Below are 55308 nucleotides of genomic sequence, written 5' to 3'. Positions count from 1 at the left end.
TCAAGAGCTGAGCCTCCTCTCCAGCACTCCGAAAGGTTGACACTGTGTCCGGTTCCTCGATGTCGCGCCGTACGCTGCTGCGCTCCATAGCCGTCGGCGGTGCCGCGGTCGCGGCGCCCTCCCTGCTCACCGCCTGCTCCACGGATTCGAGCGGCGGCGGTTCGGTCAGCAACGCCAACAAGAAGGCCACGCCCTGGCCGACGTACACCCCCGCCAAGGGCCCGACCCCCGACCTCGCGCCGACCACCGAAGGCGTGCAGCCCGGCTTCACCAAGTACCCCGAGAAGCTGATCCGGGCGACAGCCGAGAAGCCTGGCACCGGCAAGCAGAAGATCAAGGTCATGACCATCACCTACGGCACCCCGCCGAAGCCGGTCGGATCGAACAAGTTCTGGCAGGCGATGAACGAGGCCCTCGGTGTCGAGGTCGAGTTCTCGGTCGTGCCGGACGCGGACTTCCGCTCCAAGATGTCCACCCTGATGTCCGGCGACGACCTGCCCGACATGATCAACTTCGGTGGCGGTTACGTCCTGCCGCGCGAGTCGCAGTTCGTGAAGTCGCGGTGCGCGGACCTGTCGGAACACCTCTCCGGAGACGCAGTCAAGGACTACCCGAACCTCGCTAACATCCCTACGTACGCGTGGGAGGGCATGGGCCGCGTCTCCGGCCGCATCTACGGACTGCCGGTCGAGCGCGCCAAGGTGCACGGCGCGATGTTCATCAACCGCGACGCCTTCGACAAGGCGGGCTACAAGCCGGGCATGGCGGCTGCCGACTTCCAGACGATGGCGCGCGAGGCCTCGCAGAACAAGAAGTACGCACTCGGCGGTTCCTCGGTCGGCTTCTTCGGCTACCTCTACCACTCGATGTGGCACGGGGCGCCGAACCAGTGGCAGATCAAGAACGGCAAGGTCACCGACATGTACGGGACCGACGAGTTCAAGGCCGCGCTCGAGTACATGTCGAAGATGCGCAAGGCGGGCTCGTACAACTCCGACGCCACCTCGATCTCCCAGGTCGACCTGAAGACGCAGTTCTACAACGGCACGGTCCGCTCGATGACGGACGGCTGGGGCGCGGTCATCTCCAACGCGCAGGGCATCAAGGACGAGTTCACACTGGACGCGGCCGTTCCGTACGTGGTCGACGGCGCGACACCCGGCTACTACCAGAACCGCGGCTGTTTCGGCTACACCGTCATCAAGAAGGCCTCCAAGGACCGCGTCAAGCTGATGCTGCGGGTGCTTGACTGGCTGGCGTCCCCCTTCGGCTCCAAGGAGTACGAGCTGATGCACTCGGGCGTCGAGGGCACACACTTCGAGTACGACAAGAACGGCGACCCGATCCCCACCTCCCTCGGCCTGGTCGAGAACCGCACGAACCTCCCCTTCGCCTACCTCATGGACGCGCCGCAGCCGCTGTACTTCCCCGGCTTCGCCGATCTCACCAAGCGGTTGCACACGTGGGAGAAGGCGGTGGTGCCTCAGCTGGTCCGCGACGACCACTGGGGCCTGATGTCGGACACGTACAACCGGCAGGGCGCGTCCATGCAGCAGATCATCGAGGACGGCGTCACGGCGATCGTCTCCGGCCGCAAGAATCTGTCGGACTGGGACGCCGTCTACAAGAAGTGGCAGGCGCAGGGCGGCAACAAGTCGCACGAGGAGTTCGCGAAGGAGTACGAGGCCGCGCACTGACGCGGGGCGAGCGCGGGATGATGGTCCGGGGCGGGCTGCCGTGGGGGCAACCCCGCCCCGGATTCTGCTACTTGAGCACTTGAGGACTTGAGGAGACACAGTGGGTGAGCGGGTCACCATTCGCGATGTGGCGGCGCGGGCGGGCGTCTCTGTCGCGACCGTCTCGCGGGTCCTCGCGGGCAACTACCCGACGTCGACGGCGTCGCGCGGGAAGGTGCTGCGGGCCGTCAAGGACCTCGACTACGTCGCCAACGCGCACGCGCGCGCGTTGGCGGGCGCGGGCCGCAAGACGATCGCGGTGCTCATGTACGACGTGGTGAGCTCCTTCTACGCGCACGTCGCGCAGGGCGTGGAGATGGAGGCCGCCCAGCGCGGCAGGCTCACGCTGGTCTCGTCGACGAACAGCGATCCGGCGCGCGAGCTCGCGCTGGTGCAGATGATGCGCGAACAGGCCGCCGAGGCCGTGGTGCTGGTCGGCGGGGTCATCGAGGACGACGAGTACCGCGAGCGGATGGCGCGGTACGCGGAGGTGCTCGCGGCGGCGGGCTCCCGGCTCGTCCTGTGCGGGCGCCCGGCGCCCGCGCCTGATGTGCCCGCGCTGGTCGTCGAGTACGACAACGAGGCGGGCGCGTACGCGATCACGAGCCACCTGCTCGGGGCGGGCCACCGCAAGATAGCCATGATCGGCTACCAGCCCGGTCACACGACGGCCGAGGCCCGCATCGCCGGCTACCTCCGCGCGCTCTCCGACCACGGCATACCGCGCGAGGAAGCCATCCTGCACGGCATCGGCTTCGGGCAGAACCACGGGTATGAGGCGATCATGGACCTTCTTAAGAAGGCGGACGGCCGCCCGGACTTCACGGCGGTCTTCGCGGGCGACGACAGGGTGGCGGCGGCCTCCATGGTCGCCCTGCGTGAGCACGGTCTCCGGGTGCCGGACGACATCTCGGTGGTCGGCTACAACGACGACCCCGTGGCGGCGGACATCACCCCGGGCCTGACGACGGTGCACATCCCGGCAGAGGAAATGGGCCGCACGGCGGTACGCCTGGCCCTGGCGGGGGCGCCTCGATCGGGCCAGGAGAGGCATCTCCTGGGGACGCACATCGTGATCCGGGAGAGTGTTCGGGGGCTCCGGGAGGTCCGGGGCGTACGGGAGAGCCGTCCCGCCGGGTGACCGCCCTCACGGTGGCGTGGCCAGTACCGCCTCCGCCAAGCCTTCCGCGGCGTCCCGCATCAGCAAGTGGCCCGACGGTTCCGCCACGCGGAAGGTCGCGTCGAGCGAGGCCGCCAGGGCCCGCTGCCTGGTGAGCCACCCCCTCGCACCACCCCCCGAGTGCGCGGCAAGCACCGTCACGGGGAGCCCTCCGGGGAGGGGGAACTCCCGGCGGAGTTCGGCAAGTTCGACCGCCATGTCGCCGTACGTCGCATACTCAAGGAGCGAGCCCCGCAGTACACGGCTCGCCCCGTAGACCCGCCGCACCGCATCCGCCGATGGCGCCACACCCCCGCGCACCGCCACTCTCCGGAAGAGGGGCCCCACCGCCCGCGGCACCCCCGCCCCGCTCAGTACCGCTCCGCACACCCGGGCCGCCCTCACCCGCGCCCCGCGCGAAACCCGCGCCCTCGGTCTCTCCTCGACGCTGGAGTCGGCCAGGACCAGGCCCGACGTACGCGCCGGATACAGGCGGGCGAACGCCTCGCAGTGGAAGCCCGCGAGCGAGTGCCCGACCACGGTGGCCGGTCCGGGGAAGCCCAGTGCGTCCAGGATTCGCGCGATCCGCTCGGCCTCACCCGCGAGCGTGGGCGGAGGCATGCGCGCGTGCCCGCTCAGCCCCGCCCCCGGCCGGTCGAAGCACACCACCGTCCGCCGCGGGGCCAGCAGCTCCACCACCGCGTCCCAGTCGAACCACGCGAGCCCGAGCCCCGCGCTCAGGAGACACACCGGCCCGCTCCCCGTCACCTCCACGTGGTGCGGCACTCCCCCGATCCGTACGAAACTCATCCGCGCCGCAGCACCGCACGCGCGAGGAACCCCGTCCACACCGCGATGAGCATCACCTGGAGCCGCTGCCCCGCCCCCAACGCCCACGTGCCGTACCCCGCGTCGAAGGCGGCGATGGCGGCCAAGGTCCATGTGGTGGCGGCCAGTTCGAGGAGCACGAGGAGGAGGCCGGGCGGACTCGCGAGGGAGGGCAGGATCCCGTACCGTCGCGCGGCGAGCGTCAAGACCACCATCCCCACCAGCGCCCCCGTCGCCGCGACACTGCTGCTCACCACGTGCGCCGCGTGCGCCGCGGGCACGAGCCCCGCCCGCTCCCTGGCCGCACAGGCGGCGTCAGCGGTCGGCGCGCAGCTCATCGGCAGCCGGGAGTCGACCACAGTGGCCGCCCCGAACAGCGCGATCCCGGCCCACCCCACGACCGTGCCCCACCGGCGCGGCAGCCACAGCAGCGCGCCCACCGCGCCCGCCAGGATCAGCAGCCCGGCGATCAGGTCGGTCGTGCGGAACAGCATCCCGTACGGCTGGTCCTGGGCGGCGAGTTCACTCACGTACGAACTCAGCGTCGAGAGCCCCGTCCCGAGGACGGCTTCAAGGAGCCACGCGCTGTAGGCGACAGCGCCGAGTGTCAGCAGGAGCGGGACGGCGGCGGATCCGACGTCCGCGATTCCACTCCCGGTTGATCCGGTACATGCCGGTTTGTCCGTGATCGTCATGGGCTCATGATCAGTGGAGTACCCGGGGCCCGCATGTCGCCGAATACCCGGCGGGGGTAAGGTTCCGCTCATGGCGGCCACGAAGAGATCAGCGAACGGCAGGCAGCTCCTGCTGCTCGCCGCGCTGCTCTTCGGCATCGTGACGATGCATACGCTGGGCCATCCGACGGGCCACTCGCCGAGCCACGGAAGCGGGACCGAACAGGCCGGGCAATCCGAACGGGCCGAGCAATCCGAACAGGCCGTCGGCCAGCATGAGATGAGCGCGGGCGAGATGGCGTCGGGCAGGTCAGGGGACGCTTCGGCGCACATGCCCGAAGACGCCCCGCACACCCAGGCCCCGCCCCTCGTAGCCGCGTCCGCGCCCGCCGGGACGGGCGGCATGGATCCGCTGTCCGTGTGCCTCGCGGTCCTTGCCGCGTTCACCCTCGTACTGCTGCTGAGGGCTGGGCTGTTGCGGCCCGGTGGCTTCCTCTCCCCCGCGCGGCCGCTCTCCCGGCTGCTCGACGGGCTGCGGCCCAATCCGCCGCCGCCCCGCATACTCCTCTCCCAGTTGTCAGTGCTGCGCATTTAGGCCGACGCACCGGCTGTTTCGTGCTGCCCGCGTTCCGGTGTGGTCCTTGGTGGGAACCTCCGGGCGTCGAGCGGTGTATCAGAAGCAGCAGATGCGCCCATCTGCACGCACCACTACGACGAGGTGTACTCAGCCATGCGCGATCAACCCCTGCGCGCTCAACCCCTGCACACCCCTTCGCGCCGTGCCCTGCTCGGCGCCGCGACAGCCGTCGCCGGTTCGGGAATCCTGACGGCCTGTTCGAACTCCGGCTCCGGCCACTCCGGGCACGGCGGCGGCTCCGAGCCCGAGGGCTATGTCGACCCGTCCGGCAAGGAAGTCGCCGCCGCGGAGAAGAAGCGAGCCGACGGCGGCGGCACGGTCCGTGAGGTGAAGCTCATGGCCATGACGGCCAAGCTCGACCTCGGCGGCCGCACGGCCAAGACCTGGGCGTACGGCGACCGGCTGCCCGGCAAGGAGGTCCGCGTCACCGCGGGCGACACCCTCGCCCTCACGCTGGCCAACCACCTCCCCGAGGCCACGTCCCTGCACTGGCACGGCCTGTCCCTGCGCAACGACATGGACGGCGTCCCCGGCCTCACCCAGAAGAGCATCAAACCCGGCGCCGACTTCACCTACCGCTTCGCGGTCCCGCACCCGGGGACGTACTGGTTCCATCCCCACTCGGGCACCCAGCAGGACCGCGGTCTGTACGCACCACTGATCGTGGAGGACCCCAAGGAGCCCTTGAAGTACGACAAGGAGTGGGTCGTCGTCCTCGACGACTGGGTCGACGGTGTGGACGGCTCGACACCGGACGCTGTCCTCGCCGAGCTCAGCAAGGGCATGAGCGGCCATGACATGGGCGGCCATGACATGGGCGGCAGCGACATGGGCGGCCACGACATGTCCAACATGTCGATGCGCACGAAGGCCTCCCCCGAGCCGTCGGGCTCCCAGGACACTCAGGGCCCCTCCCGCGTGATGATGGGCGCCAAGAGCGAACTGCTCGGCGGCGACGCGGGCGACGTGGCCTACCCCCACTACCTCATCAACGGCCGTACGCCGGACTCCCCTTCCTCGTTCAAGGCCCGCCCCGGCGACCGCATCCGCCTGCGCATCATCAACGCGGGCGGCGACACGGCCTTCCGGGTGGCGCTCGGCGGCCACGAGATGACGGTGACGCACACGGACGGCTTCCCGGTGGAGCACGCGAAGACGGACGCGCTGCTGCTCGGCATGGGCGAGCGCTATGACGTCCTGGTCACCGCCAAGGACGGCGCGTTCCCGCTGACCGCGGCGGCCGAGGGCAAGAAGGCCGCGGCCCTCGCCGTCCTGCGTACGGGCGGCGGCGCGGCGCCCACCCCCTCGACCCGCCCGAAGGAACTGACGGGCCGCCTCCTGACGGCGGACAGACTACGGGCGGCGAAGTCGGTGGCCCTGCCGTCCCGCAAGCCGGACCGCACGATCAGGATCCAGCTGACGGGCGGAATGGCGAAGTACGACTGGGCCTTCGACAAGAAGCCCTACTCCCCCGGCCGGCGCCACCCGGTCCGCGCGGGCGAACGGGTCCGCCTCGTCTTCGCCAACTCGACGACGATGTGGCACCCGGTCCATCTGCACGGCCACACCTTCGCCCTGGCGAACGTGGCGGGCGGCCCTCGCAAGGACACCGCGATCGTCCTGCCGAACGGCACGCTGACGGTGGACTTCGACGCGGACAATCCGGGGCTGTGGATGATCCACTGCCACAACGTCTATCACTCAGAGGCAGGAATGATGACGGTCCTGGGCTACCGCGCCTGACGGCCCTCGACTACCGCGTCTGACGGCCCTCGGCCACCGCGCCTGACCGGCGGGCTCGTGGGGTGCCCCCAGTGGGGCGCCCCACACCCGCCCGGCAGGGCATCGCGTCGCTCTGACGATTACACTGGGGCGCGTGCCTCAACTACGCCTCGCCCTGAATCAGATCGACTCGACGGTCGGCGATCTCGCCGGGAACGCCGAGGCGATCGTCCATTGGACCCGGCACTCCGCCGAGCAGGGAGCGCACCTGGTCGCGTTCCCCGAGATGGTCCTCACCGGCTATCCCGTCGAAGACCTCGCCCTGCGGTCGTCCTTCGTCCAGGCCTCGCGCGACGCGCTGCACGCGCTCGCCGCCCGGCTGAACGACGAGGGGTTCGGAGAGCTGCCGGTCGTCGTCGGCTATCTCGACCGCACGGAGGAGGCCAAGCCCCGCTTCGGCCAGCCCGCGGGGGCTCCGCGCAACGCCGCCGCCGTGCTGCACCGCGGCGAGGTCGTGCTCACCTTCTCCAAGCACCACCTGCCGAACTACGGCGTCTTCGACGAGTTCCGCTACTTCGTGCCGGGCGAGACCCTGCCGGTCGTGCGGGTGCACGGCGTCGACGTCGCGCTCGCCATCTGCGAGGACCTCTGGCAGGACGGCGGCCGCGTCCCTGCGACGCGTACCGCGGGGGCGGGGCTCCTGCTCTCCATCAACGCATCGCCGTACGAGCGGAACAAGGACGACCAGCGGCTCGATCTTGTGCGCAAGCGTGCGCAGGAAGCCGGTTGCACCACCGCCTACCTCGCCATGATCGGCGGCCAGGACGAGCTCGTCTTCGACGGTGACTCGATCGTCGTCGACCGGGACGGCGAGGTCATCGCGCGGGCGCCGCAGTTCGCCGAGGGATGTGTGGTCCTCGACCTGGAGCTGCCCGCCGCCGCTCCCGAGCCGCCGTCGGGTGTCGTGGACGACGGGCTCCGCATCGAGCACGTCACCGTCTCGGACGAGCCCGTCGCCGCCTACGACCCCGAACTCCCCGGCGGGTACGCCGAGCGGCTCGACGACGACGAAGAGGTGTACTCGGCACTGGTCGTCGGGCTGCGTGCGTACGCCGCGAAGAATGGGTTCAGCAGCGTCCTGATCGGGCTCTCCGGAGGCATCGACTCCGCGCTCGTCGCGGCGATCGCCTGCGACGCGCTCGGCGCGCAGAACGTGTACGGGGTCGCCATGCCGTCCCGCTACTCCTCCGACCACTCCATCGGCGACGCGGAGGAGCTGGCGCGGCGTACGGGTCTCAACCTCCGGACCGTGCCGATCGCGCCGATGTTCGACGCGTACATGGGGTCCCTGGGGCTCACCGGGCTCGCCGAGGAGAACCTCCAGTCGCGCCTGCGCGGCACGATGCTGATGGCCATCTCCAACCAGGAGGGCCACATCGTCCTGGCCCCCGGCAACAAGTCCGAGCTGGCGGTGGGGTATTCGACGCTCTACGGCGACTCGGTCGGGGCGTACGGGCCGATCAAGGACGTCTACAAGTCGCTGATCTTCCGGCTCGCCGAGTGGCGCAATCGCGCGGCGGCCGAGCGTGGGCAGACGCCGCCGATCCCGGAGAACTCCATCACCAAGCCGCCGAGCGCGGAGCTGCGGCCCGGCCAGGTGGACACGGACTCGCTGCCGGACTATCCGGTCCTCGACGGGATCCTGGAGCTGTACGTCGACCGCGACCAGGGCGCGGACGCGATCGTCGCCGCCGGTTACGACCGGGATCTTGTCGTGAAGACACTGCGGATGGTGGACACCGCCGAGTACAAGCGGCGGCAGTATCCGCCGGGCACGAAGATCTCCGCGAAGGGCTTCGGCAAGGACCGGCGGCTGCCGATCACCAATCGGTGGCGGGAGAAGTCCGTCTGACGGTAACGGGTGGGTGGGCGGGAAAGATCTGCCGCGAAGCGACGGTCAGTCGCCCACCCGCGTGTCACCCGAGGAGCAACGGGCGTTACCTGCGGGAGGCCGCCTCCCGCACGGGCTCCCCCGAAGCCACAAGGCGCTCGCTGCCCGCCGCGGGCGCGGGGGACCGCAGGTCCACCAGATACGCCACTCCGGCCACCCCGAGGCCAAGCACGGCAAGGGCCGCGCCCGTCACCGCCGGTGAGGTGACCCCGAAGCCCGCGGCCAGAGCGAGGCCGCCGACCCACGCGCCGCCCGCGTTGGCGAGGTTGAACGCGGCCTGGTTGGCGGAGGAGGCCAGGGACGGGGCCGCCGACGCCTTCTCCATGACCATCAGCTGCAGCGGCGAACCCGTGGTGAACGCGGCCATGCCGAGCAGCGTGACCGCGAGCGCCGCGCTCCACGCCGTACTCATGAGGACAGGGAACAGGGCGAGGACCACGACAAGGGCAGTGAGGCCGCCGAAGAGCGTGCCCCGCAGGGAGTGGTCCGCGAGTCGGCCGCCGAGCAGGTTGCCCGCGGTGGCGCCGACACCGAAGAGGGCGAGCAGCAGCGTCACGCTGGATTCGGAGTAGCCCGCCGCGTCCGTGAGCATCGGTGTCACATAGCTGTACGCGGAGAACAGCGCCCCGAAGCCCGCGACGGTCGTACCGAGCGCGAGCCACACCGGAACGCTGCCGAGCGCCCGGATCTCCCCGCGCAGGCCGACGCTCTCGCCGTGGCCGTGGTCGGCGGGTACGAGGAGGGCGAGCGCCGCTATCGCCGCGAGGCCGATCGCGCTGACCGCGAGGAACGTCGCGCGCCAGCCGAGCTGCTGGCCCATGGCAGTGGCGACCGGTACGCCCACGATGTTGGCGACCGTCAGGCCGAGGAACATCAGCGAGACGGAGCGCGCCTTGCGCTCGGGGGCGACGAGCCCCGTGGCGACGACGGCACCGACGCCGAAGAAGGCGCCGTGCGGGAGGCCGCTCAGGAAGCGGGCGGCCATCAGCCAATGGTAGTCGGGGGCCGCGGCCGACAGCGCGTTACCGGCGACGAAGAGCACCATCAGGCCGATGAGCACCCGGCGCCGCGCCATCCGTGCGGTGACCGCGGCGAGCAGCGGGGCGCCGATGACGACGCCGAGGGCGTAGGCCGAGACCAGGTGCCCTGCGGTGGGGATGGATATGTCCAGGTCGTCCGCGACATTGGGCAGCAGGCCCATCATCACGAACTCGGTCGTACCGATGCCGAAGGCGCCCACGGCTAGGGCGAGCAGGGCCAGGGGCATGAAGAACCTTCCGGGGGAGCGCGTGAGGGAGTGGTGTTCCGTAAGTTTACGTCCGGAACAAAGTCTCTCAGGCCCAGTATTCCGCGAGGTTACGAAGGGATGTGCGGTGAGCCAAGCGCGGGGCTCTGCCCGGGGCTCTGCCCGGGGCTCTGCCCGGGGCTCTGCCCGGGGCTCCGCCTGGGGCTAAAGCTCGACCCTTGCCGCGATCGGCAAGTGATCACTGCCCGTCTCCGGCAGCGTCCACGACGACATCGGCTCGACGCCCTTCACCATGATCTGGTCGATCCGCGCCATCGGGAACGAAGCGGGCCAGCTGAAGCCGAAGCCGTCGCCCGCGGCGCCCTGCGTGGAGCGCATCTGGGAGGTGACCGCGTTCAGGGCACGGTCGTTCATGGTGCCGTTCAGGTCGCCGAGCAGTACGACCTTGGAGAGCTGCTCGTCGGCGATCGACTCGCCGAGTGCGTCGGCGCTCGCGTCACGCTGGTTGGCGGTGAAGCCCGCGTCGAGCTTGACCCGTACCGAGGGCAGGTGTGCGACGTACACGGCGACCTCGCCCTTGGGGCTTTCGACCGTCGTCCGCATCGCGCGGGTCCAGCCCAGCTTGATGTCGACGGGCTTGGTGCCGGTCAGCGGGTACTTGCTCCACAGGCCGACCGTCCCCTGCACCGAGTGGTACTTGTACGTGCCCGCCAGGGCCTTCTCGTACGTCGGGACGGCGTCCGGCGTGAGCTCCTCGAGGGCCACGACGTCGGCACCGGACGCGGCGACGTCACGGGCGGTGCCCGACGGGTCGGCGTTCTCCGCGTTCACGTTGTGCGTGGCGACCGTCAGATCGCCGCCGGCGCCGGACTTGTCGCTGATCAGGCCGCCGAAGGAGTTCACCCAGATGACCGCGGGCAGCAGCACGGCGATCATCGCGGTGGCGGACTTGCGGACGAAACCGATGACGAGAAGCGCCGGGAGGAGGACGCCGAGCCAGGGCAGGAACGTCTCGATGAGGCTGCCGAGGTTGCCGACGCCGTTCGGGATCTGTGCGTGGAAGAGCATCACCAGGGCGATAAGCAGCGCGACCGCCGCCGTGACGAGACCGCGCCGCCAGATGCCCCGGTCGCCCCGCCAGCCCTCGGCCAGGCGCCGGAAGCGGGACCCTTGGCGGTCAGGCCCCGAACCGCCGCTGCCCGTCTCCGTCACATACGCCTGCGCCATACGCTCGTCGCCTCACTACCTGCCGTGCCACACCGTCCTCGCCCCTGAAACCCTAGGCGATGAACGGGTGTACTCCCCGCCGTCCGTGACGGCCGTACGGGACCAAGGACGAGCGGGGCGGCACGGCGGGTTCCGCATCCCCCCGCACAACGGGCCGCTGTGACGAAACGCGCACATTCACCCCGTGGGCCGCAGCCCATCGAGAACGGTGTCCACGATCTGCTCGGCGAGGTCCTTGTCGAGCGGCGCGTCGGAACGCAGGAGCGTGCGTACGAGCATGGGGCCGACGAAGAGGTCGTTGGCAAGCACGATGTCGACGTCCGCGCGCAGTTCGCCGTTCTCGACGCCGCGGCGCAGCACACCGATCACGACGCGGCGCTGCGGCTCGATGACAGTCGCCTGATACGCCTCCCACAGCTTCGGCAGGCTCTTCATCTGCGCGAAGACGTTGTGCAGGAGCGCGGAGGACCGCAGGTTCACGCCACGCCTGCGCAGCTGGTCGAGGCAGGTGATGAGGTCGTCGCGCATCGAGTCCCCCGCCAGGTCGGGGGCGGGTTCGTCCATGCCGCGCAGGATGTCGACGAAGAGCTCCTCCTTGCCGCTCCAGCGGCGGTAGATGGTGGCCTTGCCGACACCTGCCGTGCGGGCGATCCGCTCGATGGAGAGGTCGGCGAGGGGCACACCGTCCTCGATCAGCTTGAGGACGCCCTCGGTGATCGACCGCTCCACGGCCTCGCTGCGGGGACGCCCCCGGACGCCTTTGACGATGTGGCCCACATCAACTCCGTCTCTCGCCATCCCCGGTGACTGCCAGGCCGATTGTCCCTTCCCGGCCCGGTGTCCTGATCAGCGCCCGGTGTCCTGGTCAGTGCCCCGCGCCCACCGGGTCGGCCTCCTTCTGCTCCGCCTGCGACTCCTGCGGCGTACGGCCCGGCAGGAACAGGGCGACGACCACGACGCCGATCAGGGCGACTCCCGCGCCGCAGACCGCCGTGACATGCATGGCGTGCAGGAAGGAGTCGTTGGCCGCGGACACGAGCGGTTCGCCGCGCGGGCCGAGCTTCGCCGCGACGCCGAGGGTGGCCTCGATGGACTCGCCCGCGGTGTGCCGCACATCGGCGGGCAGCAGGGTGAGCTTGTCCTCGATGCCGCTGCGGTAGGCCGCGGAGAGCACGGAGCCGAGCACCGCGATGCCCAGGGCGCCGCCGACCTGGCGGAAGGTGTTGCTCAGCGCGGAGGCGGAGCCCGCCTTCTCGCGGGGCAGTGCCTGCATGATGACGACGCTTGCGGGCGTCATGATGTGCGCCATCCCGGTGCCCATCAGGAAGAAGACGACCTCCAGGATCCAGATCGGCGTATCGGCTTCCAGGATCGTGAAGGCGGCGAGCATCGCGGCGACGAGCGTCAGACCGCCCGTGCAGACGGCGCGGACGCCGAAGCGGTCGACGACGAGGCGGGCGCGCGGCGCGAAGATGAGTTGTGCGGCGGCGAGCGGCAGCATCAACAGGCCGGTCTGCAGCGGCGAGTAGCCGCGCACGCTCTGTGTGTAGAACACGGAGAAGAAGGTCACGCCCATCAGCGCGAAGAAGACGAGCGCGAGGGCACTGATCGCCGCCGAGAAGACACGGTTCTTGAAGTACGAGATGTCGATCGACGGGTGGTCGCTGCGCTTCTCGTGCAGGACGAAACCGACGAGCACGACGAGGCCCGCGGCGATGGTCGCGAGGACCGCCGGGTCGGTGAAGTCGGCGAGCTGGCCGCCCTTGATGATGCCGTAGACGAGCAGGACGAGGCCGACGATGGACAGGCCCACGCCGAACAGGTCGATCCGGCCCGGCTTGGGGTCGCGCGACTCGGGCACGAGCCAGATCATCAGGGCGATCGCGGTGATCACGATCGGCACGTTCACCAGGAAGACCGAGCCCCACCAGAAGTGGTCGAGGAGTACGCCGCCGGTGATGGGCCCGATCGCGATGGCGAGGCCGACGCCGCCCGCCCAGATGCCGATGGCCTTGGGCTGCTCGTCGCGCTCGAAGACGTTCATCAGGACGGCGAGGGTGGCGGGCATCACGAACGCGGCGCCGAGACCCATCACCGAGCGGAACACGATGAGTTGGACCGGCGATCCTGACTCGGCGGCGAGCGCTGAACCGATGCCGAAGACGGCCAGACCCGCGAGCAGCACCTTCTTGCGGCCGAACCGGTCGCCGAGCAGGCCCGCCGTGAACAGCAGCCCGGCGAAGACCAGGGTGTAGGAGTTGATGGCCCACTCCAGGTCGCCCTGGGTGGCACCGAGGCCCGTCGGCTCCGGTGTGGAGATCGTCTTGATCGCGACGTTCAGGATCGAGTTGTCGAGTACGACGATCAGCAGGCTCAGCATCAGGACGCCGAGGATCGCCCAGCGCCGCCGGTGGACGGCTTCCGGTATGCGTGGGGTGGTGACGGCAGGGGTTGTCATGCCTTTCACCCTAGGACCATTCCGATACGAGACCGTCTCGTATTGTAAAGACTTTACTCAAAGCCAAAGGGTCCACTAGCGGCAGGGCGGCACGCGATGCCACCATGGAGGAGATCCGGGGACGCCGTCAGGGCGCCTCGAGATGAGAGAAGGAGCCGTTGCGATGACGCAACTTTCGGCTGCCAAGACCCAGCCCGCAGGGCCTGCCGTGAGCCCGTCCACCGACAGCAGCAAGGCGCTGTACGGAGGCAAGAGCACCCGGCGCATCACCGTGCGGGACATCACCGCCGCCAAGGAGCGGGGCGAGAAGTGGCCCATGCTCACCGCGTACGACGCGATGACCGCGTCCGTCTTCGACGAGGCCGGCATCCCCGTGATGCTGGTCGGCGACTCGGCGGGCAACTGTCATCTCGGCTATGAGACGACGGTGCCCGTCACGCTCGACGAGATGACCATGCTGTCCGCCGCCGTCGTACGGGGCACGTCGCGTGCCCTGATCGTCGGCGATCTGCCCTTCGGCTCGTACCAGGAAGGCCCGGTCCAGGCGCTCCGCTCCGCGACCCGCCTGGTGAAGGAGGCCGGAGTCGGCGCGGTCAAGCTGGAGGGCGGCGAACGCTCCCTCCCCCAGACCGAGCTGCTCGTCTCCTCCGGCATCCCGGTCATGTCCCACCTCGGCCTCACACCACAGTCCGTGAACACCATGGGCTATCGCGTCCAGGGCCGCGGTGACGAGGCGGCGCACCGCCTGCTGAGCGATGCGAAGGCGGCGCAGGACGCGGGTGCGTTCGCGGTCGTCCTCGAACTGGTCCCCGCGGAACTGGCCGCTGAGGTCACCCGCTCCCTCCACATCCCGACGGTCGGCATCGGCGCGGGTGCGGCCTGCGACGCGCAGGTCCTCGTCTGGACGGACATGCTGGGCCTGACCGGCGGCAAGATGCCGCGCTTCGTGAAGCAGTACGCGGATCTGCGGTCCGTCATGAGCGGGGCGGCGAAGGCGTTCGCCCAGGACGTGGTGGGCGGGGCGTTTCCCTCCGGGGAGCATGAGGTCCACTAGTACCGCGGGGCGGCTTCTGGCTGCCGCCGTCTGAGCCATAGCGGCACCACCGGCAGCCCGTCGATTCCCCCGTCGACGGGCTGCCCGCTTTCCCCTGCGGGCCGGCCTCTCCCTGCGAACCGGCCTCTCCCTGCGGGCCGCCCATCCCTGCGGGGCCGCCTCTCTCTGCGGGCCGACCTTCCCTGCGGGCCGACCTCTCTCTGCGGGGCAACGTTCCCTGCGGGGCCGCCTTTCTCTGCAGGCCGACCTTCCCTGCGGGCCGACCTTCCCTGCGGGCCGACCTTCCCTGCGGGCCGCACTTCCCTGCGGGCGGCACTTCCCTGCGGGCCGCCCTTCCCTGCAGGCCGCCCTTCCCTGCGGGCCGCGCGGGTCTGTCCTGTCCGCCGCTTCGCGGCGATGTCTCCCACCCACCCACCCGATTACCCCGGGGTGATCGGGTGGGTGGGTGGGGAAGATCCACCGCGAAGCGGTGGGACAGGGACCGCGAAGCGGTGGGACAGGGACCGCGAAGCGGTGGGACAGGGAACGCGCAGCGGACCGGGAACGCGAAGCGGCGAGGCAAGGAACGCGCAGCGGACAGGAACCGCGAAGCGGTGGGGCAGGGAACGTGGAGGGGCGGGACAAGGCGGGGGCCGCTCAGCCCCACCGGCGAGGTGTCGGCGCTCTGTCGGTGGTTTGTCGGTGGCAGCTGAGAACGTACTCGCATGACACGAATCGACAACACCCCCGGCGGCGCCGGAAGCGCCGTCACCGTGAGGGGACTGGTCAAGCACTACGGCGAGACCAAAGCACTGGACGGCGTGGACCTCGACGTACGCGAAGGCACCGTCCTCGGCGTGCTCGGGCCGAACGGCGCCGGTAAGACCACCCTCGTTCGCTGCCTCTCCACCCTCATCACTCCGGACTCGGGCTCGGCCTTCGTCGCCGGGTACGACGTCGCCAAGCAGCCCCGGCAGCTCCGCCGGGTCATAGGCCTCACCGGCCAGTACGCATCCGTGGACGAGAAGCTCTCCGGGCGCGAGAACCTCTACATGATCGGGCGGCTCCTCGACCTCTCCCGCAAGGAGTCGAAGTCCAGGGCCGACTCCCTGCTGGAGCGGTTCTCCCTCACGGAGGCCGCGGGACGTCAGGCGAAGACGTACTCCGGCGGTATGCGCCGCCGCCTCGACCTCGCGGCGTCGATGATCGGCAGCCCGTCCGTCCTCTACCTGGACGAGCCGACGACCGGCCTCGACCCCCGCACCCGCAACGAGGTGTGGGCCGAGGTCAAGCGCATGGTCGGCGAAGGCGTCACCGTGCTGCTCACCACCCAGTACATGGAGGAGGCCGAGCAGCTGGCGTCCGAGCTGACGGTCATCGACCGCGGCAAGGTCATCGCCAACGGCGGCATCGACGAACTGAAGGCCAAGGTCGGCGGCCGCACCCTGCGGGTCCGCCCCGCCGACCCGCTGGAGCTGCACCCGCTGGCGACCATGCTCGACGACCTGGGCCTCACCGGCCTCGCCACATCGACCGTGGACGCCGAGACCGGCACCGTGCTGGTCCCGATCCTCAGCGACGAGCAGCTCACCGCCGTCGTCGGCGCCGTCACCGCGCGCGGCATCACGATCGGCTCGATCGCCACCGAACTGCCCAGCCTGGACGAGGTGTTCCTCTCCATCACGGGCCAGAAGGCCAGCGCCCCGCAGGACACCCGCCCCGCCGAACTCGAGGAGGTCGCCGTATGAGCGCCACCACCATCGCGGCCCCCCTCGCCAAGGGCGGCCAGGAAGACGGCCGTATCGGCCTGCGCGCTCACGCGCGACACACCGGCGCCCTCGTCCGCCGCAATCTGCAGTGGATCCGCGCGGATCCGGAGTCGATGTTCGACGCGGTGCTCATGCCGATCGTCTTCACGCTCCTGTTCGTCTATGTCTTCGGCGGCTCCATCGGGCAGGCGCTCGGCGGCGGTCAGGACGCGTACGTGCAGTACGTGGTCCCGGGCATGATGGCGATGATGAGCATGAACATCGCCATGGCCGTCGGCACCGGCTTCAACCAGGACTTCCAGACCGGTGTCATGGACCGCTTCCGCACCCTGCCCATCGGCCAGGGCTCAGTTCTCTTCGCCAAGATCGCGGTAGAGCTGATGCGGATGCTCGTCGCGATCACGATCATGATGATCGTCGGCGTCCTGGTGGGCTTCGACATCACCAACTGGGGCGGCCTTCTCGCTTCCGTGGGCCTCACCGCGCTCTTCGGCTCGTCCATCATGTGGATTTTCCTGGTCCTCGGCGTCACGATGAAGAGCGCCCAGTCCGTGCAGGGTGTGGGCTTCCTGGTCCTGATGCCGCTGCAGTTCGGTTCGTCGATCTTCGCGCCGACGCAGTCGATGCCGGGCTGGCTGCAGGGCTTCACCGACTACAACCCGCTGTCCGCGCTCGCGGACTCCGCGCGCGGCCTGATGGTGGGCGGCCCTGTCGCCCACGACATCTGGGTGACGGTGGGCTGGTCGGCGGTGCTCACGCTGGTGATGGCGCCGATCGCGATCCACAAGTTCCGCACGAAGAGCTGAGTACGAAGAGCTGAGTTACGAAGAGCTGAGCACGGACTCGGCGCGGACTCCCTGGCGGATTGCCTAGCCGATGTACGTGTCGCAGAGGGCGGCGGCCTCCTCCACGGAGAGCCCGCCGCCTTCCGCGTAGGCGGCCTCGTACGCGGCGTCACCCAGTGCCTCGCGCGCCGACTCCACGGCCGACCGGTGGTTCTCGCGCTCCATGGCGGCGGCGAAGTGACCGGGCGGCAGCTCACGGTCGGCGACGGCGATGAGCCGGGCGGCGTCAGAGGCATACCGGCCGCCGTCGAGCCCGGCCAGGGCACGCGCCGCGGTGATGAGCTGGATGGCCGTCATCTGCGGCGCGATCATCACGGTCATCGGGTCACGGGACTTGTCGAGCGCACCGCGCGCCGCGACGAGTCCCTCGGCGTGACGGCCGTCCAGTGTGTCGAGCCAGGCCTTGCAGCCGAGGAGGAAGCCATCGAAGACGACGAAGTCGACGGCCTTGAACTCCTCGCACAGCAAATCGAGTTGCTCCCGCGCCTCGGCGGTTCGGTCGGTGCGACCGAGCAGGTCCACGAGGAAGAAGCGCGCGGTGGGCATCGACTCGCTGGACGTGCCGCCCTTGCCGTCACGCTCCATGACCGACCAGAGCAGCTCCTCGCCCCTGGCCTCTTCGCCCCCCTCGGCGAGGACCGCGCCGAGCCTGGCCGTGAGCACGGTCACCTGCGCGGGGGCGCCGAGCCGCTCGGCATGGTCGATGGCGGCGCCGAAGTCCTCGGCGGCGAGGGCGAACCTGCCGCGCCGCTCATGCGCCTCACCGCGCGAGGAGAGCGCCTCGGCCATGCCCCACACATCGCCGAGCCGGGTGAAGATCTCCAGGGACTCGTCGGCGTCACGATGGGCGTCTCCGGCCCAGTCGCTGCGGTTGGCGAGGATGTTGGCGCGCTGCTGCAAGGACGCGGCGAGCTCCCACTCGTATCCCCGCTCGCGGCAGGTGTCGATGGTCGCTTCGATGATGTCGCGCAGGTAGGTGATGTTGCCGTCGAGGAGCACCGCGAAGAACCACAGGCTCCCCGGCGACCAGCAGGTCTGCGGGAGGCCGGGGCGGTACGCCTCCCTGATGCCCGCGAGTTTCTCGTCGCCCTCGGGCGTCTGCCAGGCCTCCAGGTTCATGTCCATGCAGGAGAGCTGGATGAGGTGGACACCTCGCCTGGCCTCTTCGAGCACTTCGGGGCGCATGGGCAGCGGGGCGTCCGTGCAGCGTTCGTAGAGCGGCTCGACCGGGGTGACGGGGCGGGCGAAGGGGTCGGGGCCGAGGGCGACGACGTCACGGGACCAGTTGCGGGTCTCGATGCGCAGGTCGCGGATCGTCCAGTACCAGGAGAGCGAGAGGACGAGGCAGAGGGCCTCCTGCTCGTCCCGCGCGGCGACGGCGTGCCGCAGGGCGGTGCGCAGATTCTCGTACTCGACCTCAAGACGTTCCACGGCCTCCCGCTGCCCGCCGCCCCGCAGCCGCGGCTCGGTGACCCGCGCGAACTCCCGGAAGTACACGAGATGGGCCCGCTCGGCGGCGCTCCGGTCCCCGGCCTCGTCGATCCGCTCGCCCGCGTACTCGCCGACGGTCTCGAGGAGCCGGTACCGCATGACGCCCTGCGGCGAAGGGGCGGCGACGACAAGGGACTTGTCGACGAGGGAGCCAAGGACGTCAGCCACGTCGGTCATGTCGGCGTCGTCGGTCATGTCGGCGTCGTCGGCCACGTCGGCAACGTCGAGGGGCACGGACCCCGCCGCCCCGCACACCGCCTCCGCCGCCGCCAGCTCGCAGCCGCCCGCGAAGACGGAGAGGCGGCGCAGGACGGTGCGTTCGGACGCGTCCAGGAGGTCCCAGGACCAGTCGACCACCGCGCGCAGGGTCTGCTGGCGGGGCAGGACCGTGCGGGCGCCGTTGGTCAGGAGGCGGAAGCGGTCGTCGAGTCGGTCGGCGATCTGACGCGGGGTGAGCATCCGCAGGCGGGCCGCGGCCAGTTCGATGGCCAGGGGCAGGCCGTCGAGGCGCCGGCAGATCTCGGCTGTCGCCGCCCGGTCGTCCTCGATGCGGAAGCCCGGTCTCGCCGCCGCGCCGCGGTCCGCGAGCAGCCGCAGCGCGGTCGGCTCCGGGAGTGGTTCCACCGGGCGCAGCAACTCCCCCGGCACACCGAGGGGTTCACGGCTCGTGGCCAGGACCGTGAGGCCGGGGCAGTGCGCGAGCAGCTGCTCGGCGAGGCGGGCCGCGGCGTCGATGACGTGCTCGCAGTTGTCGAGGATCAGCAGCATGTGGCGCTGTGCGCAGTGCTCGGTGAGGCGTATGACGGGGTCGTCGCCGTGCCACTCCGACACCGCCCGCAGCTCCTCGGCACCCGCGCCGCGCAGCACGGTCTCGCGGGCGCCGAGCGCGGTGAGGACGGCCTCGGGCACCGCGTCCGGATCCTCGACCGGCGCGAGCTCGGCCAGCCATACGCCGTCCGGCACGCCACCCGCGTACGACTCCGCGGCCTCCTGGGAGAGCCGCGTCTTCCCGGCGCCGCCGGGCCCGAGCAGCGTGACGAGGCGGGCCCCCGCCAGGTCGCCCCGGATGGCCTCGATGTCGCTCTCGCGGCCGACGAAGGAGGTGAGCCTGGCGCGGAGGTTGCCCTGCGGTCTCTGCGGCGGGCGGACCGCTGGGCGCGGCGCGGGCGTGGTGCCCTCGTGCAGCAACTCCTCGTGCAGGGCCCGGAGTTCGGGTCCCGGGTCCGCGCCGATGCGGTCCGCGATGAGGCGGCGTACGGCGTCGTACGCGGCGAGCGCCTGCGCCGGGCGGCCCGCGTCGCGCAGCGCCCGCAGCCGAAGGGCCTGGAGGGGCTCGTCGAGGGGGTGGGTGTCGCAGAGGGCGGCCAGCTCGGGCAGCGCCTGCTCGGCCCGGCCGAGTGCGAGCGAGGCGGTCAGCCTGGCGCGGCGGGCGTCGAGGCGGCGCGACTCCCACCGAGACGCCTCCGCCGTGCGGTCAGGAAGGTCGGCGAGAGGGCTGCCCTGCCAGAGGGCGAGCGCGTCGTCGAGGACGGCCGCGGCCTTGGCCGCGTCGCCGTCCGCGAGGGCCCTCGCCCCCTCGCCCGCGAGGCGGTCGAAGCGGTACAGGTCGATGTCGTCCGGTGCGGCGCGAAGTTGGTAGCCACCGTCGGTCGAGCCGATCGCCGCGGCTCCGACGGCCCGGCGCAGCCGTCCCACGAGCGCCTGTAGCGCGCCGGTCGCGTCCACGGGCGGATCGCCGCCCCATACCTCGTCGACCAGTACGGACGCGGGGACGGGGCGGGGCGCGCGCAGAGCGAGGACCGTGAGGAGTGCGCGCAGCCTTGGGCCGCCGACGGCGATGGTCGTGCCGTCGGCGTGAAACGCCTGGGTGGTGCCGAGAATGCGGTAGCGCACGGGGTCCATTGTCTCCGGTGAGGGTAAAAGGCGGCGCCGCGTGCTCCGCGGGGCGGCCGCTCCGGTGGTCAGAGGCCTCTGACCACCGGCTTCGCCTGGTTCGACCTCGATAGCCGGGTCCATGAGGTCCATGGAGAAGTTGAATCCCTGGTCACGCAGCGCCCCCCGGCACTTCGAGACAGACCAGCACCCCGACCTCTCTCCGAAAGTACCCCCGCTCCCGACTCCCCTCCACCGAATCCGAGAACCACTTCGGGCACCTGTCCACCGCGCGGAGCCACTGTTCCCCCGCCACCGGCTCGAACGTGCGCGTACCGGCGGGCAGGGTGAACCCCCGCGTCACCACCTCGATCGACCGCACCCGCCCGACGGTGTCCGCCTCCTCGTCCCCATGCAGCTCCACGGAGTAGAGCGGCGCCTCGCCGCTCAGCGACCACGCCACCTCGTCCCCCACGGAGAACGGCGTCCCGCAGCACTCCATCTGCCAGTCGTCGAACATCACCTTCAACAGCGCCATGCCCCCACCCTCCCTGGAACTCCCCACCGAGTGCGAGACGTTTTCGTCGTACGCCGGGTACGGTCCCCCGTACGACACCGGTCCGCGACACCCAGGAGCCCCGCCCCATGACCACCGCTCCCACCCGACGCAGCGACCGGCGGATCAGCCCCGTCTTCCTCGGGATCGCCGCCGTCACCGCGGTCTCCGGCTGGGCCGCCTGGACCGGATTCGCGGACAACCCCGGGGTCGCCGTCTTCCTCTTCGTGACGGCGGCCTGGATCGTCTCACTCTGCCTGCACGAGTACGCGCACGCCCGCACCGCCCTGCACAGCGGCGACATCTCCATCGGCGCGAAGGGGTACTTGACCCTCAACCCGCTCAAGTACACCCACGCGCTGCTCAGCATCGTGCTGCCGGTGCTCTTCGTGATCATGGGCGGCATCGGCCTGCCCGGCGGCGCCGTCTTCATCGAGCGGGGCCGGATCAGGGGGAAGTGGAAGCACAGTCTGATCTCGGCTGCCGGGCCGCTCACGAACGTGCTCTTCGCGGTCGTCTGCACCGCGCCTTTCTGGCTCCACGCGCTCTCCGGCGTCCCCGACACCTTCCGGTACGCGCTCGCGTTCCTCGCCCTGCTCCAGGTGACGGCCGCGATCCTGAACTCGCTGCCCATCCCCGGCCTCGACGGCTACGGCGTCATCGAGCCGTGGCTCTCGCACAAGATCCGCCGCCAGGTGGAGCCGTTCGCGCCGTTCGGCCTGATCGCCGTCTTCGGCATCCTGTGGATCCCCGAGGTCAACGGCGCCTTCTTCGACGCGATCGACGCGATCCTGCGCGGCCTCGGCGTCACCGACTGGGATTCCTACTGGGGCCAGCAGCTCTACCGCTTCTGGGAGGGATCGCAGGACATCCCCCCGGCGATCAATTCGTAGCCGCCGCGTCCCGCTGAAGCTTCGCGCGGCGCAGGTAGTACCACGCCATGTTCGACGAGAGGCCCGCGAGCAGTACCCAGACGACGCCGATCCAGTAGCCCTGGACGAAGGAGACCACGGCCGCGGCGATGGCCAGGGCGCAGACCGCGAGGGCGTAGAGAGCGAGGCGGGGCATGGGGTCGGCTCCTGTCGAGGATCGAAGGTCGGTGATCGTGTCGCGCTGACGCGCGGCGGTGTACCGGACCAGTGTCCCCCATGCCCCCTACGTCCTAGACGTCGGTCACACGCAGCCCCGCGTGTGCCTTGTAGCGCCGGTTCACGGAGATCAGGTTGGCCACGAGGGACTCGACCTGGTGCGCGTTGCGCAGGCGCCCCGCGAAGACGCCCCGCATACCGGGGATCCGCGCGGCGAGCGCCTGGACGATGTCCGTGTCGGCGCGAGCCTCGCCGAGGACCATCACATCGGTGTCGATCTCCTCGACGTCCGCGTCCTGGAGCAGCACCGCCGACAGGTGGTGGAAGGCGGCCGTGACGCGGGAGTCCGGCAGCAGGGCGGCGGCCTGCTCGGCGGCGCTGCCCTCTTCGGGCTTCAGGGCGTAGGCGCCCTTCTTGTCGAAGCCCAGCGGGTTCACGCAGTCGACGACGAGCTTGCCGCTCAGCTCCTCGCGCAGGGATTCCAGGGTTTTCCCATGTCCCTCCCACGGCACGGCGACGATCACGATGTCGCTGCGCCGCGCGCACTCCGCGTTCCCGGCGCCTTCGACGCCGAGCCCGAGCTCGTCGGCGGCCGTCTGCGCCCGCTCCGCCGCGCGGGAGCCGATGATCACCTTCTGGCCCGCGCGGGCCAGGCGGTAGGCGAGGCCGCGGCCCTGGTCGCCGGTGCCGCCGAGCACGCCGACGACGAGGCCGGAGACGTCGGGCAGCTCCCAGGGGTCCTTGGCGGGAGCCTTCGGCACAGCCTTCTGCACACTGTCGACACTGTCGTTAGAGGTCATACGGCCGACCTTACTCACCACGTGAGCGCCGCCTCCGTCAGGCCAGCGCCGCCACCGGTATCCGCCGGAAGGTGATCGTCTCGTACGCGCTGAAGTCACCCGTCTCGTGGAGGAGTCCGACGGTCGCGTCGTCGACGCGTACGAGATCGGAGTACGCGGCGGGCAGCCCGTCCACGGTGTACGCGTCCTGCCACGTTGTGCCGCCGTCACGACTGCGGCGCACCGTCATCAGGGCACGGAAGCCGGGGTCGGCGGGCCCGGAGAACAGCAGCACGTCCGGCGTACGCAGCTGCAGCACGCTGCATTCGACGACGGGGCCGACGAGCCCGGCCTGCGGACGGAAAGGCTTGACCAGGGTCTGGCCGCCGTCGCGGGAGTGGGCGTCGGCGCGGGTTCCGGGGGCCGGTGAGTCGTTGCGGGTGTTGAAGTAGAGCCGCCCGTCGGGGAGTTCGGCCGCGGTGGTCTCGTTCACGTTCACATAGCCGTCGCTGTTGTCGTCGACGTAGCCGATGCGCCAGGTCTGGCCGAGGTCGTCGCTGAGGAGGCTGTGGCCGCCGTTGTACTTGCCCTCGGTGCCGTTGTCGGTGCCGGTGGGGGGCAGGGAGTGGTTGGCGGGGATGACGACGCGGCCGGGGTGGTCACCGCCTGCGCTCAGCTGGATCGCGTGGCCCGGCGTGGTCGCGTACCACCGCCAACTCGCCTTCTTCACCTGCGAGGTGATCTCCTTGGCCGCGGACCAGGTCAGCCCGTCGTCATCGCTGCTCTGCACCCAGATCCGGCGCCCGTTCGCCGCGGAGACCGTGCCGCGCCGGATGGCGTCTTCGGTCGCGGCGGCGGCGTTGCGGACGTGGACGAGGAGGATGCGGCCCGCGCCGAGGACGACGGGGGCGGGGTTGCCCGCGAGGTCGGCGCCGTTCTTGGCGGCGACCTGGAGCGGGCCCCAGGTGCGTCCGCCGTCGCTCGACCGCTTCAGTACGACGTCGATGTTGCCGGAGTCCTGCTGCGAGCCGACCCTCCCTTCGCAGAAGGCAAGGAGGGAGCCGGAGTTCGTACGCACGACGGCGGGGATGCGGAAGCTCGCGTACCCTTCGCGGCCGGCCCGGAAGGGAACACTTGTCTCATCAGTCATCCCGTCCCACTCCCCACCCCGGGCGAATTCCCGGTGAACTCCACCTGACGAGTCGTCCGTTGGGGCAGGATGCGACCCCATGGATGCCGTACGGGTCGCGCTCCTTCGCGAAGTGCTCGCCGGAACCGAGTGGCTGGGCGCGACGCGCCACTTCGCCGGGACGCTGCGGTCCTCCGTGGTGCCGCACGGGGGCGGGCTGCTCCTGGTGGGCACGGAGGAGTACGAGCCGTGGCATCTGGCCGCGCATCTCGTGGACGAGGCGGCGTGGTCCGGGACCCCGGAACTGACACCGACGCTCGTACGCCACCGGGTGCGGACGGGCGACCCGGCCCATCTGTCGACAGGCCTCGGCAGGATCGAGGCGGCCAGGCGGGGCGAGACCCTGCTCGTCGTAGCCCCGGACGCGCCCGCTCCTTCGCCGGGGGCGGGGCTCCTGGAGCGGGTGCACGACGCCCGTGCGGCGGGGGCGACGGTGCTTGCCCTCGGCTCGGGGGACGGCGAGCTGCGGGCCCTGGCCCACGAGGCGCTCGCCGTGCCGGAGTCGCCCGACCTCGACCTGGACACGGTCCAGCACTTGGTGAGCGCGGCGGCCGGGGAGAACTCGCTTCCGGCGGCGCGGGGGCGGCGGCGGCTCCGGGACCGGCTGTCGCGGCTCGCCGATCAGCTGACGGCGCCGCCGCCCGCGCGATGGTGAGGCCGCTCGGGCCGAGCCGAAGCTTTCAGCCCGCGTCGTCCCGCCCGGAGCCCTCATGCCACTTGGGATCCGTCTCCCACTCCAGGTTCCGCTCCGCGGCGGTCTGCATGGCCCGCTCCGCCTCCTCCCGGGACGCGTACGGGCCGAAGCGGTCCTTGCCCGGACAGTCTGGGCCCTCCTCGACCTTCTGATGCTCCAGGCAGTAGTACCACTCACCCGGCTTGCCGACGGTCCGCTTCTTGAACAGTGGCATGGTCTGCTCCTCTCTCTCCCGCCATGCTGCCCCAGACTGCCTGGTTAGACTCGCTGGCATGTCTGGCCAGTCACTGCTCGTCCCAGGGGAGCTCTCCCCCATCCGCCCCGTTCCGGGAAACATCAGGCGCCCGGAGTACGTGGGGAAACCCGCACCCACGCCGTACACGGGGCCGGAGGTGCAGACCCCCGAGACCATCGAGCTGATGCGCACCGCGAGCCGTATCGCCGCGCGCGCGATGGCCGAGGCCGCCAAGCACATCGCGCCCGGTGTGACCACCGATGAGCTGGACCGCGTCGCGCACGCGTACATGTGCGACCACGGCGCCTACCCCTCCACGCTCGGCTACCGAGGCTTCCAGAAGTCGCTGTGCACCTCCGTCAACGAGGTCATCTGCCACGGCATCCCGGACTCCACCGTCCTGAAGGACGGCGACATCATCAATCTCGACGTGACGGCGTACATCGGCGGCGTACACGGCGACAACAACGCGACGTACCTGGTCGGGGACGTCGACGAGGAGTCCACGCTCCTCGTCGAGCGGACTCGCGAGTCCCTCGACCGGGCTATCAAGGCGGTCAGGCCCGGCCGCCAGATCAACATCATCGGCCGCGTCATCGAGTCGTACGCCAAGCGCTTCGGCTACGGCGTCGTCCGTGACTTCACCGGCCACGGCATCAACACGTCCTTCCACTCCGGCCTGATCGTCCCGCACTACGACAGCCCGCACGCGACGACCGTGATCCAGCCGGGCATGACGTTCACCATCGAGCCGATGCTGACCCTCGGCACGCACGAGTACGACATGTGGGACGACGGGTGGACCGTCGTGACGAAGGACCGCAAGCGGACCGCGCAGTTCGAGCACACGCTCGTGGTGACGGACAGCGGGGCGGAGATCCTCACGCTTCCCTGAGCTGTGAGCGGGTAGCGTTTTACCGACAGGGCGTCGGGAACCTGTTGACTTAGGTAAGCCTAACCTGAATGATCGGTGGAGGCTACGCCGATCGTCACTGGTTCCCGCCTTTCCTCGGCATTCCTTCCGCTTCGGAGGTCTCTCATGGACCCGTTCTCCACGGTCATCCGTACCGCTTCGCACGAGCAGCACACGGAGGCGGAGACCTCGACCTTCATGAGCGACCTGCTCGGCGGCAGACTCGGCGTCGACGCGTACGCGCGCTACACCGAGCAGCTGTGGTTCGTGTACCGCGCCCTGGAGGACGGCGCGGCGGCGCTCAGGGACGATCCGGTCGCGGGCCCTTTCCTCAAGACCGAGCTGCTGCGCGTCGCGGAGCTGGACCGGGACCTCGCGCATCTGCGGGGCGCCGGATGGCAGGCGGAGGCCACGCCCCTGCCCGCCACGGCGGCGTACGCGGCACGGGTCGCGGAGTGCGCGCGGGAGTGGCCCGGGGGCTACGTGGCCCACCACTACACCCGCTACCTCGGCGATCTCTCCGGCGGCCAGATCATCCGCGGCAAGGCGGAACAGACCTGGGGGTTCGCCCGGAAGGGCGACGGGGTGCGGTTCTATGTGTTCGAGGGGATCGCGAACCCGGCCGCGTTCAAGCGGGGCTATCGGGAGCTGCTCGACGAGCTGGGAGAGGTCGTCCCTGACGAGCTGGAGAGGCAGCGGATCGTGGACGAGTGCAAGCGCGCGTTCGCTTTGAATACGGCGGTGTTCCGTGAGCTGGGCCGGGAGTTCCCGCTGTCGGCGTAGGCGTTTCTCTTTCCCCGATCCCGCCCCTTCCCGAGACCCGCTGCGCGGGGACTGTCCTCAAACGCCGGACGGGCTAGTTCAGCCGCACCCGGCCCCCCACCTCGATCAGCCCACCAGGCGCAGGTGCCGTAAGAATCTGCGAGCCACGCCCCTGCGTGATGTTCAACGCCCGGCCAAGCCGCTCCGTAAGGAGCAACGCCGCCGCCCCCGTAGCCTCATCCTCCCGGATGCCATCGTCCCGCCCGGGAAAGCCACGAGCCCGTACCCGCCCCGCAGCCTCGTCCTCCCAGGCCCAGGCGTACACCCACTCCCCCGGCGGGGGCACCACAAGGGCGTCCACCTCAGCCGGGGTCCCGTAGAAGCGCAGGGTCCGCCCCGGCGCCCACGCCGCCCGCGCAGCGATCCAGCTGAACTCCCCGTCCTGGCGGGCCTCCACCACCCCCGCGGGCGTGACCAGTTCAGGGACGTCGAGCAGCCAGGACGTACCCACGCAGGGATGCCCGGCGAAGGGGAGCCGCAGAGTAGGGGTGTAGATGTCGATGACCCCGCGCTCGGGGTCATCGACGAACACCGTCTCGCTGAAGCCGAGCTTCGCGGCGATCTCCTGCCGCTCGCCCCGCCCAGGGACGCGGGCCCCGTCGCGCACGACACCGAGCTCATTGCCGTGCCGACCGTCGGGCCCGCAGAACACCCGGAGCACGTCCAGACCATCAACCAGTTCCGTCGTCACTCCGGCATTCAAGCATCCTCAGGACGTACGGCGCCGGGCCACGAAGACCGCTCCCGCCCCGGCCGCGGCGATCGCACCCGCTGTCCCGAGCAGTGCACCCGTCGGCGCCGACGAACCGGTGGACGCGAGCGAGCCCCCCGCGCCACCCGTGGTGCCGCCGACCGAACCCCCACCGGTGGAGCCGGAGTCGGTCGAGCCGCCGCCCGTGGTGCCGCCGCTGCCACCCGGCAGCTCCGCACCGTCGGCGACCGAGAGCGCCACCGTCAGCGGGTCGATCGCGTCGCCCTTCTTGTAACCGGACGGCGCATCGTCGCTGGCGAACTGCTTCGCGCCCGCCGCCGTGAACACCGCGGGCACCTTGTCGAGCACGACGACGTCGTTCTTCGCCGCGTACGACGCCTTGGAGAGGTCGAGCGTCGCGAACTTCACGTCGTTGTTCGTGCCCTTGGGCGTGGTGACGTCCAGGGTCAGCGTGCCCTTGGCGCCGTTCGCCGTCACCTTGATGTCGCTGAACTTCATGTCGATGCCGTGCGCCTTGTACTGGAAGCGGACGGCTCCGCCGAAGGACGCGGTCAGCTTCCTGGCATCGGAGTCCAAGTCGCCCTTGGCGTACGGGAAGTCATAGCCGTTGTCGTTCTTCTCGGCACCGCCGGAGAGCGTGGCGCCGCCGCCGGACTCGATGTAGCGGCGGAAGGACTCCTTCACTCCCCAGCCGAGCGAGCCGTCGTAGACCTTGCCCGCGGGCTGCTCGCTGCCGGACGTGGGGGACGTGGGGGACGTGCCGGTCGGCTTCGGGGTCGCTGTGGGCTTCGGGGTCGCCGTGGGCTTCTGGGTCGGCTTGGGCGTCGGCTCGGGGGACTCGGTGGGCTTCTCCGTCGGGGCGCCGCCCGCCTTCACCGTGAGCGTGGCCGGGTCGAGCTTGTCGCCCTCCTTGTACATACCGTTGAACGCCTTGGCGCCGTCCGCCGTCAGCGTCGCCGGGATGTCCTTGAAGGTCATCGCGCCGCCCTCGCCCTGGCCGGGCGCGATCCCGGTCAGGTCGAGCTTTGCGAGGTCGATGTCGTTCTGGGCCGCGCCGTTGAGGCTGACGTCGGCCTGGATGGCGCCGCCCGTGCCCTCGGTGCGGACCTTCACGTCGGAGACCTTGATGTCAAAGGCGTGGGCTGTGGAAGAGAAGCGGACGTTGCCCTTGAAGGCGGTGTCGGTGGCGTGCGTCCCGGTGTCGTACGTCCCCGTGCCGTCGGTGAAGGTGAACACCCCGTTGTCGGCTGCCTGTTCGGCGCCGTCCGTGGCCTCGATCTTGCCCATGGCGATGCCCGTGACGTACTTGCGGAAGGACTCCTTGAAGCCCCAGTCCAGCGTGCCGTCCTTCAGTTCCACCTTCGCCGCGGCGGCGTTACCGCCGTCGGCGGCGAGCGCGGGAAGGGTGAGGGCGGTCGCGCCGAGCGTGACAGCGGTCGCGACGGCTGCCGCGAGGGTTATGGGACGACGGGTGGCGGCCATGATCAGGCTTCTCCTTGAGAAGAGATTCGAATGAACGGGAAGTGGGGGTCAGGCGTCTGTCGCCGCACGCCTCTTGCGTACGACCCCGAACGCGACGGCCGCCGCGAGCAGCACCGCCACGCCGATGCCGATGCCGATCGGCACGGCGGGCGAAGAGTCGGAGGTATCGGCGGAATCGGCGGCGTTCTCCGCCCGCGGATCCGCCTTCTTCGCCTGAGGCGTAGGCGCCGCGGACGATCCGAGGTCCGGCAGCGGCGGCAGCTCCGCCTTGCCGTCCAGCGCGACGGCGAGCGAGACCGGGTCCATCCCGGTGCCCGCCTTGTACATCGAGCCGAACGCCTTCGCGCCCTTGGCCGTGAGCTTCGCGGGCGCCTCGCTCACCGAGACCAGGCCGCCCCCTCCGCTCTCTGCCTTCAACTCCCCCGCGTCGAAGGTGACGAGCGGGGTGCGCTTCCCGGTGAAGTCCTTGCTGTCGACGTCCGCGTAGAGCGTGCCCTTGCCGTCGCCCTGCACGGCCACGGCGACCTCGCTGAGCGCGATGTCGAGCCCGTGCTCACCGGTGAAGCGCACCGCACCCGCGAAGTCCGCGTCGAGGATCTGCTTCTTCTTGTCGTACGTCCCCGCGCCCTTGGGGAAGCGGAAGAGCGCGCCGCCGTCCTGGGCCCCGGCGAGAAGTTTCCACTCGCCCTTGGCGATGGAACCGGTGACGTACTCCCGGAAGGTGCGGCGCACGCCCCAGTCGACGGCGGCGTCCTCGATCCGGCCCGCCTTCGCTTCCGCCTTCTTCTCGGACGGCTTCGGCGACGGCGTCTTCTTCTCACCGGAGCCCGCGGCTGCCCCGGATGCCGCGGCCAGGTCCGTCGACAGGCTCACCCTGTCCAACTCGGTCCCCGCCGTGTAGTACCCGGCGAAAGCCTTCGCCCCCTGTGAAGTCAGCGTCGCGGGCAGGTTGTCGAGGGCGATCGGGCCCGCACCGCCCTTCATGTCGATGCCGGACATGCCGAGGGTCGCGAGCGGCACCTGGGCGCTCGAGGTGACCTTGCCCGTGCCCTTCTCCTTGCTGACCATGTCGGCGTAGAGCGTGCCGGAGCCGCCGGAGATCTTGACGGTGGGGCGGCTGACGGTGAGGTCGAGCTCGTACGAGCCGCCCTTCTTGTGCCCGAGGAAACGCACTCCGCCCGAGAACCCGGCGCTGAAGGCACCGCTGTCCGGGTCGTACGACCCCTTCGCCGAGTGGAAGCGGAACTGGCTGCCGCCGACCGTGGCGGCCCCGCCCCGCAGCGTCGAACTCCCCTGGGCTATCGGCCCGGTGACGTAGCTCTGGAACGACGATTTGATGCCCCAGTCGAGCCGTCCGCCCTGGACCGTGCGGCTCTGCGCGTGAGCGGTGGAGCCGGGAAGCAGCGCTCCGACGAGTGCGGTGAGCACCGCGACGGCTCCGGTGCGGGCGGCTGCCCGCACCTGTCTCGACGACGACATCGATCCCCTCCGACCTAGCGAATAAGGTAAGGCTAACCTAAACTACGATCACTCCGGCTGGAACCCCAGCAACAGCTCGACAGGACGGTGGACTTCGGTGCGTATGCCGCGCTCACTCCGTATCGCCGGCGCATGGACCGCCGTTCTCGCCCTGGCTCTCACGGGCTGTGGAACGTCGCCGGACGACGGTGGCGGCGATGGAACCTCTCCGAAGGCGAGGACGGCGGCCTCCGCACCCGACCGGGTCGAGCCCCTGAAGACCCGCCCCGACCCCGCACTCCCCGCCACCGTCACTTCGTCCGACGGCAAGAAGGTCACCGTCGAGGACACGAGCCGGATCGTGCCGCTGACCGGCAGCCTGAACGAGATCGTGTTCACGCTCGGCCTCGGCAAGAACGTCGTGGCACGAGACATCACCGCGACCTTCGAGCAGGCGGAGAAGCTGCCGGTGGTGACGCGTGCGCATGACGTCTCCGCGGAGAGCGTGCTGTCCCTGAAGCCGACGGTGGTCCTCGCGGACACCACCAGCGGGCCCGCCGAGGCCATCGACCAGATCCGCGACGCGGGCATCCCGCTGGTCGTCCTCGACCCGGCGAAGAGCCTCGACGACGTGGGTCCGAGGATCGGCGCGGTGGCGGAGGCGCTGGGGGTCGAGAAGGCGGGCGAAGAGCTGAAGTCCCGTACGCAGAAGCGCATTTCTGCGGTACGGGAATCCATCCCGGCCGCCGCCCGCAAGGAGAAGCCCCGTGTGGCCTTCCTCTATCTGCGCGGCTCGGCCTCGGTCTATCTGCTCGGCGGCCGTGACTCGGGGGCGGGTTCGCTCCTGGAGGCGGCGGGCGCGGTCGACGCGGGCAAGGCGTCGGGCCTGGAGAAGGACTTCACGGCGATCACCAGCGAGGCACTCGCCAAGGCGGCGCCCGACGCGATCCTGGTGATGTCCAAGGGGCTCGAGTCGGTGAACGGCGTGGACGGTCTCCTCAAAGTCCCGGGAGTCGCCGAGACCCCGGCCGGTCTCGACCGTCGGATCGTCTCGATCGACGACGGGGTGCTCCTGAACTACGGGCCGCGTACGGACCAGGTCCTGAAGTCCCTTGTGGAGCAGTTGTACGGGAGCTCCGACGGGAGTACCAAGTGACCGTCCTGACCAAGCCGTCGGACGCCGGGCCCGCCGCGACCGGGGAGCCGACGGCGCCTCGCGGCCGTCGACGTGGCGCGGCCGCCCCGCTCACCGCCGGGCTCACCGCCGCCCTCGTCATCCTCTGCCTCCTCTCCGCCGGTATCGGCGCGTACGACATCCCGCTCGGGGATGTCATCGGCTCCGTACAGCACCGGACAGGCCTCGGCGGGAGCGCGCTCGACCGGGTCGGCGAGAGCGTCCTGTGGAATGTGCGGCTGCCGCGTGTGACGCTCGCGCTGCTCGTCGGCGGGTCGCTCGGGTGCGCGGGAGCGCTCATGCAGGGCGTGTTCGGGAATCCGCTCGCCGAACCCGGCGTCATCGGGATCTCGGCTGGCGCTGCCGTCGGCGCGGTGGCGTCGATCGCGCTCGGTCTCAGCTTCTTCGGGACCTGGACCGTGACGGTGTGCGCGTTCGTCGCCGGGCTCGCGACCGTCCTTCTCGTGTACGTCCTCTCGCGGGGCGGCGGGCGTACGGAGGTCGTCACGCTGATCCTCACCGGGATCGCCGTGAACGCGTTCGCGGGGGCGCTGATCGGGCTCTGCATCTTCTTCGCGGACAACGCGCAGGTCACCCAGATCACGTTCTGGCAGCTCGGCTCGCTCGCCCAGGCGACCTGGCCGAAGGTGCTCGCCGTACTGCCGTGCGCGGTGGCCGGTCTGGCCGTGGCGCCGCTGTACGCACGGAAGTTGGACCTCCTCGCGCTCGGCGAGCGGCCCGCTCGGCATCTCGGGGTCGATGTGGAGCGGCTGCGGCTCGTGCTTGTTCTGGTGGTGGCGCTGCTTACCGCCGCCGCCGTGGCCGTCGCCGGGATCATCACGTTCGTCGGTCTTCTCGTGCCGCATCTGCTGCGGATGGCGGCGGGGCCAGGGCACCGGTTCCTCGTGCCGGGCAGTGCGCTCGGCGGGGCGGTCGTCCTTGTCGGCGCGGACCTCGCGGCGCGGACGGTGGCGGCGCCCGCGGAGCTGCCGCTCGGGGTGCTCACCGCGCTCTTCGGGAGCCCGTTCTTCTTCTGGCTGCTGCGCAGGACCCGTCGTAAGCAGGGGGGTTGGGCATGATCGGGCGGATCGCTGAGCGGTTGTTCTCGCCCGGGGCCGGGCGCGCGCTGCCAGGTCCCGTCTCCCCCGGCGACCCGCTCGCCGATACGTCGGGGCTCGTGGTGCGGCTCGGGGGGCGCGAGGTCCTTGCCGGGGTCTCCCTCACCGCCAGCGCGGGCGAGGTGCTCGCCCTGGTCGGGCCCAACGGGGCAGGGAAGTCGACCCTGTTGGCGGCGCTGGCCGCGGATCTTCCGGCCGACGCGGGGGTCGTACGCGTCTGTGGCCGCCCCACCGGCGAGTGGTCCGCATCTGAACTCGCCCTGCGGCGCGCCGTGTTGCCGCAGTCCGCCGCGCTCTCCTTTCCCTTCGGGGTCGAGGACGTCGTACGGATGGGGCGTGCGCCCTGGGCGGGGACGCCGCTGGAGGATGAGGACGACCGTGCCGTACGGGAGGCGATGGCCGCGACCGAGGTGACCGTGTTCGCCTCCCGTCCCTTCTCCGCGCTGAGCGGCGGTGAGCGAGCGCGGGTGGCTCTGGCCCGCGTGCTCGCCCAGCGTGCGCCGCTCCTCCTGCTCGACGAGCCGACCGCGGCGCTCGACCTCCGCCACCAGGAGCTGGTCCTCCGGATCTGCCGGGAGCGGGCCGCCGCCGGTGACGCGGTGGTGGTGGTCCTGCACGACCTGGGGCTCGCGGCGGCCTACGCGGATCGCGTGGCGGTGCTGCGCGACGGGGCGCTCGCCGCCGAGGGTCCTCCGGCCGGGGTCTTCACCGGCGACCTTCTTACCGAGGTCTACCGGCAGCCGGTCGAGGTCTTTCCGCATCCCCGTACGGGGGTTCCGCTTGTCGCCCCGGTGCGCGGCTGAGGGCGGGCCCTGCGGGGGTTCAGGCAGGGGCGGGACAGGGGAAATTGACCCACCCTTTACTCGCCCATGAGCCCTCCATGAGCCCTCCGTCACCCCACCGTGATGCCCCCGCGAGTACCCCCGCCTGGTGAGAGGTGAATCACGGGACTGCTGGGTATCGACCAGGTAAGGCTCAGTTAAGTTAGGTCCGCCTCACCAGCTTGCCGGAACCGTCCGTGAACCGTCTTGGAGCCCATATGCGCCCCGTCCGCCTTCCCGTCGCCACTGCCATCGCCGCAGCGGCAGCGCTCACCGCCGTCACGGGCTGCACCGAGAAGAGCGACGCCAAGGGTGGCGGTGGCAACTCCGTCGAGGTGACCGCCACCGACGAGAAGTGCGAGGTCTCCAAGACGAAGCTCTCCGCCGGGCACGTCGAGCTCGCCATCGAGAACAAGGGCTCCAAGGTCACCGAGGTCTATCTCCTCTTCCCCGATGACCGCATCGTCAGCGAGCGCGAGAACATCGGCCCCGGTACCCAGCAGAAGCTCACCGCCGAGGTGAAGTCCGGCTCGTACGAGATCGCCTGCAAGCCCGGCATGAAGGGCCCCGGCATCCGCCAGAAGGTCACCGTCACCGGCGGCAAGGCCGTCAAGCGCGACCCGCGTTTGGACAAGGCGGTCGCCGACTACCGCGCCTACGCGCAGCAGCAGGCCGACGAGACGCTGCCCAAGACGAAGACCTTCACGGACGCCGTGCGCGCGGGCGACCTCGAGGCCGCCAAGAAGGCGTACGCCCCCTCCCGCATCGGATGGGAGCGCACCGAGCCCGTCGCCGAGTCCTTCGGTGACATCGACCCGAAGGTCGACGTCCGCGAGGACGGCCTCGAGGACGGCCAGAACGCGGAGAAGGACTGGACGGGCTGGCACCGCCTGGAGCGTGCCCTGTGGAAGGACAAGAAGATCGGTGGGCGCGAGAAGAAGCTCGCCACCCAGCTCGACAAGGACCTGAAGGACTGGCAGAACCGCGTCGGCAAGGCCGAGATCACCCCGACCTCGATGGCCAACGGCGCCAAGGAGCTCCTCGACGAGGTCGCCACCGGCAAGGTCACCGGCGAGGAGGAGCGCTACTCGCACACCGACCTCGTCGACTTCAAGGCGAACGTCGAGGGCGCCGAGAAGTCGTACGGACTCCTGAAGGCCGTCACCGAGGAGAACGACCCGGCGCTCGTCAAGGAGCTCGACAAGCAGTTCGCCGCCCTGGACAAGCTGCTCGACAAGTACCGCGAGGGTGGCGCGGACTCCTACGAGTTCACCTCGTACGACAAGGTCGGCAAGGCGGACCGCAAGGAGCTGCAGGACGGCGTCAACGCACTCGCGGAGCCGCTGTCGAAGCTGGCTGCCGCCGTCGTCAAGACCAAGTAGCGGCAGGGGGCACCGGAACGATGACTGAGATCACGAGCGACATGAGCGACACGGGCGACACGAGCGATACCGGCAGCGACAGCGACAGCGCGTCCGTGTCGGAGAAGGACACCGGCAGCGACACCGACTCCCGCTCCGACTCCAGCTCCCCCTCCCGCCGCTCACTCCTCGGCTGGGGCGGCGCCGGTCTCGCGCTCGGTGCCGCCGTCACCGGTGGCGTGGCGATGGCGCGGTCCGGGGACGAGGCCGTGCCCGCGGCCTCCACCGGCGGCGCTGTCGCCTTCCACGGCAAGCATCAGGCAGGCATCGCGACCGGCGTCCAGGACCGGCTGCACTTCGCCGCGTTCGACGTGAAGACGGACGACCGCGAGCAGTTCGTGCAGCTCCTCAAGGACTGGACCCAGGCCGCCGCGCGGATGACGGCGGGGCACGAGGTCGGTGAGGGTGCCTTCGGCGGGCTCTCCGAAGCGCCGCCGGACGACACCGGTGAGGCGCTCGGCCTCAAGCCGTCCCGGCTCACCCTCACCATCGGCTTCGGGCCGGGTCTTTTCGAGAAGTTCGGGCTCGCGGACAAGCGGCCCGAGGCCCTCGTCGATCTGCCGAAGTTCCCCGGCGACAATCTCGACAAGTCCCGTGGCGGTGGCGATCTGTGCGTGCAGGCCTGCGCGGACGACCCGCAGGTCGCCGTGCACGCCATCCGCAACCTCGCCCGCATCGGCTTCGGCAAGGTCGCGGTGCGCTGGTCGCAGCTCGGCTTCGGGAAGACGTCGTCCACGACGCCGGGGGCGCAGACGCCTCGTAACCTCTTCGGCTTCAAGGACGGCACCCGCAACGTCTCGGGCGACGACACGTCAGCGCTCGCCGAGCATGTGTGGGCCGAGGGCAAGGACGGGACCGGCTGGATGGATGGCGGGTCCTATCTCGTCGCGCGCCGCATCCGTATGAACGTCGAGACCTGGGACCGGACTCCGCTCGGTGAGCAGGAGGACATCTTCGGGCGTGACAAGGGTGAGGGCGCTCCGGTCGGCAAGGCCAAGGAGCACGATGCGCCGTTCCTGAAGGCGATGAAGCCCACCTCGCACGTGCGGCTCGCGCACCCGGACAGCAACCACGGTGCGACGATCCTGCGCCGCGGCTACTCCTTCACGGACGGCACCGACGGCCTCGGCCGCCTGGACGCGGGCCTCTTCTTCCTCGCGTACCAGCGGGACGTCCGCACGGGCTTCATTCCCGTGCAGCGCAGTCTGGCGCGCTCCGACGCGCTCAACGAGTACATCCAGCACGTGAGTTCCGCGGTATTCGCGATCCCGCCCGGCGTCCGCGACAAGGACGACTGGTGGGGCCGGACACTGTTCGGCTGAGGGGATCTGACACAGACATGTTCGGTAATTACCTGATCGGGCTGCGCGAGGGCCTGGAAGCAAGCCTGGTCGTCTGCATCCTCATCGCCTATCTGGTGAAGACGGGGCGGCGCGACGCGCTGCGGCCCATCTGGATCGGCATCGGCGTCGCGTGCGGCATCGCGCTCGGCTTCGGCTGCGCGCTCACCTTCGGTTCGCAGGAGCTGACGTTCGAGGCGCAGGAGGCGCTCGGCGGTTCGCTGTCGATCGTCGCCGTCGCGCTTGTGACGTGGATGGTCTTCTGGATGCGGCGTACGGCCCGCCATCTCAAGGCGGAGCTGCACGGCAAGCTGGACGCGGCACTGCAGATGGGCACGGGCGCGCTGGTCGCCACGGCGTTCCTCGCCGTGGGGCGCGAGGGCCTGGAGACCGCGCTGTTCGTGTGGGCGTCGGTACGGGCCTCCAACGACGGTACGCACGGTCCGCTGATCGGCGTGCTCCTCGGCCTGCTGACCGCGATCGCGCTCGGCTGGCTGTTCTACAAGGGCACGCTCCGCATCAACCTGGCGAAGTTCTTCACCTGGACCGGCGCCATGCTGGTGATCGTGGCGGCGGGCGTTCTCGCGTACGGCGTGCACGACTTGCAGGAGGCGGAGTTCCTCGGCGGCCTGCGGAACAAGGCGTTCGACATCAGCGCGACGATCCCGCCGGACAGTTGGTACGGCACGCTCCTGAAGGGCGTCTTCAACTTCCAGCCCGATCCGACAGTTGTCCAGGTCACGGTGTGGCTGCTGTATTTGATCCCGACGCTCGCGTTCTTCTTCGCCCCCTCGGGCCTGCTCGGTTCCAGGAAGACGAAGGCCGCGGCCGAGCGGTCGCGGCAGGACGCGAACGATCCCGTGGGGGAGAAGAGCTGACGCGTGGGCAGGGGGTGCGCCCGGCTCGAACTGCCTTGCAAGAACCACAACATGCTCGTGGGCAGTTTCGGCGCCACCGCCCGCAAGGGTCCGCAGCGCCCGCGGCTGGGGTCTACGACTTCAACCTCCAGGAGCTCTGACCCGCCTCTGACCCCCTTCCCGGCCCCGGTAGGGTTCGTGCCCGGGAAGGGCGTAGGTGAAGGGATCCGATGAGTAACGTGCGCAGGCTTCGCAGTCTCAGCCGCCGACCGGCCACGGCGGCGGCAGTGGTGACTGTCCTGTCGATGGCGGCGAGCGGGTGCGTGACGGTGCACGGGGAGCGGGAGGTCGTCCCGTCGGCGACCAAGGCCGAGGCCGACCGTGCGCTGAAGGACTTCCTCACCGCGTACAACAAGGCGGACAAGGCGTACGACCCGGCCCTCGACGCGGCCAGGGTCACCGGCCCGCTGAGCGCCATCAATCAGGCGGGGCTGAAGTCGAACAGCGCCCAGCACCCGGACGGCAACACCGGCCAAGTGCCGCTGAAGCTGACGGATGCGAAGTTCTCGATCCCCAAGAAGGCCGGCTGGCCACGGTGGTTCGTCGCCGATGCACATGCCAATCGCCGGGAGGACATGCGCTGGCTGTTCGTCTTCACCAAGGGCAGCGCCGACCAGCTGTGGGAGGCCTCCTACCTGAACCTGGTGGCGCCGGGGAAGGTCCCCGAGCTGAAGAAGGACAAGGACGGCCTGGCCGAGCCGGTCGCGGTGGGCTCGTCGGCTCTCGCGGTGGCGCCGAAGGATCTCGGCAAGGAGTACACGACGTATCTGAAGTCGGGCGGCGACACCTTCGCGCCGGGCGACCACACGTCACTGTGGAAGGCGGCCCGCGACAAGAACGCCAAGCGCCGCGGCCTGGCCATCCAGTACATCGACGAGCCGCAGAACGAGGGCACGTTCGCGCCGGTGGGCCTGCGCACCGCGGACGGCGGGGCGATGGTCTTCTTCTCGACGCACCACTACGAGAAGCAGACCGCGGCGAAGGGCGTGAGCCTCACCATCGGTCCCGAGGTGAAGTCGCTCCTGAAGGGCGAGGTCAAGCAGTCGGTGACGCTGGAGCGCGTCTCCAACCAGCTCGTCCTCGACCCGGCGGGTTCGGGCAAGGTGTCTTTCCTGAGCCGCATCCAGGGTCTGACGGGCGCGCGGGGCGAGTAGCGGGGGCCCCGGGCGCGGGTGTCAGCCCCTCGACGGCCAGGCGGCGACGTCGTGCTGGGGCTCGCCCGCGACGCGGGCGCACTCGTCGGTGAGCGTCTCGAGCAGGGTCAGCGGATCCGGCAGCGCGTGCTCGGGGCCACGGATCCAGCTGACCGCCAGATCACCGGGCAGCCGGGCGGGCGGCACGAGAACGTACGAACCACGGCAGTGCCAGCGGAAGCCCGGGTGTTCGTTCGTCGTCTCGGGGTGGCAGTCGAGCTCGCAGGGCCACCACTCGTCCTCGTCCTCCGGGGTGCCGCGCGTGAGCGTGAAGAAGAGCATCCGCCCTTCCTCCATGACGCCCTCGGACTCGGCGACAGGGCCCACGTCGATGCCGTCGGCGAGCAGCCTGGCCAGGGCCTCGCGCCCGGCGGCCACCGGCACGTCCAGGACGTCGTGGACCATGCCCGTCGCGGTGATGAAGTTGGCCTGCGGCTGGTGCCGTGCCCAGCGCTCGATCTGCCCTCGGTCGGTCGTGGCCTGCGTCTGCCAGGCGAAGGAGATGGGGTGCCTGGCGGGTGTGGGACAGCCGATGCGGTCGCAGGAACATCGGTACGCGGAGGGGTGCGCGGCCGGTGAGAGCGGCAGACCCGCCGCCGCCGCGGCGACGAGCAGGGCCTCGCGGCTCGCCTCGTCACCTGCCGTGTCCTCCGGTCGGGGACGTCGGCGAAGCCACTGGGAAATCCTGCTCTGTCCACCGGAACGGCGGCCGAACTCCGCGCCCATCTATCCCCTCACCTCGCATTTGTGCCGAGAAGCCTCTCCCATGGTCGCACCATCCTGCGCCTCGGGGGGCCAGAGCCCACATCCGGGGTAGCTGGGGTGATGCAAGGCGCAGGGTGACATCGCGCGTCATTGCGTACTAACAGGGGATATACCCCCCTACCGTGTTCGCCATGGTCACCAGGAGCGTGCTCACGGGACTCTCGGGGCTCATGAGCCTCACCACACTGGCCCTCGCGGCGCCCGCCGGACCGGGCGGCCCGCTCGAATGGGGCAGCGGCCCCCTGACGGTGGAGGCACTCCCCCGCGTCACCTACACCGCGCATCGCGGCGGCGCCCTCGAGGTGCCGGAGAACAGCATGTCGGGTCTGGTCGCGGCGTACGAGCGCGGCACGGCCCAGGTCATCGACGTCGATACGCGGATGCTGCGCGACGGCACGCTGGTGGCCATGCACGACGCCACCCTGGACCGTACGACGACGTCCACGGGCCCGGTGCGCTCGCTCACCCTGGCCCAGTGGCGGCAGGTCAGGCTGCGGCCCGGCACCACCCTGCCGGGCAGCTGGCGCCCCGAACGGCCGCCGACGGTCGCCGAGATCCTGGACCGCTTCGGCGGCCGGATCGTCCTGATGCTGGAGGCGAAGGACCCGCGCAGCCTGCGCAAGCTCGGTTCGCTGATCCGCGCGCGGGGCCTGACCCGCTCGGTGTTCGTGAACTCGAACGACCCCGGCGTCGCGTCCCGCGCACACGGCCTCGGCCTGCTCGCGCAGCTGTGGCGCTCCAAGGCGCAGATGCGCACGGACCGGCCCGCACGCTGGGCCGGGTTCGTGGACGTACTCGATGTGGATCACAAGGCGCGGGACATCGATCTCCTGCGTGCGGTCAGCTCCGGGATCCCACGGGTGTGGGCGCACACGGTGACCACTCCGGGCCAACGCGACCGTGCCCTTCGGCTCGGCTGCAACGGCGTGATCACGGACACGCCTGGGCTGCTCGCGCGGACGCCGGTGAAGGGCGTGAAGGGCGCGCGTGCCGCACGTCTGTCGGAGGGGTGGCCGGTCAACTCCGTGTGATCAGCAGGATGTGATCAGCGCGGCGCGATGCCGTGGAGTGCGTACTCGACGAGCTTGTCGCCGTACTCGTGCGTGAGCGGTCCCGTTCGCTGCAGCCAGCGCTGGGCGATCGGGCCCGTCCACAGTTCCAGGGCGATGCGGGGGTCCACGTCGGGCGCGACCTGACCGGCCTCCTGGGCGATGCGCAGGCGCTTCACATAGAGCTGGAGCGAGGGTTCGAGGAGCTTCTCCACGTACTCGGCGCCGATGTCGTCGTTGAGCATTCCCTCGGCGGCGAGCGCCCGGTAAGGAGCGTCGTACTTGGGGTTCTTGAGCTCGTCGATGGTGGCCCGCACGACGTACTTGAGGTCGGCCTCCAGATTCCCGGAGTCCGGGATCTCGTACTCGATCTCGTGGCCCGCTTCGGCACTCGCCTCCACGCTCGCCTGGTGGCCGAGGTCGAGGAAGGCGTCGAGCAGGACGGCACCCTTCGACGGCCACCAGCGGTAGATCGTCTGCTTGCCCACGCCCGCACGGGAGGCGATCGCCTCGATCGTGAGCTTGCTGTAGCCGACCTCGGAGACCAGTTCGAGGGCGGCGTCATAGATCGCGCGGCGCGAGCGTTCGCTGCGGCGCTTGGAGTCTGGGGCGGATTTCGTGGCCATGCCGTCGAATGTAGCAGCGAACGAGCCGAGACGTACCGTCTCGATACCTCTTGACAAGACGAACCGTCTCGTTCAATGTATTCACAACAAGCCGAGACGATACGTCTCGCTGAGGCTCTCGATCCGGAGGTACGGAAATGTCACGAGGCGGAGCAGGAAACATGCTGGGTGTCGGCGGTGCGCGCACCAACCTCTCCCGCAAAGCGTTGCGCGGCGGTGGCGGCGGCGGTCAGATCGGCGGCGGGCTCAGCCCCCAGGCGCAGAAGCGCGAACTCCTTCGCAAGCTCCAGGAAGGCCGCTCGACGCACAACGAGTCATGAGACAGGGACGTGGATGGCGTCTTCACCTGCATGACCATCCGCCCAACCCGAGTGGACCACTCGTCGAACCACCCGTTCAGATCACTGCGCGAGGGCTCCTCACACCGCACCATGGGCAGCAACTGACCCAATATGGGCAGTAACTGACCACCGCGGTACGTGAGGAGCCCTCGTTGAGTCGTTTTCCTCGTCGCGCCACACCCCGGCGCTATCTGATGTGCCCACCGGCACACTTCAAGGTCACGTACTCCATCAACCCCTGGATGGACCCCTCGAAACCGGTCGACGTCCCGCTGGCCATCGCCCAGTGGGAGGACCTGCGCGACCGCTACCGCTCTCTCGGCCACACCGTCGAAGAGCTCGACCCGCGCCCCGGCCTGCCGGACATGGTCTTCGCCGCGAACGGCGCGACCGTCATCGAGGGCCGCGTGCTCGGCGCCCGGTTCGCCTACCCCGAGCGCGGCCCCGAAGCCCTCGCCCACCTGGAGTGGTTCCGCGAGCACGGCTTCACGGACCTGCACGAACCCACGCACGTCAACGAGGGCGAGGGCGACTTCGCCGTCACCTCCTCCTACGTCCTGGCCGGCCGCGGCTTCCGGGCCAGCCCCCTGTCGCACGGGGAGGCGCAGGAGTTCTTCGGCCGCCCGGTGCTCGGCCTCGATCTCGTCGACCCCCGCTACTACCACCTGGACACGGCGCTCGCGGTGCTCAGCGACACGGGGGACGCGACGGACGACGTCATGTACTACCCGCCCGCGTTCTCGCCCGGCAGCCAGGCGGTCCTGCGGCGCATCTTCCCCGACGCGCTGATCGCCGATGAGCCGGACGCGGTGGCCCTCGGGCTCAACGCGGTATCGGACGGCCTGCACGTGCTGCTCCCGCAGGCCGCGGCCGGCCTCTTCGCCCCGCTGCGGGAGCGGGGCTACGAACCCATCGGCATGGATCTGGGCGAGCTGCTCAAGGGCGGCGGCAGCGTGAAGTGCTGCACGCAGGAGCTACGCGTCTAGGGCGCCGCTTTCGTGGGGCGGCCATGCGTCGCCCCACTCCGCGTCGCGGGCCGCGCGGTACAGCGGGCCGTGGCGCTTGGTCACCGTCTCGCGGTGCAGCGTCTCGTCCGCCGCGCACAGATCGAGCAGGACCTGGCCCTTGCGGATCTGCGGTTTACGTACGACACGCTTCCGCGCTGGATGGGCGTCGAACCGGACGGCCGCGACATAGCTGAACTTCTCGTCCTCGTACGCCAGCGATCCGCCCTTGACCTGCCGGTGCAGGGACGAGCGGCTGACGCGGGCGGAGAAGTGGCACCAGTCTTCGCCGGGGACGATCGGGCAGGCGGAGCTGTGCGGGCAGGGGGCGGCGATCCGGAATCCGGCGGCGATCAGCTGGTCGCGGGCCTCGATGACGCGCGTGTAGCCGTCGGGGGTGCCGGGCTCGATGATCACGACGGCCTGCTGCGCCGCCGCTGCCGCCGCGTCCACGACCGAGCGGCGGTCGCTCTCCGTCAGCTCCCCGAGGACGTACGACACCGTGACGAGATCAGTGCTCTCAATGGTGAGCGCCGATCCGATACGAGAGCGCTGCCACTGCACCGCCTTCAACCACGGGTTGGCGGCGGCCAGTTCGCGCCCCAGGGCGAGTGCGGGCTCGGCCCAGTCCAGAACCGTGACCGGCCGCTCGCCGACCCACGTCGCGCTCACCGCCCAGGTCGCCGCGCCGGTCCCGCCGCCGACGTCCACATGACTGCGGGGCGCCCACGCCTCGGGCGCCGCGTCCGCGAGGGCGCCGAGCGCGGAACGTACCGCCTCGAAGGTCGCGGGCATCCGATACGCGGCGTACGCGGCGACGTCCGCGCGATCACGCAGGATCGGGGCGTCGGTCGGGGTGAGCCCCCGGTAGTTGGCGATCAGCCGTTCGACGGCTTGCGCGGCCTGCTTGGGCCCGAGGCCGTCGAGGAGACCCGCGAGGGCGCTGCGCAGGGCCGCGGCCGGAGAAGCGGGGGATGCCGGGGAGATCGGGGCGTTCACCCCCTGATTCTACGGGGGTAGGAAAAGCGTGAACCGCAGGGGAAGAGGCAGGGGAAGAGAGGGAGGGCGAGCCGCATGACAGATATACGGCAGGCACGGGTCGGCGACCACGGCGAGATCGTCGCGTGCGTACAGGAGTGGTGGGGCGACTCACGCACACCGGCACAGGCGCGCGATCTTTCACTGCTGCTGCCGAAGCTCTTCCTGCAGTTCTTCTCGGGCACGAGCCTGGTCGTCGAGGCGACCGACCGTGGCACGATCCGGGCGATCCAGGGGTTCCTGGTGGGCTTCTACTCCGCCGACAACGAGGACGAGGCCTACATCCACTTCGTAGGCGTCGATCCCGCACTGCGCGGCCAGGGTGTCGCCCGCCGCCTCTACACGGAGTTCTTCCGCCAGGCCGCCGACGCGGGCCGCCGCGAGGTGCGCGCCATCACGTCACCGACGAACACCGGCTCGATCGCCTTCCACCGGGCGATGGGGTTCGTGATCGAACCGGGCGACAGGGTGGTGAACGGGGTGTCCGTGCACAGCGACTACGACGGTCCGGGCCAGGACCGAGTGAGCTTCCACCGAAAGCTCTGAAGAGCGGCCCGCACGGGCGCCCCGTAAGGGGCGCGGGAAACTGCGCGCCCAGCCCCCACCGCGCCCGCGGGTCCGGCACAGCGCCCCCGGCGAAGCCGCTCAGCGCACGCGGGCAGCGGCCCGCGCGAGGCGAGTCGCCGCACGCGCCCGCGGCCCGCTGTCGGCGGGCCTGCGCCTGGGGTGCACAGTATTCGCCAGCAGAACCAGAAACGTGTCCGTGGCAGGGTCGATGACCAAGGACGTCCCAGTGAACCCCGTATGACCGGCGGCGCCCCTCCCCGCCAGCTCCCCCATGAACCACGCCTGGTCGAGGCCGAAGCCGAGGCCGGGCGGCATCAGCATCAGCTCGACGAAGTCCGGGCCGAGGATGCGCGCCGTACCGTACGAGCCGCCGCAGAGCAGTGCGCGGCAGAAGACCGCGAGGTCGCGTGCGGTGGAGAAGAGCCCGGCGTGACCGGCGACGCCGCCGAGCGCCCAGGCGTTCTCATCGTGCACCTCACCCCGCAGCATCCCCCGGTCCGTCTTCGCCCAGGGCTTGCGCTGGTCCTCGGTGGCGGCGGCGCCGGGGCGCGGCCCGAAGCCGGTGGCCGTCATGCCCAGCGGCCGCGTGATGCCCTCCTTCACGAGGACGTCGAGCGGGCGGCGCGTAAGGCGCTCCAGGACGTGCTGGAGGAGCAGCATGTTCAGATCGGAGTAGAGGTGGTCGCCCGGCGGGCTCGACGGGGCCTCCGCGCGCAGGGCGGCGAGGCGCGCCGCGCCGTCCGGGCAGTCGTACAGCGGGAGTTCGGGGCGCAACCCCGAGGTGTGCGTGAGCAGTTGGCGCACCGTGATGCCGTGCTCGGCGGCCGCCCTGAATTCGGGAACGTACGCCGAGACGAGTGCGTCGATACCGAGCGTGCCGCGCTCAAGCTGCTGCATCGCGGCGACGGTCGTGAACAGTTTGGTGAGCGATGCCAGGTCGAAGGAGGTGCCGGTGCGCATCAACACCTGCCGCTCCGGGGGCAGTTCGATGCCGGTGTCCGTCTCGGGGTCGTACGCGGCGTAGCGCACCGCACGGCCCACCGCCTCCTTGACGGCGATCACGGAGCCGCGCCCCGCGAGCACGACGGCGCCGGCGCACCAGGGCCGCTCGCCACGCGTCAGCTCGCGCACCTCGCGTACTAGGTGGCCCATCTCGTCCGTGTCGAGCCCCGCGCGGTCCGGTGTTCCGGTGCGCAGCAGGCGTGGCGCGGTCAGTGGTCCGTCCCCTCCCGAGTCGGGTCCTGAGCCGGACCTGCCGGGTCCTGAGCCGGGCTCTGAGCCGGGTCCTGAGCCGGGCTCTGAGCCGGGTCCTGAGCCGGGCTCTGAGCCGCCCCGGCCGAGTGCTGCCAGGGGCGGCACAGTCCCATGAAGCAGGCGATGGCCGCCAGAGCGCACACGAGCTGGACGACGGCCATCGGCACGGCCGTCGCCTCGCCCGCGATGCCCACGAGCGGCGAGGCGATCGCGCCGACGAGGAAGGAGGACGTGCCGATCAGCGCGGACGCGGAGCCCGCGGCGTGCGGGGTGCGCATCAGGGCGAGGGCGTTGGTGTTGGGCATCGCGAGACCCATCGCCGACATCAGGACGAAGAGCCCGGCGGCGATCGGGAACAGGCCGACGTCCCCGAAGACGCCCGTCGTCATGAGGAGCAGCGCGGTCGCCGCGAGGGTGATCACGACGAGGCCGAAGGTGAGCGCCTTGTCGAGGCTGACCCGGCCGACGAGGATCTTGCCGTTGATCTGGCCGACGATGATCAGGCCGACGGAGTTCACACCGAAGAGCAGGCTGAAGGTCTGCGGCGACGCTCCGTAGATCTCCTGGATCACGAACGGCGACGCCGAGATGTACGCGAACAGCGCGGCGAAGGCGAAGCCGCCCGCGATCATGTACCCGGTGAAGACGCGGTCGGCGAGGAGCGACTTCATGGTGCGCAGTGCCTCGACGGTGCCGCCGCTGTGCCGCTGCTCGGGGGCGAGGGTCTCGGGCAGCCGCCGCCAGACGAGCGCGGTCATGGCGATGCCGATCACGGTGAGCACGACGAAGATGCCGCGCCAGTCCGTGAAGCGCAGGACCTGCCCGCCGATGAGGGGCGCGACGACCGGGGCGACGCCGGAGATCAGCATCAGGGTGGAGAAGAAGCGGGCCATCTCCATGCCGTCGTAGAGATCACGCACGACGGCACGGGCGATCACTATTCCCGCGGCACCCGCGAGACCCTGCAACAGGCGGAAGCCGATGAGGAGTTCGACGGTGGGCGCGAAGGCGCAGATCGCGGTGGCGAAGATGTAGACGAAGAGCCCGATGAGCAGCGGCCTGCGCCGCCCCCACTTGTCGCTCATCGGCCCGACGACGAGCTGTCCGAGCGCCATGCCGGTGAGGCAGGCGGTCAGGGTGAGCTGGGCGGTCGCGGCGGACGAGTGCAGTGCGCGGGTGACCTCCGGGAGTGCCGGGAGGTACATGTCCATGGAGAGCGGCGGGACGGCGGTGAGACCGCCGAGCACGAGGGTGACGAGGAGGCCGGTGCGGCGCTGGGCGGTGAGGTCCCGCGCCGTGGGGGCGGGGGCGGGGCCCGATTCCGGCTTCCGGGACTGCCGTATGAGAGACCCTTCGGACCCACTCGTCGTACGGCTGCCGTGCTCCGGCATGGCGGATTCCCTCCCGATTAGGCGTGCGATTACCTATGCTCTCAGCTCAGCTGTACTGGTTGAGACCATTTCCGCGGTACTCCGCGGTACGGACAGGGGCCCCAGTGGTGGAAGACAACCGTGAACCCGTGCGCTGGGGCATCCTCGCGACGGGTGGGATCGCCGCATCGTTCACGGCGAACCTCCTGGACATGCCGGACGCGGAGGTCGTCGCGGTGGCCTCGCGGACCGACGCGTCGGCGAAGGCGTTCGCCGAGCGGTTCGGGATACCGCGTGCGTACGGAGAGTGGGGCGCGCTCGCCGAGGACAAGGACGTCGACGTCGTGTACGTGGCGACGCCGCACTCGGCGCACCGGACGGCGGCGGGGCTCTGCCTGGAGGCGGGCCGCGCGGTGCTCTGCGAGAAGGCGTTCGCGCTGAACGCGCGGGAGGCGCTGGACCTGGTGACGCTCGCCCGGCGGCGCGGCCTCTTCCTGATGGAGGCCATGTGGATGTACTGCCATCCACTGGTCAGGCGGATGAAGGCGCTGGTCGACGACGGGGCGATCGGTGAGGTGCGCACCGTCCAGGCCGACTTCGGGCTCGCCGGGCCCTTCCCTCCGGCGCACCGCCTGCGTGACCCGGCGCAGGGCGGTGGCTCGCTGCTCGATCTCGGGGTGTACCCGGTGTCGTTCGCGCACCTGCTGCTAGGGGAGCCGTCGGAGGTGACGGCGAGAGCAATGCTCTCGGCTGAGGGCGTTGATCTCCAGACGGGAATGCTGCTCTCGTGGGAGAGCGGCGCTCACGCTTTGTTGCACTGCTCCATCAATGCGGGCACCCCCGTCACCGCCTCGGTCACCGGTTCGCGGGGCCGCATCGACATCCCGGACGGCTTCTTCTTCCCGGAGCGCTTCGTCCTGCACCGCGACGGCCGCGACCCCGAGGAGTTCACCGCCTCCCCCGAGGACGGCCCTCGCGACAGCCTCAAGCACGAGGCCGCCGAGGTCATGCACCGGCTGCGCGCGGGCGACACCGAGTCCCCCCTCGTCCCCCTCGAAGGCACCCTCGCGGTGATGCGGACCCTGGACGCAGTGCGGGAGCGGATCGGGGTGCGCTACCCGGGCGAGTAGCGCACCCCCGCTGACCTGTAGCCCCGAAGCCCCGCCGGGTTACGCGGGCTTCAGCCCCGGGTTCCCCGCCTCCGTCACGAAGGAAGCCGTCGTCGTGATCGGCGCCCCGGGCGTCGTCACCGCCGACACGGTCTTGAAGTCGGCCCGCGCGGATTCCTGCCCCAGACCGACGGTCACGTACCCGCGCCGCCCGTTGTAGAACTTCATGTGCGGGTTGGCCTTGGTGTAGGTGTCCCAGTTCGCGGGCTTGTCGGCGCCGTCCTTGCCGCTCGCGATGGACGTGGCGACGATCTCCGTACCGACCGTCTTGGACGCCTGGTCGTCGAAGTCGGCCTTGATGTCGTAGGCGTACCCGACGTGCACATCGCCCGTGAGCACCATCAGGTTCTCGATCCCGGCGGACGCCGCACCCGCTAGGACGCGGTCGCGGGACGCCGTGTAGCCGTCCCAGGCGTCCATGCTGACCTTCGCCACCGCGTTGAGGTCCAGCTTCCGCTGGGCGAAGTTGACCTGCTGCGGCACGACGTTCCACAGCGCACGCGAGCGGCGCCACCCGTCGATGAGCCAGCGCTCCTGGGTGGCCCCGGTGAGGGTGCGCTTCGGGTCCGTGGACTCCGGTCCCGGGACGTGGGAGCCGTCACCGTACGCCTGGTCGGAGCGGTACTGCCGGGTGTCCAGGATGTCGAACTGCGCGAGCCGCCCCCACTGCATACGGCGGTAGAGCTGAAGGTCAGGACCCTGCGGCCGCTGCGGGCTTCGCAGCGGCTGGTTCTCCCAGTAGGCGCGGTAGGCGGCGGCGCGGCGCACCAGGAACTCGGATGGGGGTACCTCCCTGCTCGAGCGAAGCCGAGAGCTTGGGGGAGGGTTGCCGTTCTCGTCGAGGTCGCCCGCGTAGTTGTTCTCGGCTTCGTGGTCGTCCCAGGTGACGACGAAGGGGTGCGCGGCGTGTGCGGCGCGCAGATCGGGGTCGGACTTGTAGAGGGCGTACCGCAGGCGGTAGTCCTCGAGCGTCTGCGTCTCGCGGTTGTAGAGGGCGGGCAGGGTGCGGTCGGTGTAGTTGCGGGCGCCGCCGACCGAGTTCACCGCGTACTCGTAGAGGTAGTCGCCGAGGTGGAAGACGACGTCGACATCGTCCTCGGCCAGGTGTTTGTACGCGGTGAAGTAGCCGTCGTGGTACGCCTGACAGGAGACGGCGGCGAGCGTCAGGGCACTCACCTTGCTGCCGGCCGCGGGAGCGGTGCGGGTCCGGCCCGTCTCGCTGATCCACGTCCCGGTCTTGAAGCGGAAGTAGTAGGTCCGCGCGGCGTCGAGGTCGCCCACCTCGACGTGCACGGAGTGGTTGAACTCGGGGTGGGCGGTGACGGAACCGCGTCTGGCCGTGCGGCGGAAGCGGGCGTCGTGGGCGAGCTCCCACTGGACGGTGACGCGCTCGTTCGGCAGACCGCTGCCCGGCTCGTACGGTGCCGGGGCGAGGCGGGTCCAGAGCAGGACCGAGTCGGGCAGCGGGTCGCCGGATGCCACGCCGAGCGTGAACGGATTGTCAGCGATCTTCCGCGCGTCCAGCTCTGCGGCGCTCGCCACGCCCGCCGTCGGCAGGTTGGTGGCGAAGGCGAGTGCGGCGGCGGCGCCCGTGACGGTGAGGAAGCGTCGGCGGCCCAGGTGGCTTGCGGCGGCTCGGAGTTCGGCTGTTACCTGCTGGCCTGCGGGTGTCATGTGGCCCTCCCCTGACGATTGGTGTCAGGTGCATGGAAGTGGCGAGGGACGACCTGTGACTGTCACGTACACAACAGCCGGATGGCGGACGGATGATGTCCGCGTGGACACCCCTCCCGTACGCTGCGGGGCCATGAACGCAGAGCTAACTGGGCAGCTGACTGGACAGACGAGGACCGCTGTGGTGACCGGCGCGGGCTCCGGGATCGGCAGGGCCGTGGCGGTGGAACTGCTGCGGGCCGGATGGTCCGTGGCGCTCGCGGGGCGCCGCGTGGAGACCCTGGAGGAGACGGCGGCGATCGCCGCGGGAGTGTCGGAGGGCGCGGCGGTGCGGCCCGTCCCGGAGGCCGAGGCGGCCAGCGGAGAAGTGGGCGTCGCGGGCCCCGCGGGGCCCGCCGAGATCAACGCCATCTGCGTACGCACCGACGTCTCGCGGCCCGAAGACGTGGCCGCGCTCTTCACGTCCGTACGCGAGGGATTCGGCCGCCTCGACCTCCTCTTCAACAACGCGGGCACGTTCGGCCCCGGCGGCGTCCCCGTCGACGAGCTGGAGTACGACGCGTGGCGGCACGTCGTCGACACGAACCTCAACGGCGCCTTCCTGTGCGCGCAGGCGGCCTTCCGGCAGATGAAGGAGCAGGACCCGCAGGGCGGCCGGATCATCAACAATGGCTCCATCTCGGCCCATGTCCCCCGCCCGCGGTCCATCGCGTACACGGCGACGAAGCACGCGCTGACCGGCCTGACGAAGTCCCTCTCCCTGGACGGCCGTCCCTACCGGATCGCCTGCGGCCAGATCGACATCGGCAACGCTGCGACCGACATGACGGAGCGGATGCAGGCCGGAACCCTCCAGGCCAACGGGGAGTTGGCGCCCGAGCCGGTGATGGACGTGGCGGACGTGGCGCGGACGGTGCGGCACATGGCGGAGCTGCCGCTCGAGGCGAACGTGCAGTTCGCGACGGTGCTCGCGACCAACATGCCGTTCATCGGGCGGGGTTAAGGGCCAGGGCCCTTCTGACGGTCGGCCGACATCTTCACAAGCGAAATGGGAAACACCGCGCCAATTACGCGCATCCCACCCCGTATACTCGGCGTGCCCTCCACGAGAACTCCACATTCAGAGCACACTCGGAGCACACCTTGCGCATACGATCCGCGGCCCCGGCCGTCCTCGCCGCGGCCGCACTCGCGGCCCCGCTGCTCGCCGCGTCCCCTGCGACCGCGGCCGTGACCGCGCGCCACCAGGGCGGACTGCACCTCGGGTACATCCAGTTCGACAGCCCCGGCCGGGACAGCCGCTCCAACTCCTCACTGAACGCGGAGTGGGTGAACATCCACAACAACACCGGCTCGGGGATCCAGCTCAAGGGCTACAAGCTGAAGGACAACACCGGCTACACGTACACCTTCGGCAGCTACAAGATCGGCGCGGGCAAGACTGTCAAGGTCCGCACGGGCAAGGGCACCAACGCGTCGGGCGTCCGCTACTGGGGCCGCGGCTCGTACGTCTGGAACAACACCGGCGACAAGGCCCGCCTCATCAAGCCGAGCGGTTCGCTCAAGGACTCCTGCTCCTGGGGGAGCAGCCCGCCCGGATCCAAGAGCTGCCACTGAGGGCCCACTCGGCACGGTGAGGGGGGAGGGGGAGAGGCGTCTTGGCTGCCCCTCCCCCTCCCCCTCCCCCCCTCCTGTCGCATCCCCTCCTATCGCAGGATCCGCTCGACCTCGGCCAGCTCCCCCGCGCTCAACGCCCCGTACCGCAGCGCCCCCGCGTTCTCCTCGGCCTGCGCGACGGTCCGGAACCCCGGAATGGGCAGCGTCGCGGGACTCCGCGCCCAGAGCCACGCGAGCGCCCCCTGCGCGAGGGTCCGGCCGCTCCCGGTCAGCACGGACCGCACGGCGTCCACCCGCGCCAGCCACTCCGGATCCGCACCCCCGCCCGTCCCGAAGCCCGGCAGCCACTCGGGCGGCGCACTGCGAATGTCCCCGGCCACCGGCACCCGCCCGGCGCCGAACTTCCCGGTCAGCAGCCCCATCGCCAACGGGCTGCGCACCACACTCGCGAGCCCCAGTTCCGCACAGAGCGCCAGCATCTCCGGCGCGTCCTGGAGCACGTTGCAGCGATGCTGCACGGCCGCGCAGTGCGGGCCATCGGCGAAGAGTGCGGCTCGGGCCGGATCATCCGTACTCCACGCGTACGCCCGGATGAGCCCTTCCCGCACGAACTCCTCGCAGGCATCCCGGAGTTGTACGGCACGCTCCGGCTCCGCGTCGCCGATGTGCAGCTGATAGAGGTCGACGTACTCCGTGCCGAGCCGCTTCAGTGAGGCCGTCAGCGCACTGCGCGCGTACGCGACCGAGTCGTCCGCACGTCCGGCCGCGGCCCGCGTCTCCTCGTCGAAGAGGTTCCCCCACTTCGTGGCGATGACGACGTCTTCGCGCCGCGCGCCGAGAGCACGGCCCAGGACACGCTCGCTGTGCCCGGTCCCGTAGTTGTCCGCGGTGTCGAAGAAGTCGACCCCGAGGTCGACGGCCCGCCGGATCGCCCGCACCGACTCCTCGTCGTCGACCGCGCCCCAGCCGAGCGGCCGGCCGTCCGGCCCCGACCATTCACCACCGATGGCCCAGCAGCCGAAACCGAGCGCACTGACCTCGATGCCGGTGCGCCCCAATGTCCTACGGGCCGTACCTGTCGTCCGTGTCGTCCGTGTCGTCTCCATGCGTACGGACGCTAGGAGTTGAAGCGCACGCGAAGGCAAGGCTCCGCGCGGAACTTCAGACCGCTACAGAGCTACAGAGCTACAGAGCTACTAGAGCTACAGACAGCTTCAAGCCTGCCCCGTCTCGAACCGGGACACCTTCCCGCCGACGACATCGAACCGCCACTTCGTCCGCATCTCGCCCCACGTGTCGTTGCGGTACGTGACGACCAGCGTGCGCCCGCCGTCCGACTCGTTCTCCACGTCCATGTGGCCGTGCGAGGAGAAGACCTCACGCTCCGTCCACTCGGCGATGTCCCGGTCGGAACCGTCGTCGGACATGGTCGCGTCAGGGGTGAGCAGGGCCTGGAAGGCAGCCTGGTCGTGGGAGTTCACGGCGGTGACGAAGGCCTGGACCGTCGGGTCACTGAGCCGGTTTACCTGAATGCTCATGCACCCACAGTCACACCGGCCACCCCGACCCGCCACCGGACGGGGTCACTCGTACGGCCGATTGAGCGGGGTGCGGGGCGAGGCGCTGACGGACGGTGGTGGGAGACGAAAGCGCCGATGTGCCCGCACCCCCACCCCCAACCCCTTCGGAGACGCCGCCATGACCTGCCCCTCCCGCTCCTGCTTCGACCGACGTGACCTGGGCCTTCTCCTCCTCCGCGTCACCACCGGCGGAGTCCTCGCCGCCCACGGCGCCCAGAAGCTCTTCGGGTGGTTCGGCGGCCACGGCGTCGCGGGCACCGGCGCCTTCATGGAGTCCATCGGCTTCCAGCCGGGCAAGGCGAACGCCGTCATCGCCGGGCTCGCCGAGGCGGGCGGCGGCACGCTGCTCGCGCTGGGCCTCGCGACCCCGGCGGCCGGATCCGCCGCGGCGGGCGCCATGGCCGGGGCTACCGCCGTCCATGCCCCCAACGGCTTCTTCAGCCAGGGCGGCGGCTATGAGTACCCGGCGTTCCTGGGCGTGGTCTCCGCGGCCCTCGCTGTCACGGGCCCCGGCGCCTACTCCGCCGATCACGCACTCGGGCATTCCTTCAACCGCGCCTGGATGGTGCCTGCGGCTCTTGCGGGTACGGCGGTCGGGGTGCTCGTGTCGGTGGGTTCGCGGACACGGAACGTACGCCAGCAGGAGAGCGCGGCAGCGGGGGAAGACGAGGACTGACGGCCCCGACGTTCGACACCCCGAGCCTCCCGCCCCGCCCCGCCTCAGCCCTCACCAGAAGCCCTCGGTGTCGCGAACCACGCCTGGGCCAGCGCGTCGAGCGTCGGCTCCGGCGGGGCGGGCAGCTCCCGCAGGTACCAGGGCAGGTTGCTGTAGGCGTGGAGCAGGGTGTGGGCGAGGAGTTCACGCGGCTCGAAAGTGCGGCCGTAGGCCCGGAGGAAGCGGCCTAGCAGCCCCGGCTCCGCGCGCGTGACGAAGAGACCGACGCCCACGAAGTCGTACGCCCTGTCCCCGATCATTGCGGGCTCGAAGTCGAAGAGCCCGGTGAGCCGCCATCCATCGGCCGGGTCCACGGTCAGGTGCTGGCGCATGAATTCGGTATGCAGGAGAACCCGTGGCGGATCCTCCCTGAGCGGCATCGCGTCCAGGAAGCCGGGAATCTGCTCCAGCCAGCTCTCCGGCAGCCCGCGTTCCCGCTGCCGCTGGACGGCCCCGGCGCGCTGTCTGCCGAGGAAGGCGCCCCAGTCGCCGGGCCCGAGCACATCGGCGAGTGGCCCGGGGTCCAGGGCGTGCAGCGCGCGAGCGCCTCACCGGCCTCGGTGACCAAGCGCTCCCGGTCGGCGCGCGGGATGCGCGGCCAGGCGGCGGCGAGTCCGTCGCCCGGCAGCCGGGACATGAGCACGTACCGCCAGCCGTTCTCGTACGTTCCTGACGCGTGCACCCGCGGTGTGGGGACGGGAAGCCGCCCCTCCAGATAGCTCAACACCCGGGTCTCGGCCAGGCCGTCGGCGGCGACGGCACCGGGAAAGAGCTTGAGCACGAGGTCGTCCCCGACTCCGTAGACCGGCTGCGTCCCCTCCGTGAACCGGTCGAGCCGCGCTCCGGCGAGGCCGAGCCTGCGGCAGAGATCCTCGACTCCGGGCCGCATGACGGCCTCGTCGGGTACGACGACGTCCCATTGCTCGTCCGTGTCCACAGTGGGCAGCATGATCGGCACGGTAGGGGGCGGGTGAGGCGACGGCAACGTATTCGGTGCTGGGAAGCCGTAGCGGCGCCTGACCTGAAGCCCGCCGCGCATCGGCTACCGAAGTCTGTCGCCCATCGACTTTCGGCCGCTGCCCCGCGGGCCGATGCCCGCCTAGCGTCGAGGACATGACCAGCGAAGAGAGCCTCGGCCCGGCCCCCGTCCCCATCCCAGTCCCCGTCCCCCTCACGAAGGGCGTCGACAAGGGCGTCCCCCTTCACGAGGGCCGGACGACGGTGCTCGGTTACCCGCGTGCGGACCTGCTGACCATCCTCATCGGTATGCCGCTCCTCGGCCTCCTGCTCGGCCTCGGTCTGCCGCCGCTGGCCCGGTGGCTGAGCGGATCGCCGGTGCTGCCCTGGCGGGACGGCATCACGTTCATCGGCTCGCTGGACAAGCCGTGGCAGACGGGGGTCGCGGTGGGCGTGGCCCTGGTGGCCGGGGTCCTCCTCGCCGTCACGGACATCGACGAGACGCTGAAGCTGAAGGTGTCCGACGCGGCGCTCGAGACCGAGCAGCACAGCCTGAAGCGGACCATTGCGCGGGCCGAGATCTCGGCGGTGTTCCTGGACGGCAAGGAGCTGGTGGTCCTGGACGCGGGGTCGCGCGAGCTCACGCGAGGCGCCCACAATGCATCGGCACAGGCCCTGGCCGAGGCGTTCCGCTCGCACGGCTACCCCTGGCAGGACGCCGACCCGCACGCGTCCCTGTTCCGCCGCTGGATCCCCGGCGCTCCCGGCCTGCCCGCCGAGGCACAAGCGGTCCTCGCGGCACGGAAGGCCGCCCTGAAGGGCAAGGCCGGGGAAGACGTCCGGGACCTGGGCGAGGCGATGCAGGGTCTGGGCTATGTCATACGCGACGAGGGCAAGGACCAGTACTGGCGCCCGCTGGCAGGAGGGGCAGAAGACGGAGGGGAAGGGGGGGGGGGGGGGGGGGCGGGCGGGGGGGGGGGTGCCGCCCCCCCCCCCCCCCCCCACAACAAAACAAGACCCCC

The 55308-nt window shown here is 70.5% G+C and carries 52 protein-coding genes and 1 pseudogene (1 of these 53 cut by a window edge); 29 read left to right on the top strand and 24 right to left on the bottom strand.

Annotation, left to right across the window (positions count from 1 at the left end; translation table 11 throughout):
* From ACGFSB_RS04270 to ACGFSB_RS04260, 3 genes are all read left to right on the top strand, one after another.
* A protein-coding gene (locus ACGFSB_RS04270; protein ID WP_393393860.1) for a carbohydrate ABC transporter permease crosses the window boundary here: on the top strand, positions 1–11 show its end. The gene continues 853 nt to the left of window position 1, outside the view; the window shows 11 of its 864 coding nt (coding positions 854–864); its start codon lies off the left edge, out of view; the stop codon is at positions 9–11.
* 48 nt (positions 12–59) lie between these two features.
* Positions 60–1697, top strand: a complete 1638-nt coding sequence (locus ACGFSB_RS04265; protein ID WP_393393686.1) for a sugar ABC transporter substrate-binding protein — start codon at positions 60–62, stop codon at positions 1695–1697.
* Positions 1698–1797: 100 nt separating this feature from the next.
* Entirely contained in the window at positions 1798–2877 is a 1080-nt protein-coding gene (locus ACGFSB_RS04260; RefSeq protein ID WP_393393684.1) for a LacI family DNA-binding transcriptional regulator, read from the top strand.
* Positions 2878–2883: 6 nt separating this feature from the next.
* Here ACGFSB_RS04260 and ACGFSB_RS04255 read toward each other — a convergent pair whose 3' ends face one another.
* Both ACGFSB_RS04255 and ACGFSB_RS04250 read right to left on the bottom strand, forming a co-directional pair.
* The gene (locus ACGFSB_RS04255; RefSeq protein ID WP_393393681.1) at positions 2884–3705 is read right to left on the bottom strand and encodes an alpha/beta fold hydrolase; all 822 of its coding nucleotides are present in this window, start codon (positions 3703–3705) and stop codon (positions 2884–2886) included.
* Positions 3702–4418, bottom strand: a complete 717-nt coding sequence (locus ACGFSB_RS04250) for a DUF998 domain-containing protein (protein ID WP_393393678.1) — start codon at positions 4416–4418, stop codon at positions 3702–3704. Before ACGFSB_RS04250 ends, ACGFSB_RS04255 begins: the two co-directional genes overlap by 4 nt.
* Positions 4419–4488: 70 nt before the next feature.
* Here ACGFSB_RS04250 and ACGFSB_RS04245 point away from each other — a divergent pair, with 70 nt between their 5' ends.
* From ACGFSB_RS04245 to ACGFSB_RS04235, 3 genes are all read left to right on the top strand, one after another.
* Positions 4489–4992, top strand: coding sequence for a hypothetical protein (locus tag ACGFSB_RS04245; protein ID WP_393393675.1), 504 nt, complete (start codon positions 4489–4491; stop codon positions 4990–4992).
* A 135-nt stretch (positions 4993–5127) separates the two neighbouring features.
* Positions 5128–6777 carry a multicopper oxidase family protein gene (locus ACGFSB_RS04240; protein WP_393393673.1) on the top strand — a complete coding sequence of 550 codons (1650 nt, stop codon included), beginning with the start codon at positions 5128–5130 and terminating at the stop codon, positions 6775–6777.
* Between the two features lie 133 nt (positions 6778–6910).
* Entirely contained in the window at positions 6911–8668 is a 1758-nt protein-coding gene (locus tag ACGFSB_RS04235) for an NAD+ synthase (RefSeq protein ID WP_393393670.1), read from the top strand.
* Positions 8669–8753: 85 nt separating this feature from the next.
* Here ACGFSB_RS04235 and ACGFSB_RS04230 read toward each other — a convergent pair whose 3' ends face one another.
* From ACGFSB_RS04230 to ACGFSB_RS04215, 4 genes are all read right to left on the bottom strand, one after another.
* Complete coding sequence (locus ACGFSB_RS04230; protein ID WP_393393667.1) at positions 8754–9974, bottom strand: MFS transporter; 1221 nt, start codon at positions 9972–9974, stop codon at positions 8754–8756.
* A gap of 183 nt (positions 9975–10157) precedes the next feature.
* The gene (locus ACGFSB_RS04225) at positions 10158–11180 is read right to left on the bottom strand and encodes an endonuclease/exonuclease/phosphatase family protein (protein WP_393393664.1); all 1023 of its coding nucleotides are present in this window, start codon (positions 11178–11180) and stop codon (positions 10158–10160) included.
* A gap of 177 nt (positions 11181–11357) precedes the next feature.
* On the bottom strand, positions 11358–11978 hold the full coding sequence (locus tag ACGFSB_RS04220; RefSeq protein WP_393393662.1) for a TetR/AcrR family transcriptional regulator: 621 nt from the start codon (positions 11976–11978) through the stop codon (positions 11358–11360).
* Between the two features lie 67 nt (positions 11979–12045).
* Positions 12046–13638 carry an MFS transporter gene (locus tag ACGFSB_RS04215; protein WP_393393659.1) on the bottom strand — a complete coding sequence of 531 codons (1593 nt, stop codon included), beginning with the start codon at positions 13636–13638 and terminating at the stop codon, positions 12046–12048.
* Between the two features lie 163 nt (positions 13639–13801).
* On the opposite strand from ACGFSB_RS04215, the gene panB reads away from it, so the two are divergent.
* From panB to ACGFSB_RS04200, 3 genes are all read left to right on the top strand, one after another.
* Positions 13802–14692 (top strand): 3-methyl-2-oxobutanoate hydroxymethyltransferase, encoded by an 891-nt coding sequence (gene panB / locus ACGFSB_RS04210; RefSeq protein ID WP_393393656.1) that lies wholly within the window; start codon positions 13802–13804, stop codon positions 14690–14692.
* A gap of 704 nt (positions 14693–15396) precedes the next feature.
* Complete coding sequence (locus tag ACGFSB_RS04205) at positions 15397–16419, top strand: ATP-binding cassette domain-containing protein (protein WP_393393654.1); 1023 nt, start codon at positions 15397–15399, stop codon at positions 16417–16419.
* Positions 16416–17246, top strand: a complete 831-nt coding sequence (locus ACGFSB_RS04200) for an ABC transporter permease (RefSeq protein ID WP_393393651.1) — start codon at positions 16416–16418, stop codon at positions 17244–17246. Before ACGFSB_RS04205 ends, ACGFSB_RS04200 begins: the two co-directional genes overlap by 4 nt.
* A 63-nt stretch (positions 17247–17309) precedes the next feature.
* Here ACGFSB_RS04200 and ACGFSB_RS04195 read toward each other — a convergent pair whose 3' ends face one another.
* Entirely contained in the window at positions 17310–20678 is a 3369-nt protein-coding gene (locus ACGFSB_RS04195) for a BTAD domain-containing putative transcriptional regulator (RefSeq protein ID WP_393393649.1), read from the bottom strand.
* A gap of 142 nt (positions 20679–20820) precedes the next feature.
* Positions 20821–21186, bottom strand: coding sequence for a DUF6578 domain-containing protein (locus ACGFSB_RS04190; RefSeq protein ID WP_393393646.1), 366 nt, complete (start codon positions 21184–21186; stop codon positions 20821–20823).
* A gap of 107 nt (positions 21187–21293) precedes the next feature.
* Here ACGFSB_RS04190 and ACGFSB_RS04185 point away from each other — a divergent pair, with 107 nt between their 5' ends.
* Positions 21294–22097 carry a site-2 protease family protein gene (locus ACGFSB_RS04185; protein ID WP_393393643.1) on the top strand — a complete coding sequence of 268 codons (804 nt, stop codon included), beginning with the start codon at positions 21294–21296 and terminating at the stop codon, positions 22095–22097.
* On the opposite strand, the gene ACGFSB_RS04180 is transcribed toward ACGFSB_RS04185, so the two are convergent.
* The 3 genes from ACGFSB_RS04180 to ACGFSB_RS04170 all read right to left on the bottom strand — a co-directional run bounded on the left by ACGFSB_RS04180 (position 22087) and on the right by ACGFSB_RS04170 (position 24221).
* Positions 22087–22272: a hypothetical protein gene (locus ACGFSB_RS04180; protein ID WP_393393641.1), complete on the bottom strand. Its 186-nt coding sequence runs from the start codon at positions 22270–22272 to the stop codon at positions 22087–22089. The two genes, ACGFSB_RS04185 and ACGFSB_RS04180, sit on opposite strands and share 11 nt — an antisense overlap.
* A 94-nt stretch (positions 22273–22366) precedes the next feature.
* Entirely contained in the window at positions 22367–23092 is a 726-nt protein-coding gene (npdG, locus tag ACGFSB_RS04175) for an NADPH-dependent F420 reductase (RefSeq protein ID WP_393393639.1), read from the bottom strand.
* Positions 23093–23129: 37 nt separating this feature from the next.
* Complete coding sequence (locus ACGFSB_RS04170; protein WP_393393636.1) at positions 23130–24221, bottom strand: exo-alpha-sialidase; 1092 nt, start codon at positions 24219–24221, stop codon at positions 23130–23132.
* A gap of 79 nt (positions 24222–24300) precedes the next feature.
* On the opposite strand from ACGFSB_RS04170, the gene ACGFSB_RS04165 reads away from it, so the two are divergent.
* Positions 24301–24915 carry a hypothetical protein gene (locus ACGFSB_RS04165; protein WP_393393635.1) on the top strand — a complete coding sequence of 205 codons (615 nt, stop codon included), beginning with the start codon at positions 24301–24303 and terminating at the stop codon, positions 24913–24915.
* Between the two features lie 25 nt (positions 24916–24940).
* Here the strand turns inward: ACGFSB_RS04165 and ACGFSB_RS04160 are convergent, their stop codons facing one another.
* Positions 24941–25168, bottom strand: a complete 228-nt coding sequence (locus ACGFSB_RS04160; protein WP_393393633.1) for a hypothetical protein — start codon at positions 25166–25168, stop codon at positions 24941–24943.
* A gap of 58 nt (positions 25169–25226) precedes the next feature.
* Between ACGFSB_RS04160 and map the strand changes: the two genes are divergently transcribed.
* Positions 25227–26084, top strand: coding sequence for a type I methionyl aminopeptidase (map, locus tag ACGFSB_RS04155; RefSeq protein ID WP_393393630.1), 858 nt, complete (start codon positions 25227–25229; stop codon positions 26082–26084).
* A gap of 144 nt (positions 26085–26228) precedes the next feature.
* Entirely contained in the window at positions 26229–26885 is a 657-nt protein-coding gene (locus ACGFSB_RS04150) for a heme oxygenase (biliverdin-producing) (protein WP_393393628.1), read from the top strand.
* Between the two features lie 73 nt (positions 26886–26958).
* On the opposite strand, the gene ACGFSB_RS04145 is transcribed toward ACGFSB_RS04150, so the two are convergent.
* The 3 genes from ACGFSB_RS04145 to ACGFSB_RS04135 are packed head-to-tail and all read right to left on the bottom strand — an operon-like array spanning position 26959 to position 30597.
* Positions 26959–27615, bottom strand: coding sequence for a PhzF family phenazine biosynthesis protein (locus tag ACGFSB_RS04145; protein ID WP_393393625.1), 657 nt, complete (start codon positions 27613–27615; stop codon positions 26959–26961).
* Positions 27616–27633: 18 nt separating this feature from the next.
* Entirely contained in the window at positions 27634–29118 is a 1485-nt protein-coding gene (locus ACGFSB_RS04140; RefSeq protein ID WP_393393622.1) for an HtaA domain-containing protein, read from the bottom strand.
* A gap of 48 nt (positions 29119–29166) precedes the next feature.
* On the bottom strand, positions 29167–30597 hold the full coding sequence (locus ACGFSB_RS04135) for an HtaA domain-containing protein (protein ID WP_393393619.1): 1431 nt from the start codon (positions 30595–30597) through the stop codon (positions 29167–29169).
* Positions 30598–30700: 103 nt separating this feature from the next.
* Between ACGFSB_RS04135 and ACGFSB_RS04130 the strand changes: the two genes are divergently transcribed.
* The 7 genes from ACGFSB_RS04130 to ACGFSB_RS04100 all read left to right on the top strand — a co-directional run bounded on the left by ACGFSB_RS04130 (position 30701) and on the right by ACGFSB_RS04100 (position 38521).
* Positions 30701–31732: a hemin ABC transporter substrate-binding protein gene (locus ACGFSB_RS04130; protein ID WP_393393616.1), complete on the top strand. Its 1032-nt coding sequence runs from the start codon at positions 30701–30703 to the stop codon at positions 31730–31732.
* Between the two features lie 5 nt (positions 31733–31737).
* Positions 31738–32829, top strand: coding sequence for a FecCD family ABC transporter permease (locus ACGFSB_RS04125; protein ID WP_393393859.1), 1092 nt, complete (start codon positions 31738–31740; stop codon positions 32827–32829).
* Positions 32826–33671: a heme ABC transporter ATP-binding protein gene (locus tag ACGFSB_RS04120; protein ID WP_393393614.1), complete on the top strand. Its 846-nt coding sequence runs from the start codon at positions 32826–32828 to the stop codon at positions 33669–33671. Before ACGFSB_RS04125 ends, ACGFSB_RS04120 begins: the two co-directional genes overlap by 4 nt.
* A gap of 236 nt (positions 33672–33907) precedes the next feature.
* Positions 33908–35071, top strand: a complete 1164-nt coding sequence (gene efeO / locus ACGFSB_RS04115; protein ID WP_393393611.1) for an iron uptake system protein EfeO — start codon at positions 33908–33910, stop codon at positions 35069–35071.
* A 29-nt stretch (positions 35072–35100) separates the two neighbouring features.
* Entirely contained in the window at positions 35101–36432 is a 1332-nt protein-coding gene (efeB, locus tag ACGFSB_RS04110; protein WP_393393857.1) for an iron uptake transporter deferrochelatase/peroxidase subunit, read from the top strand.
* Positions 36433–36449: 17 nt separating this feature from the next.
* A complete protein-coding gene (gene efeU / locus ACGFSB_RS04105; protein ID WP_393393608.1) occupies positions 36450–37328 on the top strand; it encodes an iron uptake transporter permease EfeU in 879 nt (292 codons plus the stop codon).
* Between the two features lie 209 nt (positions 37329–37537).
* Positions 37538–38521 (top strand): hypothetical protein, encoded by a 984-nt coding sequence (locus tag ACGFSB_RS04100; protein ID WP_393393607.1) that lies wholly within the window; start codon positions 37538–37540, stop codon positions 38519–38521.
* Between the two features lie 21 nt (positions 38522–38542).
* Here the strand turns inward: ACGFSB_RS04100 and ACGFSB_RS04095 are convergent, their stop codons facing one another.
* Positions 38543–39286 (bottom strand): bifunctional DNA primase/polymerase, encoded by a 744-nt coding sequence (locus ACGFSB_RS04095; protein ID WP_393393605.1) that lies wholly within the window; start codon positions 39284–39286, stop codon positions 38543–38545.
* A gap of 170 nt (positions 39287–39456) precedes the next feature.
* Between ACGFSB_RS04095 and ACGFSB_RS04090 the strand changes: the two genes are divergently transcribed.
* Positions 39457–40356, top strand: a complete 900-nt coding sequence (locus tag ACGFSB_RS04090) for a glycerophosphodiester phosphodiesterase (protein ID WP_393393604.1) — start codon at positions 39457–39459, stop codon at positions 40354–40356.
* A gap of 14 nt (positions 40357–40370) precedes the next feature.
* Here the strand turns inward: ACGFSB_RS04090 and ACGFSB_RS04085 are convergent, their stop codons facing one another.
* Complete coding sequence (locus ACGFSB_RS04085) at positions 40371–41000, bottom strand: TetR/AcrR family transcriptional regulator (protein ID WP_393393602.1); 630 nt, start codon at positions 40998–41000, stop codon at positions 40371–40373.
* A gap of 137 nt (positions 41001–41137) precedes the next feature.
* Here ACGFSB_RS04085 and ACGFSB_RS04080 point away from each other — a divergent pair, with 137 nt between their 5' ends.
* Both ACGFSB_RS04080 and ddaH read left to right on the top strand, forming a co-directional pair.
* Positions 41138–41320 (top strand): DUF6243 family protein, encoded by a 183-nt coding sequence (locus ACGFSB_RS04080; protein WP_393393600.1) that lies wholly within the window; start codon positions 41138–41140, stop codon positions 41318–41320.
* A 173-nt stretch (positions 41321–41493) separates the two neighbouring features.
* The gene (gene ddaH, locus ACGFSB_RS04075) at positions 41494–42327 is read left to right on the top strand and encodes a dimethylargininase (protein WP_393393598.1); all 834 of its coding nucleotides are present in this window, start codon (positions 41494–41496) and stop codon (positions 42325–42327) included.
* Here ddaH and ACGFSB_RS04070 read toward each other — a convergent pair.
* Positions 42316–43344: a small ribosomal subunit Rsm22 family protein gene (locus tag ACGFSB_RS04070; RefSeq protein WP_393393595.1), complete on the bottom strand. Its 1029-nt coding sequence runs from the start codon at positions 43342–43344 to the stop codon at positions 42316–42318. The genes ddaH and ACGFSB_RS04070 overlap by 12 nt on opposite strands.
* A 75-nt stretch (positions 43345–43419) precedes the next feature.
* Here ACGFSB_RS04070 and ACGFSB_RS04065 point away from each other — a divergent pair, with 75 nt between their 5' ends.
* Complete coding sequence (locus ACGFSB_RS04065; RefSeq protein ID WP_393393593.1) at positions 43420–43929, top strand: GNAT family N-acetyltransferase; 510 nt, start codon at positions 43420–43422, stop codon at positions 43927–43929.
* A 99-nt stretch (positions 43930–44028) separates the two neighbouring features.
* Here ACGFSB_RS04065 and ACGFSB_RS04060 read toward each other — a convergent pair whose 3' ends face one another.
* The gene (locus ACGFSB_RS04060) at positions 44029–45102 is read right to left on the bottom strand and encodes a serine hydrolase domain-containing protein (protein ID WP_393393591.1); all 1074 of its coding nucleotides are present in this window, start codon (positions 45100–45102) and stop codon (positions 44029–44031) included.
* A gap of 59 nt (positions 45103–45161) precedes the next feature.
* Positions 45162–46595 (bottom strand): Bcr/CflA family multidrug efflux MFS transporter, encoded by a 1434-nt coding sequence (locus ACGFSB_RS04055; protein ID WP_393393589.1) that lies wholly within the window; start codon positions 46593–46595, stop codon positions 45162–45164.
* A gap of 128 nt (positions 46596–46723) precedes the next feature.
* Between ACGFSB_RS04055 and ACGFSB_RS04050 the strand changes: the two genes are divergently transcribed.
* Entirely contained in the window at positions 46724–47704 is a 981-nt protein-coding gene (locus tag ACGFSB_RS04050) for a Gfo/Idh/MocA family protein (RefSeq protein ID WP_393393854.1), read from the top strand.
* A 39-nt stretch (positions 47705–47743) separates the two neighbouring features.
* Here the strand turns inward: ACGFSB_RS04050 and ACGFSB_RS04045 are convergent, their stop codons facing one another.
* A complete protein-coding gene (locus ACGFSB_RS04045; protein WP_393393586.1) occupies positions 47744–49417 on the bottom strand; it encodes an alkaline phosphatase D family protein in 1674 nt (557 codons plus the stop codon).
* Between the two features lie 133 nt (positions 49418–49550).
* On the opposite strand from ACGFSB_RS04045, the gene ACGFSB_RS04040 reads away from it, so the two are divergent.
* The gene (locus ACGFSB_RS04040; RefSeq protein WP_393393583.1) at positions 49551–50420 is read left to right on the top strand and encodes an SDR family oxidoreductase; all 870 of its coding nucleotides are present in this window, start codon (positions 49551–49553) and stop codon (positions 50418–50420) included.
* 140 nt (positions 50421–50560) lie between these two features.
* Positions 50561–51034 (top strand): lamin tail domain-containing protein, encoded by a 474-nt coding sequence (locus ACGFSB_RS04035; protein ID WP_393393580.1) that lies wholly within the window; start codon positions 50561–50563, stop codon positions 51032–51034.
* Positions 51035–51123: 89 nt separating this feature from the next.
* Here the strand turns inward: ACGFSB_RS04035 and ACGFSB_RS04030 are convergent, their stop codons facing one another.
* Both ACGFSB_RS04030 and ACGFSB_RS04025 read right to left on the bottom strand, forming a co-directional pair.
* Positions 51124–52140, bottom strand: a complete 1017-nt coding sequence (locus ACGFSB_RS04030) for an aldo/keto reductase (RefSeq protein WP_393393577.1) — start codon at positions 52138–52140, stop codon at positions 51124–51126.
* A 108-nt stretch (positions 52141–52248) separates the two neighbouring features.
* Positions 52249–52572: a nuclear transport factor 2 family protein gene (locus ACGFSB_RS04025; RefSeq protein ID WP_393393574.1), complete on the bottom strand. Its 324-nt coding sequence runs from the start codon at positions 52570–52572 to the stop codon at positions 52249–52251.
* A 160-nt stretch (positions 52573–52732) separates the two neighbouring features.
* Between ACGFSB_RS04025 and ACGFSB_RS04020 the strand changes: the two genes are divergently transcribed.
* The gene (locus ACGFSB_RS04020) at positions 52733–53290 is read left to right on the top strand and encodes a DoxX family protein (RefSeq protein WP_393393571.1); all 558 of its coding nucleotides are present in this window, start codon (positions 52733–52735) and stop codon (positions 53288–53290) included.
* Positions 53291–53334: 44 nt separating this feature from the next.
* On the opposite strand, the pseudogene ACGFSB_RS04015 reads toward ACGFSB_RS04020, so the two are convergent.
* Positions 53335–54278: pseudogene (locus ACGFSB_RS04015) on the bottom strand (aminoglycoside phosphotransferase family protein).
* 164 nt (positions 54279–54442) lie between these two features.
* On the opposite strand from ACGFSB_RS04015, the gene ACGFSB_RS04010 reads away from it, so the two are divergent.
* A partial coding sequence (locus ACGFSB_RS04010) for a hypothetical protein (protein WP_393393568.1) occupies positions 54443–55308 on the top strand: 866 nt, incomplete at its 3' end.

The sequence above is a fragment of the Streptomyces sp. NPDC048441 genome (assembly GCF_043200235.1).
In the GTDB taxonomy this organism is placed as follows: Bacteria; Actinomycetota; Actinomycetes; order Streptomycetales; family Streptomycetaceae; genus Streptomyces.
Note: the sequence above shows the minus strand (reverse complement) of the source record. Positions and strands in the feature narration are given on the sequence as shown.

Coding starts and splice junctions, on each gene's coding strand:
- ACGFSB_RS04265 (WP_393393686.1), top strand. CDS start 60: ATGTCGCGCCGTACGCTGCTGCGCTCCATAGCCGTCGGCGGTGCCGCG.
- ACGFSB_RS04255 (WP_393393681.1), bottom strand. CDS start 3,705: ATGAGTTTCGTACGGATCGGGGGAGTGCCGCACCACGTGGAGGTGACG.
- ACGFSB_RS04250 (WP_393393678.1), bottom strand. CDS start 4,418: ATGACGATCACGGACAAACCGGCATGTACCGGATCAACCGGGAGTGGA.
- ACGFSB_RS04245 (WP_393393675.1), top strand. CDS start 4,489: ATGGCGGCCACGAAGAGATCAGCGAACGGCAGGCAGCTCCTGCTGCTC.
- ACGFSB_RS04240 (WP_393393673.1), top strand. CDS start 5,128: ATGCGCGATCAACCCCTGCGCGCTCAACCCCTGCACACCCCTTCGCGC.
- ACGFSB_RS04230 (WP_393393667.1), bottom strand. CDS start 9,974: ATGCCCCTGGCCCTGCTCGCCCTAGCCGTGGGCGCCTTCGGCATCGGT.
- ACGFSB_RS04225 (WP_393393664.1), bottom strand. CDS start 11,180: ATGGCGCAGGCGTATGTGACGGAGACGGGCAGCGGCGGTTCGGGGCCT.
- ACGFSB_RS04220 (WP_393393662.1), bottom strand. CDS start 11,978: ATGGCGAGAGACGGAGTTGATGTGGGCCACATCGTCAAAGGCGTCCGG.
- ACGFSB_RS04215 (WP_393393659.1), bottom strand. CDS start 13,638: ATGACAACCCCTGCCGTCACCACCCCACGCATACCGGAAGCCGTCCAC.
- panB (WP_393393656.1), top strand. CDS start 13,802: ATGACGCAACTTTCGGCTGCCAAGACCCAGCCCGCAGGGCCTGCCGTG.
- ACGFSB_RS04205 (WP_393393654.1), top strand. CDS start 15,397: ATGACACGAATCGACAACACCCCCGGCGGCGCCGGAAGCGCCGTCACC.
- ACGFSB_RS04200 (WP_393393651.1), top strand. CDS start 16,416: ATGAGCGCCACCACCATCGCGGCCCCCCTCGCCAAGGGCGGCCAGGAA.
- ACGFSB_RS04195 (WP_393393649.1), bottom strand. CDS start 20,678: ATGGACCCCGTGCGCTACCGCATTCTCGGCACCACCCAGGCGTTTCAC.
- ACGFSB_RS04190 (WP_393393646.1), bottom strand. CDS start 21,186: ATGGCGCTGTTGAAGGTGATGTTCGACGACTGGCAGATGGAGTGCTGC.
- ACGFSB_RS04185 (WP_393393643.1), top strand. CDS start 21,294: ATGACCACCGCTCCCACCCGACGCAGCGACCGGCGGATCAGCCCCGTC.
- ACGFSB_RS04180 (WP_393393641.1), bottom strand. CDS start 22,272: ATGCCCCGCCTCGCTCTCTACGCCCTCGCGGTCTGCGCCCTGGCCATC.
- npdG (WP_393393639.1), bottom strand. CDS start 23,092: ATGACCTCTAACGACAGTGTCGACAGTGTGCAGAAGGCTGTGCCGAAG.
- ACGFSB_RS04170 (WP_393393636.1), bottom strand. CDS start 24,221: ATGACTGATGAGACAAGTGTTCCCTTCCGGGCCGGCCGCGAAGGGTAC.
- ACGFSB_RS04165 (WP_393393635.1), top strand. CDS start 24,301: ATGGATGCCGTACGGGTCGCGCTCCTTCGCGAAGTGCTCGCCGGAACC.
- ACGFSB_RS04160 (WP_393393633.1), bottom strand. CDS start 25,168: ATGCCACTGTTCAAGAAGCGGACCGTCGGCAAGCCGGGTGAGTGGTAC.
- map (WP_393393630.1), top strand. CDS start 25,227: ATGTCTGGCCAGTCACTGCTCGTCCCAGGGGAGCTCTCCCCCATCCGC.
- ACGFSB_RS04150 (WP_393393628.1), top strand. CDS start 26,229: ATGGACCCGTTCTCCACGGTCATCCGTACCGCTTCGCACGAGCAGCAC.
- ACGFSB_RS04140 (WP_393393622.1), bottom strand. CDS start 29,118: ATGGCCGCCACCCGTCGTCCCATAACCCTCGCGGCAGCCGTCGCGACC.
- ACGFSB_RS04135 (WP_393393619.1), bottom strand. CDS start 30,597: ATGTCGTCGTCGAGACAGGTGCGGGCAGCCGCCCGCACCGGAGCCGTC.
- ACGFSB_RS04130 (WP_393393616.1), top strand. CDS start 30,701: ATGCCGCGCTCACTCCGTATCGCCGGCGCATGGACCGCCGTTCTCGCC.
- ACGFSB_RS04120 (WP_393393614.1), top strand. CDS start 32,826: ATGATCGGGCGGATCGCTGAGCGGTTGTTCTCGCCCGGGGCCGGGCGC.
- efeO (WP_393393611.1), top strand. CDS start 33,908: ATGCGCCCCGTCCGCCTTCCCGTCGCCACTGCCATCGCCGCAGCGGCA.
- efeU (WP_393393608.1), top strand. CDS start 36,450: ATGTTCGGTAATTACCTGATCGGGCTGCGCGAGGGCCTGGAAGCAAGC.
- ACGFSB_RS04100 (WP_393393607.1), top strand. CDS start 37,538: ATGAGTAACGTGCGCAGGCTTCGCAGTCTCAGCCGCCGACCGGCCACG.
- ACGFSB_RS04095 (WP_393393605.1), bottom strand. CDS start 39,286: ATGGGCGCGGAGTTCGGCCGCCGTTCCGGTGGACAGAGCAGGATTTCC.
- ACGFSB_RS04090 (WP_393393604.1), top strand. CDS start 39,457: ATGGTCACCAGGAGCGTGCTCACGGGACTCTCGGGGCTCATGAGCCTC.
- ACGFSB_RS04085 (WP_393393602.1), bottom strand. CDS start 41,000: ATGGCCACGAAATCCGCCCCAGACTCCAAGCGCCGCAGCGAACGCTCG.
- ACGFSB_RS04080 (WP_393393600.1), top strand. CDS start 41,138: ATGTCACGAGGCGGAGCAGGAAACATGCTGGGTGTCGGCGGTGCGCGC.
- ACGFSB_RS04065 (WP_393393593.1), top strand. CDS start 43,420: ATGACAGATATACGGCAGGCACGGGTCGGCGACCACGGCGAGATCGTC.
- ACGFSB_RS04060 (WP_393393591.1), bottom strand. CDS start 45,102: ATGGGCCACCTAGTACGCGAGGTGCGCGAGCTGACGCGTGGCGAGCGG.
- ACGFSB_RS04055 (WP_393393589.1), bottom strand. CDS start 46,595: ATGCCGGAGCACGGCAGCCGTACGACGAGTGGGTCCGAAGGGTCTCTC.
- ACGFSB_RS04045 (WP_393393586.1), bottom strand. CDS start 49,417: ATGACACCCGCAGGCCAGCAGGTAACAGCCGAACTCCGAGCCGCCGCA.
- ACGFSB_RS04040 (WP_393393583.1), top strand. CDS start 49,551: ATGAACGCAGAGCTAACTGGGCAGCTGACTGGACAGACGAGGACCGCT.
- ACGFSB_RS04030 (WP_393393577.1), bottom strand. CDS start 52,140: ATGGAGACGACACGGACGACACGGACGACAGGTACGGCCCGTAGGACA.
- ACGFSB_RS04025 (WP_393393574.1), bottom strand. CDS start 52,572: ATGAGCATTCAGGTAAACCGGCTCAGTGACCCGACGGTCCAGGCCTTC.
- ACGFSB_RS04020 (WP_393393571.1), top strand. CDS start 52,733: ATGACCTGCCCCTCCCGCTCCTGCTTCGACCGACGTGACCTGGGCCTT.